At 63.1% G+C, this 57311-nt stretch carries 52 protein-coding genes, 1 tRNA gene and 1 other RNA gene (1 of these 54 running past the window's edge); 19 read left to right on the forward strand and 35 right to left on the reverse strand.

Annotated features, from left to right (window positions below; all coding sequences use genetic code 11):
* Positions 1-81 precede the first annotated feature (81 nt).
* The 14 genes from NKI20_RS19200 to NKI20_RS19265 form a co-directional block, all read right to left on the reverse strand.
* Positions 82-552, reverse strand: coding sequence for a VOC family protein (locus tag NKI20_RS19200; protein WP_352833070.1), 471 nt, complete (start codon positions 550-552; stop codon positions 82-84).
* A gap of 16 nt (positions 553-568) precedes the next feature.
* Complete coding sequence (locus NKI20_RS19205; protein WP_352833073.1) at positions 569-1663, reverse strand: hemolysin family protein; 1095 nt, start codon at positions 1661-1663, stop codon at positions 569-571.
* Between the two features lie 28 nt (positions 1664-1691).
* Positions 1692-2192 (reverse strand): rRNA maturation RNase YbeY, encoded by a 501-nt coding sequence (gene ybeY / locus NKI20_RS19210; RefSeq protein ID WP_352833076.1) that lies wholly within the window; start codon positions 2190-2192, stop codon positions 1692-1694.
* Positions 2193-2210: 18 nt separating this feature from the next.
* A complete protein-coding gene (locus NKI20_RS19215; protein WP_023758127.1) occupies positions 2211-3203 on the reverse strand; it encodes a PhoH family protein in 993 nt (330 codons plus the stop codon).
* Between the two features lie 83 nt (positions 3204-3286).
* Positions 3287-4645 (reverse strand): tRNA (N6-isopentenyl adenosine(37)-C2)-methylthiotransferase MiaB, encoded by a 1359-nt coding sequence (gene miaB / locus NKI20_RS19220; protein ID WP_502898139.1) that lies wholly within the window; start codon positions 4643-4645, stop codon positions 3287-3289.
* A 127-nt stretch (positions 4646-4772) separates the two neighbouring features.
* Positions 4773-5573, reverse strand: coding sequence for a lyso-ornithine lipid O-acyltransferase (olsA, locus tag NKI20_RS19225; RefSeq protein ID WP_352833082.1), 801 nt, complete (start codon positions 5571-5573; stop codon positions 4773-4775).
* A 20-nt stretch (positions 5574-5593) separates the two neighbouring features.
* Positions 5594-6088: a ribosomal protein S18-alanine N-acetyltransferase gene (gene rimI / locus NKI20_RS19230; RefSeq protein WP_023758130.1), complete on the reverse strand. Its 495-nt coding sequence runs from the start codon at positions 6086-6088 to the stop codon at positions 5594-5596.
* Complete coding sequence (tsaB, locus tag NKI20_RS19235; protein ID WP_352833085.1) at positions 6088-6765, reverse strand: tRNA (adenosine(37)-N6)-threonylcarbamoyltransferase complex dimerization subunit type 1 TsaB; 678 nt, start codon at positions 6763-6765, stop codon at positions 6088-6090. Before tsaB ends, rimI begins: the two co-directional genes overlap by 1 nt.
* A 107-nt stretch (positions 6766-6872) precedes the next feature.
* A complete protein-coding gene (locus tag NKI20_RS19240; protein WP_352833087.1) occupies positions 6873-7979 on the reverse strand; it encodes a DUF1513 domain-containing protein in 1107 nt (368 codons plus the stop codon).
* 1 nt (position 7980) lies between these two features.
* Complete coding sequence (locus tag NKI20_RS19245) at positions 7981-9060, reverse strand: imelysin family protein (protein WP_352833090.1); 1080 nt, start codon at positions 9058-9060, stop codon at positions 7981-7983.
* Positions 9060-10661: a di-heme oxidoreductase family protein gene (locus NKI20_RS19250; protein WP_352833093.1), complete on the reverse strand. Its 1602-nt coding sequence runs from the start codon at positions 10659-10661 to the stop codon at positions 9060-9062. The genes NKI20_RS19245 and NKI20_RS19250 overlap by 1 nt, the downstream gene beginning before the upstream one ends.
* 12 nt (positions 10662-10673) lie before the next feature.
* Complete coding sequence (bfr, locus tag NKI20_RS19255) at positions 10674-11159, reverse strand: bacterioferritin (RefSeq protein ID WP_023758135.1); 486 nt, start codon at positions 11157-11159, stop codon at positions 10674-10676.
* The gene (locus tag NKI20_RS19260; protein ID WP_352833096.1) at positions 11125-11436 is read right to left on the reverse strand and encodes a (2Fe-2S)-binding protein; all 312 of its coding nucleotides are present in this window, start codon (positions 11434-11436) and stop codon (positions 11125-11127) included. Before NKI20_RS19260 ends, bfr begins: the two co-directional genes overlap by 35 nt.
* A gap of 111 nt (positions 11437-11547) precedes the next feature.
* Positions 11548-12837, reverse strand: coding sequence for an imelysin family protein (locus tag NKI20_RS19265; RefSeq protein WP_352833099.1), 1290 nt, complete (start codon positions 12835-12837; stop codon positions 11548-11550).
* Between the two features lie 434 nt (positions 12838-13271).
* On the opposite strand from NKI20_RS19265, the gene NKI20_RS19270 reads away from it, so the two are divergent.
* Complete coding sequence (locus NKI20_RS19270) at positions 13272-14525, forward strand: NAD(P)/FAD-dependent oxidoreductase (protein WP_352833102.1); 1254 nt, start codon at positions 13272-13274, stop codon at positions 14523-14525.
* Between the two features lie 119 nt (positions 14526-14644).
* Positions 14645-15247, forward strand: coding sequence for a sulfotransferase family protein (locus NKI20_RS19275; RefSeq protein WP_084025241.1), 603 nt, complete (start codon positions 14645-14647; stop codon positions 15245-15247).
* A gap of 70 nt (positions 15248-15317) precedes the next feature.
* Here NKI20_RS19275 and NKI20_RS19280 read toward each other — a convergent pair whose 3' ends face one another.
* Positions 15318-16595, reverse strand: coding sequence for a 4-aminobutyrate--2-oxoglutarate transaminase (locus NKI20_RS19280; protein ID WP_352833106.1), 1278 nt, complete (start codon positions 16593-16595; stop codon positions 15318-15320).
* 236 nt (positions 16596-16831) lie between these two features.
* Here NKI20_RS19280 and NKI20_RS19285 point away from each other — a divergent pair, with 236 nt between their 5' ends.
* The 3 genes from NKI20_RS19285 to NKI20_RS19295 are packed head-to-tail and all read left to right on the forward strand — an operon-like array spanning position 16832 to position 22139.
* A complete protein-coding gene (locus tag NKI20_RS19285) occupies positions 16832-17974 on the forward strand; it encodes an efflux RND transporter periplasmic adaptor subunit (protein WP_352833108.1) in 1143 nt (380 codons plus the stop codon).
* Entirely contained in the window at positions 17971-19044 is a 1074-nt protein-coding gene (locus NKI20_RS19290; protein WP_352833111.1) for an efflux RND transporter periplasmic adaptor subunit, read from the forward strand. Before NKI20_RS19285 ends, NKI20_RS19290 begins: the two co-directional genes overlap by 4 nt.
* Positions 19041-22139, forward strand: coding sequence for an efflux RND transporter permease subunit (locus NKI20_RS19295; RefSeq protein WP_352833114.1), 3099 nt, complete (start codon positions 19041-19043; stop codon positions 22137-22139). The genes NKI20_RS19290 and NKI20_RS19295 overlap by 4 nt, the downstream gene beginning before the upstream one ends.
* A 12-nt stretch (positions 22140-22151) precedes the next feature.
* On the opposite strand, the gene NKI20_RS19300 is transcribed toward NKI20_RS19295, so the two are convergent.
* The 13 genes from NKI20_RS19300 to ffs all read right to left on the reverse strand — a co-directional run bounded on the left by NKI20_RS19300 (position 22152) and on the right by ffs (position 34103).
* Entirely contained in the window at positions 22152-22490 is a 339-nt protein-coding gene (locus NKI20_RS19300; protein WP_352833117.1) for a hypothetical protein, read from the reverse strand.
* Positions 22491-22534: 44 nt separating this feature from the next.
* A complete protein-coding gene (locus NKI20_RS19305) occupies positions 22535-23284 on the reverse strand; it encodes an ABC transporter ATP-binding protein (protein ID WP_352833120.1) in 750 nt (249 codons plus the stop codon).
* Positions 23281-24144 (reverse strand): ABC transporter ATP-binding protein, encoded by an 864-nt coding sequence (locus tag NKI20_RS19310; protein WP_352833123.1) that lies wholly within the window; start codon positions 24142-24144, stop codon positions 23281-23283. Before NKI20_RS19310 ends, NKI20_RS19305 begins: the two co-directional genes overlap by 4 nt.
* Positions 24141-25067, reverse strand: a complete 927-nt coding sequence (nikC, locus tag NKI20_RS19315; protein ID WP_352601493.1) for a nickel transporter permease — start codon at positions 25065-25067, stop codon at positions 24141-24143. Before nikC ends, NKI20_RS19310 begins: the two co-directional genes overlap by 4 nt.
* Before the next feature lie 196 nt (positions 25068-25263).
* A complete protein-coding gene (locus NKI20_RS19320; protein WP_352833127.1) occupies positions 25264-26325 on the reverse strand; it encodes an ABC transporter permease in 1062 nt (353 codons plus the stop codon).
* Between the two features lie 15 nt (positions 26326-26340).
* On the reverse strand, positions 26341-27984 hold the full coding sequence (locus tag NKI20_RS19325; RefSeq protein WP_502898138.1) for an ABC transporter substrate-binding protein: 1644 nt from the start codon (positions 27982-27984) through the stop codon (positions 26341-26343).
* A 260-nt stretch (positions 27985-28244) separates the two neighbouring features.
* The gene (locus tag NKI20_RS19330) at positions 28245-29513 is read right to left on the reverse strand and encodes a lytic murein transglycosylase (RefSeq protein ID WP_352833129.1); all 1269 of its coding nucleotides are present in this window, start codon (positions 29511-29513) and stop codon (positions 28245-28247) included.
* 26 nt (positions 29514-29539) lie between these two features.
* Positions 29540-30145 carry a recombination mediator RecR gene (recR, locus tag NKI20_RS19335; RefSeq protein ID WP_352727082.1) on the reverse strand — a complete coding sequence of 202 codons (606 nt, stop codon included), beginning with the start codon at positions 30143-30145 and terminating at the stop codon, positions 29540-29542.
* Between the two features lie 89 nt (positions 30146-30234).
* A complete protein-coding gene (locus NKI20_RS19340; RefSeq protein ID WP_352833131.1) occupies positions 30235-31164 on the reverse strand; it encodes a cell wall hydrolase in 930 nt (309 codons plus the stop codon).
* A 134-nt stretch (positions 31165-31298) separates the two neighbouring features.
* Positions 31299-31706 (reverse strand): hypothetical protein, encoded by a 408-nt coding sequence (locus tag NKI20_RS19345; RefSeq protein ID WP_023758153.1) that lies wholly within the window; start codon positions 31704-31706, stop codon positions 31299-31301.
* A gap of 24 nt (positions 31707-31730) precedes the next feature.
* Positions 31731-32054 (reverse strand): YbaB/EbfC family nucleoid-associated protein, encoded by a 324-nt coding sequence (locus NKI20_RS19350; protein ID WP_352604114.1) that lies wholly within the window; start codon positions 32052-32054, stop codon positions 31731-31733.
* A gap of 30 nt (positions 32055-32084) precedes the next feature.
* Entirely contained in the window at positions 32085-33902 is a 1818-nt protein-coding gene (locus NKI20_RS19355; protein WP_352833134.1) for a DNA polymerase III subunit gamma/tau, read from the reverse strand.
* A 104-nt stretch (positions 33903-34006) separates the two neighbouring features.
* Positions 34007-34103, reverse strand: an RNA gene (gene ffs, locus NKI20_RS19360) — signal recognition particle sRNA small type.
* A 307-nt stretch (positions 34104-34410) separates the two neighbouring features.
* Between ffs and NKI20_RS19365 the strand changes: the two genes are divergently transcribed.
* The 3 genes from NKI20_RS19365 to NKI20_RS19375 are packed head-to-tail and all read left to right on the forward strand — an operon-like array spanning position 34411 to position 36154.
* Positions 34411-34830, forward strand: a complete 420-nt coding sequence (locus tag NKI20_RS19365) for an HIT family protein (RefSeq protein ID WP_023758156.1) — start codon at positions 34411-34413, stop codon at positions 34828-34830.
* Positions 34831-34866: 36 nt separating this feature from the next.
* Positions 34867-35811, forward strand: coding sequence for an NAD(+) diphosphatase (gene nudC, locus NKI20_RS19370; protein WP_352833137.1), 945 nt, complete (start codon positions 34867-34869; stop codon positions 35809-35811).
* 37 nt (positions 35812-35848) lie between these two features.
* Complete coding sequence (locus NKI20_RS19375; RefSeq protein WP_023758158.1) at positions 35849-36154, forward strand: Dabb family protein; 306 nt, start codon at positions 35849-35851, stop codon at positions 36152-36154.
* Here the strand turns inward: NKI20_RS19375 and NKI20_RS19380 are convergent.
* Together NKI20_RS19380 and NKI20_RS19385 are read right to left on the reverse strand one after the other, a co-directional pair.
* Complete coding sequence (locus NKI20_RS19380) at positions 36151-37014, reverse strand: prephenate dehydratase (RefSeq protein ID WP_352727089.1); 864 nt, start codon at positions 37012-37014, stop codon at positions 36151-36153. The genes NKI20_RS19375 and NKI20_RS19380 overlap by 4 nt on opposite strands.
* A 44-nt stretch (positions 37015-37058) precedes the next feature.
* Positions 37059-37787, reverse strand: coding sequence for a 3-deoxy-manno-octulosonate cytidylyltransferase (locus NKI20_RS19385; protein WP_352833141.1), 729 nt, complete (start codon positions 37785-37787; stop codon positions 37059-37061).
* A 191-nt stretch (positions 37788-37978) separates the two neighbouring features.
* Here NKI20_RS19385 and NKI20_RS19390 point away from each other — a divergent pair, with 191 nt between their 5' ends.
* From NKI20_RS19390 to NKI20_RS19420, 7 genes are all read left to right on the forward strand, one after another.
* On the forward strand, positions 37979-38662 hold the full coding sequence (locus NKI20_RS19390) for a c-type cytochrome (protein ID WP_352486755.1): 684 nt from the start codon (positions 37979-37981) through the stop codon (positions 38660-38662).
* 157 nt (positions 38663-38819) lie between these two features.
* Positions 38820-40697 (forward strand): extracellular solute-binding protein, encoded by a 1878-nt coding sequence (locus NKI20_RS19395; protein ID WP_352486756.1) that lies wholly within the window; start codon positions 38820-38822, stop codon positions 40695-40697.
* Positions 40697-42565, forward strand: a complete 1869-nt coding sequence (locus NKI20_RS19400; protein ID WP_352833146.1) for an extracellular solute-binding protein — start codon at positions 40697-40699, stop codon at positions 42563-42565. Before NKI20_RS19395 ends, NKI20_RS19400 begins: the two co-directional genes overlap by 1 nt.
* A 30-nt stretch (positions 42566-42595) precedes the next feature.
* A complete protein-coding gene (locus NKI20_RS19405; protein WP_352833149.1) occupies positions 42596-43696 on the forward strand; it encodes a microcin C ABC transporter permease YejB in 1101 nt (366 codons plus the stop codon).
* Positions 43696-44841: an ABC transporter permease gene (locus NKI20_RS19410; RefSeq protein WP_352833151.1), complete on the forward strand. Its 1146-nt coding sequence runs from the start codon at positions 43696-43698 to the stop codon at positions 44839-44841. The genes NKI20_RS19405 and NKI20_RS19410 overlap by 1 nt, the downstream gene beginning before the upstream one ends.
* The gene (locus NKI20_RS19415) at positions 44838-46469 is read left to right on the forward strand and encodes an ABC transporter ATP-binding protein (protein WP_352833154.1); all 1632 of its coding nucleotides are present in this window, start codon (positions 44838-44840) and stop codon (positions 46467-46469) included. The genes NKI20_RS19410 and NKI20_RS19415 overlap by 4 nt, the downstream gene beginning before the upstream one ends.
* 29 nt (positions 46470-46498) lie before the next feature.
* Complete coding sequence (locus NKI20_RS19420) at positions 46499-47440, forward strand: 2-hydroxyacid dehydrogenase (protein ID WP_023758169.1); 942 nt, start codon at positions 46499-46501, stop codon at positions 47438-47440.
* On the opposite strand, the gene NKI20_RS19425 is transcribed toward NKI20_RS19420, so the two are convergent.
* Together NKI20_RS19425 and NKI20_RS19430 are read right to left on the reverse strand one after the other, a co-directional pair.
* Entirely contained in the window at positions 47437-47799 is a 363-nt protein-coding gene (locus NKI20_RS19425; RefSeq protein WP_352727108.1) for a hypothetical protein, read from the reverse strand. The genes NKI20_RS19420 and NKI20_RS19425 overlap by 4 nt on opposite strands.
* Before the next feature lie 116 nt (positions 47800-47915).
* Entirely contained in the window at positions 47916-48833 is a 918-nt protein-coding gene (locus NKI20_RS19430; protein ID WP_352833157.1) for a class I SAM-dependent DNA methyltransferase, read from the reverse strand.
* A gap of 105 nt (positions 48834-48938) precedes the next feature.
* On the opposite strand from NKI20_RS19430, the gene NKI20_RS19435 reads away from it, so the two are divergent.
* Positions 48939-49949: a ligase-associated DNA damage response exonuclease gene (locus tag NKI20_RS19435; RefSeq protein WP_352833160.1), complete on the forward strand. Its 1011-nt coding sequence runs from the start codon at positions 48939-48941 to the stop codon at positions 49947-49949.
* 4 nt (positions 49950-49953) lie between these two features.
* Entirely contained in the window at positions 49954-51555 is a 1602-nt protein-coding gene (locus NKI20_RS19440) for a cisplatin damage response ATP-dependent DNA ligase (RefSeq protein WP_352833162.1), read from the forward strand.
* Positions 51556-51579: 24 nt separating this feature from the next.
* Here NKI20_RS19440 and NKI20_RS19445 read toward each other — a convergent pair whose 3' ends face one another.
* A complete protein-coding gene (locus NKI20_RS19445) occupies positions 51580-52716 on the reverse strand; it encodes a hypothetical protein (RefSeq protein WP_352833165.1) in 1137 nt (378 codons plus the stop codon).
* Positions 52717-53028: 312 nt separating this feature from the next.
* On the opposite strand from NKI20_RS19445, the gene NKI20_RS19450 reads away from it, so the two are divergent.
* Both NKI20_RS19450 and NKI20_RS19455 read left to right on the forward strand, forming a co-directional pair.
* Positions 53029-53104, forward strand: a tRNA-Thr gene (locus tag NKI20_RS19450).
* A 494-nt stretch (positions 53105-53598) separates the two neighbouring features.
* Positions 53599-53787: a YodC family protein gene (locus tag NKI20_RS19455; protein WP_352833168.1), complete on the forward strand. Its 189-nt coding sequence runs from the start codon at positions 53599-53601 to the stop codon at positions 53785-53787.
* 117 nt (positions 53788-53904) lie between these two features.
* Here NKI20_RS19455 and NKI20_RS19460 read toward each other — a convergent pair whose 3' ends face one another.
* Together NKI20_RS19460 and NKI20_RS19465 are read right to left on the reverse strand one after the other, a co-directional pair.
* Entirely contained in the window at positions 53905-55485 is a 1581-nt protein-coding gene (locus NKI20_RS19460; RefSeq protein ID WP_352833171.1) for an indolepyruvate oxidoreductase subunit beta family protein, read from the reverse strand.
* A protein-coding gene (locus NKI20_RS19465; RefSeq protein WP_352833174.1) for a thiamine pyrophosphate-dependent enzyme crosses the window boundary here: on the reverse strand, positions 55478-57311 show its 3' portion. The gene runs 320 nt beyond the window's last position; the window shows 1834 of its 2154 coding nt (coding positions 321-2154); its start codon lies beyond the right edge, outside the window; it ends in the stop codon at positions 55478-55480. Before NKI20_RS19465 ends, NKI20_RS19460 begins: the two co-directional genes overlap by 8 nt.

Genomic DNA, 57311 nt, shown 5'->3' on the forward strand with positions numbered 1-57311 from the left:
TGCTCAAGGTAAGTCTTTGTCGCAGAAGCATTTTCCTTGATTCGGAGCCCCGATGCACTTCAACTGTGTGAGATATCCGGGCTAGCGGTGCCAGCCTTCGATGCGCAGGCCGCCCAGCCGTTCGGCCTCTTCACGAGAAACAGAGCACAGGGTTTGCGTGAAGGTCCAGACATGGCCCTCGCGATCGCGTGCCCGATACTGGCGTTCGCCATAGAACTGATCCGCCGGCTCCTGGACGATCTCGGCACCCCTGGCCCTGGCATGCTCGCAATGGGCATCCAGGCCGTCCTTCAGCCTGACATAGACCGACTGCGTGTTCTTGCCGGCGACTGAGGCCGGGCTGGCGACGTGATCGGTCCATTCGGAATCGACGATGATGTAGCTGTCGCCAAACCGCATCTCGGAATGGACGAGCTTTGCCTCGGCATCGCTGATAACCATGCTGCGCTCGAAGCCGAAAGCCGCCTCCAGCCAGTCCAGCGCGGCTCGAGGATCCTTGTAGAACACGCCGGAGCCCAGGCTTGCGTGCTTGAACGGGTCGTCGACGGTCATCGGGCGAGCGAAACGCTCACGCCTGTTCGGCACGGGCCGTGGCGCGCCGGCGGCGCTCGCCCTTCTGGCTCTGCACGATGCGCACGCGCTTGACGCGGCGCGGATCGGCATCCAGCACATGGAATTCGAAGCCGGGAATGGCTTGAACCACCTCGCCGCGCGCCGGTACGCGACCGAGCGTGTTGAAGATCATGCCGCCAATGGTGTCGACATAATCGCCATGTTCGCCAGCGGCGAAATCCTCGCCGATCATCTTGGCGACATCGTCGATCTCGGCCTTGCCGTCGACAATGAACACGCCGTCGCCGCTCCGGGTAATCATCGGCTCATCGTCGTCATGCTCGTCCTCGATATCGCCGACCACCATCTCGACGATGTCTTCCAGCGAGGCGAGGCCATCGGTGCCGCCATATTCGTCGATGACCAGCGCCATCTGCGTGCGCGTCGTCTGCATGCGGGCCATCAGGTCGGAGGCAAGCATCGACGGCGGCACGAACAGCACCGGACGAATCAGACTGAGGTCGCCAATGGTGCGCGCGAGGTCGACCTGGGCGAGGTCAAGCACCGTGGCGGCAGGGGTTTTCCTTGTCGTGCGGCCTTTTTTGACGCGCGCGATCTTGGTGATATGAGCCAGCACGTCACGGATATGCACCATGCCGCGGGGATCGTCGAGCGTCTCGGAATATACCGGCATGCGCGAATGGCCGGACTGCTCGAAGGTGCCAAGCAGATCGCCGAGCGTCGTCGCGATCTCGACCGCCTGAATGTCGGAGCGCGGCACCATGACGTCCTCGACGCGCACCTCGCGCAAGCGCAGGATGTTGTTGAGCATGGCGCGTTCGCCGGGCGAGAAGGCCCCGGCGTCGCTCGTCGTCTCGGCAAGGGCGCCGGCGATTTCCTCGCGCAGGCTGGTTCCGTTGCGTTGCCGGAACAAACGCAGCACGCGGTCGAAAAGGGAGGGGCTGGCAGGCGAGGTTTCGCTGGCAGCGCTGCCGGTGCTGGCAGCACCAGAGGTAATGGTACTGGGACTTGATCCCTCTTCCGACGTATCGGAAGCCTTGGTCGCACTGCCGGCGTCGGGGCGGGCGGCAGTCTCTGGTTTGTCGTTCATCGTCGTCCGGTCAATTGATCAGATGTAGTTACGCGTAGGGATCGGGAATGGCAAGTCTCGCGAGCGCTGCGCGTTCAACCGCCTCCATCGCCTCCGCATCCGCATCGGTCTCGTGATCGTAGCCCAGCAGATGCAGCAGGCCGTGGATGACGAGATGAGTGATATGGTTCTCAACCGGCTTGTCTTCCAGTGCTGCTTCGCGCGTGACCGTCTCTGCGGCGAGCACGATGTCGCCCAGCATCGGCGGCAAAGGAGCGCCTTTCACAAGCGGAAAAGCCGGGAAAGACAAGACGTTGGTCGGCTTGTCCTTGCCGCGCCAGCCAGCGTTCAGGGTCCGGATATGCGTGTCGTCGGAAAAAACGAGGCTGAGTTCGGAATGGCCAGCCCCGCCGGTCTCGGCAAAGGCAGCCGCAACAGCGCGATCGACCAGCCGCATCAGGCTTGCCTCATCCGGCCATTCGCCCGCTTCGACAGATATGTCGATATCGACGGGAACATTCCCGTCGCCGGATATTATATCCTCAGGCATGAAGCCGCATCGTCAAAATCAATTCTCGGCACCGAGGCCGCGCGCCAGTTTGGCATCCCGGTCATAGGCCCTGACGATTTCCGCCACCAGCGGATGGCGGACCACGTCGCCGTCGTTGAAGCGCACGGTGACCGCACCTGCCACGCCGTCCAGCACCCGCAAGGCTTCGACGAGGCCCGATTTGGTGTTGGAGGGAAGGTCGATCTGGGTCGGATCGCCGGTGACGATCATGCGCGAGTTCTCGCCGAGACGGGTCAGGAACATCTTCATCTGCATCGGCGTGGTGTTCTGCGCCTCGTCGAGGATGACGGCGGCATGCGCCAGCGTGCGGCCGCGCATGAAGGCGAGCGGCGCGATCTCGATGACTTCGGCGGCAATGGCGCGCTCGACCTTGTCGGCCGGCATCATGTCGTAAAGCGCGTCATAGAGCGGCCGCAGATAGGGATCGACCTTTTCCTTCATGTCGCCCGGCAGGAAACCGAGCCGCTCGCCGGCCTCGACGGCCGGCCGCGACAGAATGATGCGCTCGACCATGCCGCGCTCGAGCAGCATCGCCGCATGCGCTACCGCCAGATAGGTCTTGCCGGTGCCGGCCGGACCAATGCCGAACACCAGTTCCGACCGCTCCAGCGCCCGCATATAGGCGTCCTGGTTGAGCGATCGGGCATAGATCGTCTTCTTGCGGGTGGCGATCTGGGCGGCGGAGACCTTGCCCTTGCGCTCCAGCGTCGGCAGCGTCAGCTGGTCGTCCGCGGCGATTGCCATTCGCACGGCGCCATCGACGTCGGACTGCCCTATATCGACGCCTTTCTGGAGAATGCCGTAGAGATTATCCAGGGCGCGACGCGCCTGCTCGGCGGCTGACGCCGAGCCCTTGATGGTCAGCTGGTTGCCGCGGGAGCGGATGTCGACGCCGAGCTTCTGCTCAAGCCTGGCGAGATTTTCGTCGAACTGACCGTAAAGGGCGCTGGCAAGCTTGTTGTTGTCGAAAGTCAGAACGATATGCGCCATATCAGAAGCCCCGGATGCCGTGGCCTGGGGTAGATTCTTCACTTCCGCAGCGCTCAACCGTCTCTCCTCATCTGCCGAGACCCTCAGGCCAATTCGGCGAACAGGCTGTTGTAGCCCGTCTTCGTGATTCGCACCTGGATAATGTCACCGATTTCGCCGGCCTTTTCATCAACAATAACCGGCTGTAGCCACGGTGAGCGGCCGACCTTCTGGCCGGCCTGTCGGCCGGGCTTCTCGATCAGCGTGTCGATGGTGCTGCCGACCAGGCTTGTGCCGAAGTCCTGCTGCTGTTTCAGAAGCAGAGCTTGTAGCCGCTGCAGGCGCTCATCCTTGACCGTTTCCGGCACATGATCGGGCATTTCAGCGCCCGGCGTGCCGGGACGCGGCGAATATTTGAACGAGAAGGCAGAGGCGTAATTCACCTGCCGCACCAGTTCCATGGTCGCCTCGAAATCCGCTTCGGTCTCACCGGGGAAGCCGACAATGAAATCGCCGGAAAGCGCTATGTCGGGCCGGGCAGTGCGGATGCGGTCGAGCAGCGCCAGATAATCCTTGGCCGTATGCCGGCGGTTCATCGCCTTGAGGATGCGATCGGAACCTGATTGCACTGGCAGATGCAGATAAGGCATCAATGCCGGCAGATCGCGGTGGGCGGCGATGAGTTCGTCGTCCATGTCACGTGGGTGGCTGGTCGTGTAGCGCAGTCGCGCCAGGCCCGGGATTTCGGCCAGCCTGAACAGCAGGCGGCCAAGGCCCCATTCCTCGCCGTTTTCGCCCCGGCCATGCCAGGCATTGACGTTCTGGCCCAGCAGCGTCACCTCGCGCACGCCGGCTTCCGCCAGGCGTTCGGCCTCCGCGACGATCTGCGCCACCGGACGCGAGACTTCCGAGCCTCTGGTGTAGGGCACGACGCAGAAGGTGCAGAATTTGTCGCAGCCTTCCTGCACGGTGAGGAAGGCGGTGACGCCGCGCTTGATGACCTCGGCGCGCTTCGGCTGCGGCAGGTATTCGAACTTGTCCTCGATGGCGTAGTCGGTCTCGACGATCTTCTCGCCGCCGCGCACCCGCGCCAGCACGTCGGGCAGCCGGTGATAGGTCTGCGGGCCGATGACCAGATCGACGGCCGGCGAGCGGCGAATGATCTCGGCGCCTTCAGCCTGCGCCACGCAGCCGGCGACGCCGACCAGCATCTCGCGGCCGGCCAAGGCACGTTCGGCCTTCATATCGCGGATGCGGCCGAGCTCGGAATAGACCTTTTCCGCCGCTTTTTCCCTGATATGGCAGGTGTTGAGCAGCACCAGATCAGCCTCGCCGATGGCATCGGTCGTGGAATAGCCGTCGGCGGCCAGCGCATCGGTCATGCGCTGTGAATCATAGACGTTCATCTGGCAGCCATAGGTCTTGACGAAGACCTTCCTGGCGGTTGCCGCCGGCGCGCCCATCGCTTCGGCCGCGGCGTCGATGTCGTCGCGCTCTATTGTGTTCAAGTCCATAAGGCGGCTTCTAACGCCTTTCCGTGACAAAAAACAGACGATTCTCGGCATGCACTTGCAGTTTGCATGCCCGGGGCTAGCGGCTCGGGCGCGGATCGGCCAGCGCTGCCTGCATCATCTCGCGCACCCGGCTTTCCATCAATTTCGACGTTTCCTTGCGGTTCGAACCCTTGGAAAAGGCGATCGGCTCGCCGAAATGCACCTCGACGTCGAGGGCGCCCTCTGCCAGCAGCACGTTGAGATGCGGCATCAGGTCCTCATCGCCGATCCAGGCAGCAAGCGGGCGGTGGCGGCGACCGAGCGGCACGCCATGCAGGCGCGTATAGGCGATAGCCACCGGCTGGATGTAGACCTGCTCCGTCGCGCCTTCCGAAATGGCCATAGAGGCGGCGCCAAACAGCGTGCTCTTGAACGGCAGGACGATGTTGCCGTCGCCAGTCGAGCCCTCGGCAAACAGCACCATGGCATCGCCCTTGCCCATGCGGTTGGCGATCTCGCTGGCCTGGTCGCCCGAGGACCGCTTGCGCTCGCGCTCGATGAACACGGTGCGCTGCAGTTTCGACAGCATGCCGATCAGCGGCCAGCCTTCCATATCAGCTCTCGCGATGAACTTCACGTCGGCCATGGAGCCGAGCACCATGATGTCGGTCCAGGATATGTGATTGGATGCCACCAGCAAAGGACGCTTGGTCGATAGCGTTCCCTTGACGTGGATACGCATGCCAAGCGCCCTGATGATCAGCCTGTGCCATATCTTGAGGATGAAGGTTTCCGGCCACCAGCCGGTCTTCATCGACAGGATCTGCAGCGGCACGAGAACCAATGAACCGGCGACGACGAGGCCCAGCGCCAGGAAAATCCTGATTTTCTTGATCATCGCCCTACCCCGGCCTCCGGCTAGCGAAGATCGCGGCGCATAACAAGCGCGCCGGTCGGTCCATGTTCCGGCGACTTGTAGTAATTCGGTCGCTTGCCGACCTCACGGAAGCCCAGCCGCCGATAGAGCGCGATCGCCGCGACATTGGTCTCGTCGACCTCCAGGAACAGCGCTTCGGCGCGCTGCGCGTGAAGTTCGCGCAACACCGCATCCATCAATTGCCAGCCGAGCCCCTGCCGGCGGTGGGATCGAGCGACCGCGACGGTCAGGATCTCGCCTTCGCCGGCCGCCAACCTTGCCAGCACGAAGCCGACCGGAGGCTTGGCGCCCTGTCCGGTTTCACGCGCGGCATAGCCGAATACGGTGTCCTGTTCGAGCAAGGCAGCGAATTCGCCATCGGTCCATGGGCGGACGAAGTCCTCGCGATGCAACAGGGAGACCGCCGGGCTGTCGGCGATCTTCAGCGGCTCGAGCGCATAGTCCCGGCGGCGTGGTTGGAGAAAAGGTATGCGCATCAATTTTCTTGCCTTGAAAGAATGAACCCGGCCTGCGGCTTGGCGTCGGCGCCGCGCAAATAAAGCGGTTTTGGCCTTTCGCCGGGACCCTTGGCGGCAGCCAGACGGGCGTATGTGACAATATCGGCGGTAGCCGTCTGAGGCCCGATATCGAAGCCGCTTCCAGCCGACGCGGCAATCAGCCCCGCCGCTGTACCGGCAAGCACCAAAGAACGCTCCGTCGCCATCGCGACCACCTCGGCCAATGTGGCGACAGCCGGACCGTAAGTCAAAACCGACATTTCATCATAAAGGGCGGCATGGATTTCCTCGCGACCAGCATCGAGCGCCGCCAGTACGGCGCGATCGGGAAATGCCGCTGCCGCCTCAGCAGCCAGCGCCTCGAGCGTCGTCACCCCGATCGCCGGAATCTTGAGCGCCAGCGCCAGGCCACGCGCGGTCGAGACGCCGACGCGCAGACCGGTGAAAGAACCCGGGCCAACGGAAACGGCGACGACGCCAAGACCGGCATAGTCGGTCGCACTTGCCTTCAGGGCTTCGGCAATGACCGCCATCAGGTGCTCGGCATGCCCTTTGCCGAGGTCGAGCACCGAACGGCCAAGCTCTTGCTTCGCCGCCTCGTCGTAGACGCAAGCGGCGCAGAGGTTGGCGGCACAGTCGATGGCAAGCAGTTTCATGAAGCGACCGGTTCGAAAGAGAGTTCCCTGTGCCTGCCACGGCTCGCCACCGCAAGTGGATAGTGCATAATTCGTTAAGCGGCTTCGCTTCGGCCCGCAGGAAGTATCTAGACAGCCTGTTCGATGCGCAGCAGGTGGTTGTCCCAGACATAGTCAGGTTCGGAGCGTGTCGCACCGCTGCCATCGATGATCTCGCCGGCGCCAGTGGTAGCCATGAATCCGGTTCCGTCGAGGGCCGCGCCGCAGACCTCGACCAGCGCGGTGACCGAGACGACCCGCCCGCTGGCCGAATCGATCACCACAAGCGAGTTGCCTTCCGGCGAGGAGACGGCGACGGTGCCGGCGGCCGGATTGGCGGCGACCGACCCGATATAGTTGCGGAAGCCGGACAGCACGTCCTGCGGCATGTCGAGCAACTGCAAGTCCTTGCCGCGCGCCGCGCGGCCGACCAGCAGCGGACGATCTGTGCCCGGCCCCCGGTACTGGCAGCCAAACCAGACGGTGCCGGATCGATCTGTGTCCATGTGGCGGATCGACAGCTGGTGCAGTGCCTCCGGGAGTTCATGCTTCTCGATGAGATCGCCGGTGAGGCGGTCGATGAGCACATAGGACGGCTTCATGGTGGCGATGTTGAGCTCGGCGCGGCCGCAATCCGGATGGGTTTCGATGCCGCCATTGGCAACAGCGATCGTCCTGCCGTCGCCCAGCAGCAGAAGCTCGTGCGGACCCATGCCGTAGGTCGGGAATTCACCGACGCGGCTGAATTTGGACCGCGCATCGTAGACACCGACCACGCCGGCGGCGTTGTCGAAGTCGTTTTCGGTGGCGTAGAGCAGTGCCCCGTCGGGCGAGAACACGCCATGGCCGAAGAAGTGCCGGCCGGCGATGCTGGCGATGGTCAATGGCGCGTCATGGCCCGAATGATCGAATACCACGGCGAACGTGCCGGGCTGGCGAGCGAAGACCACCGAACGCTTCGACACCGGATCGAAGGTGACGTCATGCCCACGATCGGGCAGGTCGATCGCGTGCAGGATCTTGCCGGCCTCGGATAGGACAGCGGCGCCATAGCTGCCATCACGCTTGACGAAGGCGGTGGCGAAGACGGCGTCCGCCGCGAGCGTCTTCGCCCAGGCCGCGGGCGCCATTGCCGCTATGAAGCCAACGCCTGCAGCCCTCAGGAAATCGCGGCGATCTAACAGCGGGGTTCTCAATTCAGTCCCCATCCAGCGACGAGAAGCCGGCGGTCAGCCCGAATTCGGCGGTCAGCCTGGTGCCGATAAGGGTCGACAGGCTGGAGGTGATCAGCGCGAAATGGTCGAGCTTGTCACGCAGTGCCGGATCGGCAAGCGCCTTGTCGACCGGACCCTGGATGGACTTCGCGGTAGCGATACCATTGGTCAGCTGGATATGGATCGATTCCGCCATCCAGCGCGCATCGGCCGGCAGTGCGTCGCCAAGCTTCGACGCCTGGAACAGCGTGTCTATCCCGGACAGATTGCCGGCTAGCGAATTGGCGGTGTTCTGTGAGCGCCAGTAGATCGCCTGTTTCGGCTTGTCCGCATCCGGCTTGTCGCCGAAAAACCCTTTCAGGCGCACATCGCGAACCATTTCCAGTTCATTGATGAAGACGCCGACCAGTTCGGTCACCGCTTCGTTGCCATCGCGGTAGAGCGGGTTCTGTGGCCCCGGATTGGCCCAAAGGGCAGCAAATCCGTTGGGCTTGTTCCAGGCATCGTTGACGTCGCCGGCCATGGTTTCGATGTTGCCGGCAATCGCCGCGCCATAGGCACAACGATAAGGATCGTCCCTGCCCGTCAGCGCATCGGCGCCGTCGCCATAAAGCACGAATTCCAGCGCGCCCAGCCCCTGCATGGCGACACTTTTACTGGCCAGCTGTGCCGGATCGGTGGCGGTCGCATCCTTGTTCGCCAAGGCTGCCTGCACCTGCTTCAGGCCGATGCCTTTGCGATCCGGCCAGAACAGCATGCGTTCCAGCCGGTTGTTGTCCTTGATCGGCCCGAAGCCGATGATTTCGGCCGACGACCAGGCATAGACGGTGGCGGAAAATTCCGCGCGCGCGGCATCGAGCTCGCCTTGCGAGGGCGCTTCGCACAGCTTGTGCATCGCTTTCGTCAGGGCTTCCGCATGCTCATACAGGCCGGTATAGGCTGGGCGGACAAAGCCGTCGATCGCCCCCTGGATGATTTCGGAGGCTTTGACCGCCGCAGACGCCGGTACTGCGCCCAGCAGAGCCAGCGGAAGAACGAGTAACAATGCAGAGCGCTTGAGCATCACAGTGACCCCAGGAATTTGAGCAGCGCATCGCGGTCGGCCGCCTCAGCGGCGGCAAAGCGGTCGCGTGCCTTCTGCGCCTCGCCGCCGTGCCACAGGATCGCCTCGGTCAGGCTGCGGGCGCGCCCGTCATGCAGGAAGAAGGAATTGCCGTTGACCGTCTCGGTCAGGCCGATGCCCCACAAAGGCGGCGTGCGCCACTCATTGCCTGTCGCATCGCCCACGGCCTGGCCGTCGGCCAGATCGGGTCCCATGTCGTGCAGCAGGAAGTCGGAATAAGGCCAGATCAACTGGAAGGCTTGCGCCTTGTTGGGCGTGCCGCGACGGGTGACGAATTTCGGCGTGTGGCAGGCAATGCAGCCGATCTCATAGAAAACCTTCTTGCCGGTGAGCACATCTGGTTGGTCGAGGTCGCGGCGCGCCGGCACGGCCAGGTTCTGCGAATAGAAGGTGACCAGATCCATCACCGGCGGCGGCGCCTCGACCGGGCCGAGACGCTGCTGCACGCCATTCGGCATGGCGAGGCATTTGGCTTGCGTGGCGGTGCAGTCGCCCCAGTGTTTTGGCACTTCCGGCGTCGAGATGCCGATGTCGCCGGCGAAAGCGTCCGCCGCCTGCCGGCGGATCGATGCGGCCTGCGCCTTCCAGCCGAAACGGCCAAGCGTCAATTCGCCGCTTGGGCTGTCCCGCACGATGTTCGGCCTGCCGGAAATGCCGTCACCGTTGCGGTCGAGCGGATCGGCGTTGGCAAGAATATCCGCTGGTGCAATCTCTTCGATCAGGCCAAGGCCGATCATCGGCGGCGTCAGGCGCGGCGACAGCGTGGTGCGCGGATCGAGTGGTCCATAGGCAGGATCGACCACCGAATAGCTTGGTTTGCGCAAGGAAATCACGGCACCGTCTGCCAGTTCTACCATACGCTCCTGATAGTCGACATGCATGCGGCCCTCGCCGCGCAGGCCGGGCACCGCCAGTTCCTGCAATTGCGCGCCATAGACCGGATCGGGGAAGTTCAGCACCTTGTGGTCGACAAGCGCTGCTTTCTCTTCGGCCGTACTGGCATCGCGCGCCAGCCGCAGGAACATCGAAGTCGTGCCGGCATCGCCTTGCGGGGGACGGCCGCGACCATCCTTCAGATGGCAGTTCTGGCAGGCGCGTTCGTTGAACAGCGGGCCGAGCCCATCCGACGCCTGCGTCGAGGATGGCGACGACACCCAATTCTTGCGAAACAGGGCATTGCCGAGCTTGAAGTCGCCCTCTTCCTCGAAGGTGATGTTGGCCGAGGATTGCGAGAAGGAATCGCGGCCGACGTCCTTCCTGGACGTGCCGGCGCCGCCTTGCATCAGCTCGAACTGCTCAGGCCTGGAAAAATCAGCGGTCGGCCTGGTGATGGCGGTGACGCGCGCCTGATCCTTCGGACTGAGGTCGGTGCGCGTGGTGGCGAGGCCGGCAGGTTGAAGATCACCGGCCATCGCAGAAGACGAAAGCGCGATTGCGAAGATGATACAGCGCCGACGCGCCAATCTGGCCGGCGTCTTCCGAAGGAGCAGCGAGCCGTCGGCCCGCCGCACGCGGCGCACGAATTCTAACAGGCGCCGCATTCCCGCATGTCCTTAATCGGCCTCGTGCGCCGATGCAGCGTTGAGCTGGCCGTATTTTTCCTCGCCGATCGAGGCAAGCAGGTCGAGCTGCGTCTCGAGGAAGTCGATGTGACCCTCTTCGTCGGCCAGCAATTCCTCGAACAGCTTCATTGTCACATAGTCGCCGGCGTCGTTGCAGATCTCGCGCGAGCGCTTGTAGGCGGTACGCGCGTCATATTCGCCGGCAAGGTCGGATTCGAGCACTTCCTTGACGTTCTGTCCGATGCGCAGCGGCGCCACGGACTGCAGGTTCGGATGGCCTTCAAGGAAGATGATGCGGGCCACGAGCTTGTCGGCATGGTGCATCTCCTCGATCGATTCCGCCCGCTCCTTCTTTGCCAGCTTGGCGTATCCCCAGTCCTCCAGCAGACGGAAATGCACCCAGTACTGATTGACGGCCCCCAGCTCCAGAAAAAGAGCCTCGTTAAGCCGCTCGATGACCTGCGGGTCGCCTTTCATGATTTCTGCTCCCGTATTGGACGCGCAGGCTTCTGACGCGATCCAGGTGTGAAACGATATCGACGCCGCTCGCCTCGGAGCAGGCGTGGTAATTTTCGGTGACCCGAATGATCGTTTCCACCACATTTGGGAAGCAGCCGCAACAGCGCCCGCGCTTTTGCATGGCGTGATAGACCTTTGCCGGCACGATCAGTTGCCAGGGGTCCTGATCCAGCAGCGCGATGATCGTCTGCTCGATTTCCCTCTCGGTGATGATGTTGCAATGGCAGATCAGCATTGGTTTGCTCGGATGGCTGACGGCGCCTCCCGCGCCGTGTGGCTTGATTTCCTATCGAAGCCCGTTCCGACACCGATTGCCCGGCTCCGGATCAGGCTCCAACCTTTTGACTTACTTGAACACCTTGTCGGGTGCGTCGAGACTGTCGGACCCTTCGAAGGCGATGGTGCTGAGTTTCAGGGAGCCAACGGCGCGTTCGATCGACTTTGTCTGGTCGATCAACGCGTCGATTGCCGCCTGCACGGTCGCATTGCCTTGCGTATTGCCCTCGGCGATCTGCTGGTCATAGGCCTCGCCAGCCAGTGCCCGCGCCTTGATCGCGTCCATCTTGGCGACCGTCACGTCGAGCTTGTCCGACAGTTCCTTGTCGATCGCCGGATCGGCTGCTTTCACCATATCGGCCACCGAGGGGCCCGAAACGACGGCGCCGTCGAGCCTCGTATAGCTGGCATGATAGGCGGCGCGGATGCCGATGGCATCATAGAGATGCGAGTTATAGGTGTTGTCGGAGAAGCAGTCATGCTCCTCTTCCGGATCGTGCAGCAGCAGGCCGAGCTTCATGCGCTCGCCGGCCAGTTCGCCGTAGGATAGCGAGCCCATGCCGGTGAAGATGATCGAGATGGCGGTGTTCGGCTCGCCGTCGATGAGGGCCTTACGCGCGGCACCGTCTTCCTTCCAGTCGTTGACCATCTTCTGCAGGTCGCCGACCAGAAGGTCAGTCGCCGATTTCAGGTACTGGGCGCGACGGTCGCAATTACCGCCGGTGCAGTTCTTGAGGTCGTAGTCGGAATAGGGGCGCTCGCCGGCACCCGGGCCGGTGCCATGCAGGTCCTGACCCCAGAGCAGGAATTCGATGGCATGATAGCCGGTGGCGACGTTTGCCTCCACGCCGCCGGCTTCCTGCAATGTGCCGGAGAGGAATTCCGGCGAAAGGCTCGAAGCGTCGACCTTCTTGCCGTTGATCTCGATCTCCTTGTTGGCTATCACATTGGCCGTATAGAGCGAATTCGCATCCGATTCGGAGCCGTAGCTTTTCGCGACATAATCGATCAGGCCTTCGTCCAGCGGCCAGGAGTTCACCTCGCCTTCCCAGTCGTCGACGATCTTGTTGCCGAAACGGTAGACCTCGGTCTGCTGGTAGGGAACGCGCGATGCCTTCCAGGCGTCGCGGGCTGCATTGAGGGTTTCCGCCGAGGGATTGGCGAGAAGCGCGTCGACTGCCTTGTCGAGCGACTGCGCGGTCGTCAGCGAATCCTCATATTTGGCCAAGGCGATGTCGGAATAGGTCTTGATGACCGCCTTCGCATCGGTTTCGGCCTTTGCGGGCAGCACGAACACCGCCGCCGTCAGTAGGACCGTGGCGCCGATTGCGGCAAGCCTGCCGCCATATCGTGCTGTCATAATCGCTCTCCAGTTTCTCGGAATTTTTGTAAACGGCGCGCGCGGCAACTGGCACCAGGCCATCTGCAAGCCATCGGGCGCAAGAGATGCCGCGCCATCGCGCGGTTCGCGGAAGAAAGACACCAAAAATGCCTCCAATCGAAAGGGTTCAAGGCCCAGACATTAAAGGGATGCGCTGACGCGCGAGCTTCCATAAAGCTGCGACATCGTCGGATGTCAATGGACATCGGCAAGAAAAATCAATTGAAACAATAGTTTAGAATTATTCTAAACTGCAACTGTCAACTTAATGTGCGGCCTGCACCGGTCTCGCCGCTGAACTGTACGATTGACAGCCGCCATCCCGAGTGCGACCCGCACAGCCTCGCTTGCGGCGGCGCCAGACAATCGCCACATGGCGAGACATCCTAGGATGCCGGCAGGATTGGAATGCAATGAAGAACGGTGTGGTCATTGTCGGCGCGGGTCATGCGGGCGTGCAAGCGGCCGCCAGTCTGCGCGACGACGGCTATGACGGGCCAGTGATCCTGGTCGGCGACGAGAACGAACTGCCCTACCATAAACCTCCACTGTCGAAGACCTTCATCAAGGATGCCGAGGCCAGACCGCAACCGTTGCGCGGCGAGGCCTTCTACACCGGCAGCGCCATCGACTTCCGGCCGGGCATCAGGATCGATCGCATCGATGCCGGACGCCGTAGCCTGGAGATATCAGGCGGCGGAACACTTGCCTTCGACCATCTGATCCTGGCGACCGGCTCGCGCCCGCGCACCTTGCCGCTGCCCGGTTCGGACCTGTCGGGCGTGCTGTCGCTGCGCTCGCTGGCCGATGCGCGTCTGATCCGGGAACTCAGCGCCCAGAGCGACGAGGTCGTCATCCTCGGCGGCGGCTTCATCGGGCTGGAGATCGCCGCGACGTTGCGGGCAGCCGGCCGCACGGTGACCGTGGTCGAGGCAGTCGACCGGCTGCTCGGCCGCGCCGTGGCGCCGGTCGTGGCGAGCCACGTCCGGCAACGACTGGAAGCGACAGGCGTGCGCATCCTCACCGGCACCTCGATTGCAAGGCTCGAAGGCGAAAGCGGCCATGTCGCAGCCGCGACCACATCCAGCGGTGAAAGGCTGCCGGCGCGCATGGTCATCGTCGGCATCGGCGCCGTGCCGAATGTCGAGCTGGCACAGGCCGCAGGCCTCAGCATCGCCAACGGCATCCGCGTCGATCATCAGATGCGCACTTCGGTGCCTGAAATCCTGGCCATCGGCGACGCCGCCTCCTACCGGCACTGGTTCACCGGCGGCGACGTGCGGCTGGAATCGGTGCAGAACGCCACCGACCAGGCACGGCTTGCCGCACGCACCGTCACCGGCCATGCCGATGCCTATTCAGCGGTGCCGTGGTTCTGGTCCGACATCGGCGACATGAAATTGCAGATGGTTGGGCTGACCGCAGGCAGCGACAGCCATGTCGCCGCGGGCGATCTGCCCGATAACAAATTCTCGATCTACCATTATGCTGGAGACCGGCTGCTCGGCATCGAATCGGTGAACCGTCCCGGCGACCACATGCTTGGCCGCAAGATGCTCGGCGCCGGCTTCTCGCCGACGCCGGCGATCGTTGCGACGGGACCGGACGGGCTGAAGGCTGCGCTTGCCGCCTTCCAGGAAGAAGAGCCTGCCCGCGCTGCGGGATAGGATCAAAACCCAATCACCGTGAACGACCGAGTTCGCCCGGGAGCTGACCATCAAAACATATAGCGAAGTAAAGGAAACAGCGGTATTTTGACCCATTGAAGGCGTCTTTGGGGGTGTTTATGGCTCTAGATGTCATTGGCGCAGGCATGGGTCGCACTGGCACATATTCGCTGAAACTCGCGTTGGAGCATCTTGGGTTCGGGCCGTGTCATCACATGGCAGATGTCCACGCCAATCCCGAGCAGAAGGCGCTGTGGCGCGCCGCCGGCCAGGGACAACTCCCTACCTGGGATACGGCATATGCCGGCTATCTTTCCGCGGTCGATTGGCCAACGGCGCATTTCTGGCGAGAAGTGAGTGACCACTACCCTGACGCAAAGGTTATCTTGACAGTTCGTGACCCAGAAGCCTGGTATGAAAGCATGGCGCAAACGATAGGGTTCACGATGGATGCTGCTACCAATGATCCACAGTCCTTTGGTGTGGCGGTGGTTGGAAACAGTGTCTTTGGCGGTCGATTTGATGACCGAGATCACGCAATCGCTGTCTATGAAGCACATAACGCTTCCGTGAAATCAACGCTGCCACCTGAACGCCTTCTCACTTATCAGGCCTCCGAAGGATGGGAGCCTCTTTGTGCGTTTCTCGGTGTACAGTTGCCTTCCGAACCGTTTCCACGCACCAATTCGACCGCCGAATTTCGTGCTCGCATAGGGCGTTGAACGGCAGCTTGCCACCCTATCTCGGCCTTTTGCCGCAAGGTTGTTGAATCCTAGGCGATATCCCCGCCGATCAGGCGGCGCAGACTTCGCGGATCGAGCTTTCCAGGATATCGAGCGCCTCGTTCATGACGCCGTCCTGGATGGTGATCGGCGCCAGGAAGCGGATGACGTTGCCGTAGACGCCGCAGGTCAGCAGGATCAGGCCCTTGTCGAGCGCCTTCAGCCTGATCGCATTGGCGATCTCGGCCGACGGCAGGCCCTTCTTGACGTCGTTGAACTCGACCGCGTTCATGAAGCCGGGGCCTCTTATGTCGACGATCTCGGGCACGTCGTCGCGGATCGACTGCAGCCGCTGCTTCAGCCTTGCACCCAGCGTGTTGGCGCGGTCGCATAGCTTTTCGTCATCGATCACGTCGAGCACGGCGAGCGCCGCGGCGACACCGATCGGGCTGCCGCCATAGGTACCGCCGAGCCCGCCGGGGCCGGGTGCATCCATGATTTCGGCGCGGCCGGTGACCGCGGCCAGCGGGAAGCCGCCAGCCAGGCTCTTGGCCATGGTGGTGATGTCGGCCGCCACCTCGTGGTGATCCATCGCGAACATCTTGCCGGTACGGGCAAAGCCGGTCTGCACCTCGTCGGCGATCAGAAGCATGCCGTGCTGGTCGCAAAGCTTGCGCAGAGCCGTCAGGAACTCGCGCGGCGCCTCGTAGAAGCCACCCTCGCCCTGGACCGGCTCGATGATGATGGCGGCGACGCGGGCCGGGTCGACATCGGCCTTGAACAGCCGGTCGAGTGCGGCCAGCGAATCGGCGACCGATACGCCATGCAGCGGCACCGGGAACGGCGCATGATAGACGTCGCCCGGCATGGCGCCGAAGCCGACCTTGTAGGGTACGACCTTGCCGGTCAGCGCCATGCCCATGAAGGTGCGGCCATGGAAGCCGCCGGCAAAGGCGATGACCGCCTGGCGGCCGGTGGCGTTGCGGGCGATCTTGATCGCGTTCTCGACTGCCTCGGCGCCGGTGGTGACGAAGATCGTCTTCTTCTCGAACTTGCCGGGCAGCATGCCGTTCAGCCGTTCGGCCAGCCGCACATAGCTTTCATAGGGCACCACCTGATGGCAGGTGTGGGTGAAGCGGTCGAGCTGCGCCTTGACCGCCGCGATCACCTTGGGGTGGCGGTGACCGGTGTTGACGACGGCGATACCCGACGAAAAATCTATGTAGCGACGGCCTTCGACATCCCAGATCTCCGAATTCTCGGCCCGGTCGGCATAGATCTGCGTGGTCATGCCGACGCCGCGCGAGATCGACTGGTTCTTGCGTTCGGAAATGGCTGAATTCTTCATGCTGTCCTTATCGAGCCGGCGCCCGTTCCTGTTTGATGTCGCTGACACGTCTTCTGACCTTATTTCACGTTTTCCTCAAGTTGGCACCGTCAACAGGCGATTGGGCCTGTCGCCCCGCGCGGCCAGAACCAGTCGACCGGTAAGCGTGCGAAGGAGGTTCCCTTTTCCAAGGGATCGACTATCTTCTGACGCCGCGAGGCTCCGTGGTGGGAGCGTCCCACACAGGCGAGAGAGCCATGAGCTGGAACGTGACATCTCCCGCCTTGCCACTGTCGCCATCCAGCCCTTTGCCGTTTCGAAATGCCCCTATCCTTATCGCCTGCACGATGGCCAGCCTGCTGCTTGCGGGTTGCCAGAAGCAGGAGGCGGCCGAACACAAGCTGCCGACCATGGTGCGCACCGCCGAAGTCGAAATCTCCTTCTATGCCCCGACGACGTCGCTGACCGGGGTCATCGCCGCGCGCACGCTGAACAACCTCGCCTTCCGGGTCGGCGGCCGCGTCGCAGAGCGGCTGGTGGAAATCGGGCAGCATGTCGACAAGGGCACGTTGCTGGCCCGCATCGATCCACAGGAGCAGGAATCGGACCTGCGCTCGGCGCAGGCCGATCTCGACGCAGCACAGGCGCAATTGACGCAGGCATCCGCCGCCTTCGAGCGCCAAAAGACGCTGCTTGCTCAGGGTTTTACCACGCGCCGGGACTACGATCAGGCAGCACAGGTGCAGAGCGTTGCACAAGGCGGCGTCCAGCAGGCGCAGAGCGCGTTGGACAATGCCCGGGAGAGCTTCACCTTCACCGAGCTGCGGGCCGGCGCGCCGGGTGTCGTCACGGCACGTTCGGTCGAGGCCGGCCAGGTGGTGCAAGGGGCACAAACAGTCTTCACCATCGCCGAGGACGGCGACCGCGACGCCGTCTTCAACGTTCATGAAACGCTGGTTGCCGGCAGCTCGATGGCACCACCGCCGGTGTCGATCACGCTGGTGTCGGATCCGTCGGTGAAGGCGACAGGCAAGGTGCGAGAGATTTCTCCGGTGGTCGACGCCGCCTCGGCCTCGGTTCGGGTCAAGGTCGCCATTCCCGAGACCCCTGCCGCCATGCCGCTTGGCGCCGCCGTCACCGGCACGGTCAGCGCCCAGCCGGTGAAAGCCGTGATCCTGCCCTGGCAGGCGCTGACCTCCAGCAACGGTCAGCCTGCGGTCTGGCTCGTCGACCCTGCTTCCAAGAAGGTCACCGTCGCGCCGGTCGATATTCTCGCTTATGGTTCCGGCGTCATCGTCGTCGACAAGGGGCTGGAGCCCGGCCAGCACGTCATCACTGCCGGTGGACAATTGCTAAGCCCGGGCCAGACGGTCGAGATCGCCGGAGGGGCAACGCAATGAACCGGCAAGCGCGCATGATCGCCCTGTCGGCGCTGGTTGTTGTCGGCGCCTGTTCGGCCGAGCCGGAAAAGGCGCCCGAGATCATCCGGCCGGTGCTTTCGGTGGTGGTCCAGCCGCGCACCAGCCAGACGCTTGGCTTCGCCGGCGTCGTCGAGCCGGAATTCAGTGCCAACCTGGCCTTCCGCCTGCTTGGCCGTGTCGTCACCCGCGACGTCGATATCGGCGACCTCGTCACCAAGGGTACGACGATCGCCACGCTCGATCCGACGGCGCTGGAATTGGCCGTTCAGGCAGCCAAGGCTGGCCTCTCCAACGCACAGGCGGAATTCACCAATGCTTACGCCAGCGAGGAGCGCCAGCGCGCATTGCTGGCAGACAGGAACACCTCGCAGGCCACCTATGAGGCAGCCCAGCAGGCGCGGCAAGCCGCGCAGGCCAATGTCGAGCGCGCCAGGGCGGCGCTGGCTAAATCGCAGGAACAGCTTGGCTATGCCCGCCTGTTTTCGGATTTCGATGGCGTCGTCACCGCCACCGGCGCCGAAGTCGGGCAGACAGTATCGGCCGGCCAGACCGTGGTGACGGTGGCGCGCTCGGACGTGCGCGAAGCCGTCGTCGATATTCCCGACCAGCTGACCGGCGACCTGGCTGACGGAACCGGCTTCGATGTCATCCTGCAGTCTCTGCCCGCGATCCGCACGGAAGCCAAGCTGCGCGAGATCGCGCCGCAGGCCGATAGTTCGACCCGCACCCGCCGCGTGCGCCTGACGCTGCTCAATGCGCCGACCGCGTTCCGGCTCGGCTCGACGGTCACGGCGACACGGGTGATGCCGATCGAGCCGACGATCGAGCTGCCGCTGTCGGCACTGCTCGAAAAGGACGGCAAGCAGCAAGTGTGGATCGTCGATGCGCAATCGAAGGTCGCCTTGCACGATATCCAGATCGGCGCCAAACGCGGCGGCAGCTTTGTCGTCACCGGCGGACTTAACGCGGGTGCACGCGTCGTCACCGCAGGCGTGCACAGCCTGACTCCGGGCGAGACGGTCAAGATCCCCGACGGAGCCGCCAAGTGAAGGGCTTCAACCTCTCCGACTGGGCGCTCAGCCATCGTTCGCTGGTCTGGTATTTCATGCTGGTGTTCGTCGTCGCCGGCGTCTCGGCCTATCTCAATCTCGGCCGCGAGGAAGACCCAGCCTTCACCATCAAGACCATGCTGATCCAGGCCAACTGGCCGGGCGCCTCGGTCAACGAGACAGTCCGGCAAGTAACCGACCGCATCGAGAAGAAACTGGAGGAACTCGACAGCCTCGACTACAGCAAATCCGTCACCACGGCCGGCAAGACCGTCGTCTTCGTCAATCTCAAGCCGTCGACCAAGGCACGTGACGTATCGCCGACCTGGGTGCGCATCCGCAACATGATCAACGACATCGGCGCCCAGTTTCCGCAGGGCGTGCAGGGTCCGTTCTTCAACGACAGTTTTGGCGACGTCTACGGCAATATCTACGCCTTCACGGCGGACGGGCTGACATCGCGCCAGCTGCGCGACTATGTCGAGCAGGCGCGCACTCGAATCCTCGCCGTGCCCAATGCCGGCAAGGTCGACCTGATCGGCGCCCAGGACGAGGCGATCTATCTCGAATTTTCGACCCGTCAGATCGCAGCCCTTGGCCTGAACCAGCAGGCGATCGTCGCTAGCCTACAGGCGCAGAACGCGATCGCACCATCGGGCGTTATCGAGACCGGCCCCGAACGCGTCAGCGTGCGCGTCTCGGGCCAGTTCACTTCGGAGGAAAGCCTGCGCGCCATCAATTTGCGCGTCAACGACCGTTTCTTTCGGCTGAGCGATGTCGCCACCATCACCCGCGGCTACGCCGATCCGCCGACGACATTGTTCCGTTTCAACGGCGAGGATGCGATCGGGCTCGCCATCGGCATGAAGCCCAACGCCAATTTGCTCGACTTCGGCAAGGCGCTGAAGGTCGAGATGGACAAGATCGTCGCCGACCTGCCGGTTGGTGTCGGCGTACATCTGGTCGCAGACCAGCCTGTCATTGTCGAGGAAGCGGTCTCGGGCTTCACCCGCGCGCTGTTCGAGGCTGTCGCCATCGTGCTTGCCGTCTCGTTCATCAGCCTCGGCATGCGCGCCGGCTTCGTCGTGGCGCTGTCGATCCCGCTGGTGCTCGCCATCACCTTCCTGTTCATGAACTATCTCGGCATCTCGCTACAGCGCATTTCGCTGGGCGCGCTGATCATCGCGCTCGGCCTGCTGGTCGACGACGCGATGATTGCCGTGGAAATGATGGTGGCGAGGCTGGAGGCCGGCGACAATCTGCGCAAGGCGGCGACCTATGTCTACACCTCAACCGCGTTTCCGATGCTGACCGGAACGCTGGTGACGGTAACCGGCTTCATTCCGATCGGTCTCAACAACAGTGCGGCTGGCGAATACACCTACACGCTGTTCGTCGTCATTGCCGTCTCGCTTCTGGTGTCCTGGATCGTCGCGGTGCTGTTTGCGCCGCTGCTCGGCATCACCATCCTGCCCGCGGTGATGAAGCAGAAGCACCACGACAAGCCCGGCCGTTTCACCTCGCTGTTCCGCGGCGTGCTGGTCGGGTCGGTGCGCCGCCACTGGCTGACGATCATCGCGACGGCGCTGTTATTCGCCGCCTCGGTCGTCGGCATGGGCTTTGTCCAGCAGCAGTTCTTCCCGTCCTCCGACCGGCCGGAACTTATCGTCGATTGGCACCTGCCGCAGAATTCATCGATCGCCGAGACGCGCGACCAGATGGAGCGCTTCGAGAGGGCAGCCCTTGCCGGCAATCGCGACATCGATCACTGGAGCTCCTACATCGGACAGGGTGCGGTACGCTTCGTGCTTGCCTATGACGTGCAGCCAGCCAATCCCTATTTCGGCCAGACCGTCATCGTCACCAAGAACGTCGAGGCGCGCGACAGGGCGAAGGCGGCAATCGAAAAAATGCTGCGCGACGACTTCGTCGGCACCGACGCCTTCGTCAAAACGCTCGAACTCGGTCCGCCCGTCGGCCGGCCGGTGCAATACCGCGTCAGCGGCCCCGACATCCAGGCGGTGAGGACGCTGTCCCAGCAACTGGCAGGCGTCATCTCGGCCAATCCCAAGCTTGGCGCGCCGATCTTCGACTGGAATGAACCGTCGCGGGTGCTGAAAGTGGACGTGCTGCAGGACAAGGCGCGCCAGCTTGGCGTCACCTCGTCGGACATCTCCAATGCGCTGAACAGCATCGTCGGCGGCGTCACCATAACCCAGGTGCGCGACGCCACATACCTGATCAACGTCGTGGTGCGTTCGCGCGATGCCGAACGCGGCTCGATCGAGACGCTGCGCAACATGCAATTGCCGACCGGTGCCGGCGAATCCATCCCGCTGGCCGCCGTCGCCAACTTCCACTACGAGTTGGAGCAGCCGACAGTCTGGCGACGCAGCCGCGTGCCGACGATCACCGTGGGCGCCGGACTCGTGGGCGATGCGCTGCCGGCGACCGTGGTCGACGAGCTGAAACCCTCGGTCGATGCCTTCATCGCCAAGCTGCCGGTCGGCTATGCCATCGCCACCGCCGGCTCGGTCGAGGAAAGCGCCAAAAGCCAGGGCCCGATCGCGGCGGTCGTGCCGCTGATGCTGTTCATCATGGCGACGATCCTGATGATCCAGTTGCAAAGCTTCCAGCGCCTGTTCCTGGTCGTTGCCGTCGCACCGCTTGGGTTGATCGGCGTGGTTGCTGCACTGTTGCCAAGCGGCGCCCCGCTCGGCTTCGTCGCCATCCTCGGCGTGCTGGCGTTGATCGGCATCCTGATCCGCAACTCGGTCATCCTGATCGTGCAGATCGAGGATCTGGTCGCCGAAGGCAAGGACCGCTGGGCGGCGGTGATCGAAGCCACCGAACATCGCATGCGACCGATCGCGCTGACGGCCGCCGCTGCCAGCCTGGCGCTGATCCCGATCGCACGGGAGGTGTTCTGGGCACCGATGGCGTTCGCCATGATGGGCGGCATCATTGCCGGTACGGCGATCACGCTGCTGTTCCTGCCGGCGCTCTATGTGGCCTGGTTCAGGATCAAGGAGCCGAAAGGCCGGGAAGAGCCACCCGTTCTGGAGAACGGCGAACTGGTGCAAGGTTCAACTTAAGGCCTTGCCGGATCATTCGTTGTCGTTGGAGGGTGCAGGGTGCGACCTGGCGCGCTGCCATGGCGACGATTTCGAGGCGCGCCAAGCATACCAACCTTTTGGCAAATCGGCCAATGCCAGGATGCTTTCATCCAGTTGAACCACCTCTTGCAGGCCGACGAGCATTATATCGCCGTCATCCACAGGTCCGGGTTCGCTGTTGTGGAATTGCCAACTGCCACCGTCATCGTTGTAGCTGTCGTCGTCGTCATCTTCATGCACAACGTATGCGATCCAGTCGCCACGTTTAAATATGCTCTTGTCCGACAACACCGCGACATTGGGTGGGTCAGCAAACTTCCATTCCTCCATGGTAGTCCCCCAAGACGGTTGTTCTGTACACAGGAAGAACGAATTCAGGCGGTTCTCACAAACCCGTCGCTCGCTCTCAGCAGGTTGCGCGTATAATCCTTGGTCACGCGGCGCTCAACGAGGTCTGCCGCCGCCAGATTCTCAACCGCCTCGCCGCTTTGCATCACCATCAGCCGCTCGCACATATGGGTGATGATGGCGAGGTCGTGGCTGACCATCAGGAATGTCAGCTTGCGCCGCCGGCGGACTTCTTCCAGAAGGTTGAGCACTTCCGCCTGCACCGAGGCGTCGAGCGCCGAGGTCGGTTCGTCGAGCAGCAGGATCGACGGTTCGAGGATAAGCGCACGTGCGATCGCCACGCGCTGGCGCTGGCCGCCCGACAATTGATGCGAGTAGCGGAAGCGAAAGCCGTTGCCGAGACCGACCTCGTCGAGTGCTCGCTGAATGCGCTTTTCGCCGTCGGCGAAGCCGTGGATGGCAAGCGGCTCCTGCAGCAGGCGGTCGACGGTCTGGCGCGGATGCAGCGAGCCGTAGGGATCCTGGAAGACCATCTGGACTTCGCGATAAAAGGCTTTGTCGCGGCGCGCGCCGAGCGTCTTGCCGTTGACGGCGATGCTGCCCGAAGCGACCGGCGCAAGGCCGGCGATGGCCCGCAGCAGCGTCGACTTGCCTGAACCGGATTCGCCGACCAGGCCAAAGGACTCGCCCGGCTGCACGTCAAGCCTGACGCCCTTCAGCGCGCGAAAACGGTCGAAGATCACTTCCAGCCCGTCGACGGCAATCGCAGAAGTCATGCCGCCCACTCCGGCTTGCGGTCGAGCACCGGCAGTGGATGACGGTCGGCGCCGATCTTGGGCATGCAGTTGAGCAGGCCGCGCGTGTAGGGATGCTGGGCCCGACCGAGCTCGGACGCCTTGAGCTGCTCGACCACCTTGCCTGCATACATGACGATGACGCGGTCGCAGAAGGACGAGACCAGGCGCAAATCGTGCGAGATGAAGATCAACCCCATGCCGCGCTCGCCGACCAGCCTGTCGAGAATGCCGAGTACGTCGAGCTGCACGGTGACGTCGAGCGCCGAGGTCGGCTCGTCGGCAATCATCATTTCCGGCCCGGCGATCAGCATCATGGCGATCATGGCGCGCTGGCCCATGCCGCCGGACACTTCATGCGGATGCAGGTCGAAGACGCGGGCCGGATCGCGGATCTGCACCGCCTCCAGCATTGCCAGTGCGCGATCGCGCGCCTCGGCTTTGCCGACCTTTTCATGGGTGCGCAGCGTCTCGACGATCTGGCGGCCGATGCTCATCACCGGATCGAGCGAATATTTCGGATCCTGCAGGATCATGGCGATGCGCTTTCCCCGCAGTGACCGGCGTTCGCGTGGCGAGACGCTGAGCAGGTCGATGCCGTCGAAGGAAAGCTTGTTGGCCGATATCCGCGCCTGCGGCGGCGTCAGGCCCATGATGGCGCGGCCGGTCTGCGATTTGCCCGAGCCGGACTCGCCGACGATGCCGAGCCGCTCGCGGCCGAGCGAAAAGGAGACGCCGCGAACCGCTTCGATCAGCCCGGTGCGGGTCGGGAAGGTGACGCGGAGATCCTCGACATCGAGCAGCGCGCTCGTTGATCGCTGCTGGTTGGGATCGTGGCTCATTGGTCGCCGCTCCGCGGATCGAGCGCGTCGCGCAGGCCATCGCCGAGCAGGTTGAAGCCGAGGCTGACGATGAGGATGGCGAAGCCTGGCGCGCCGGCCACCCACCACTGATCAAGCACGAAACGGCGGCCCGAAGCGATCATCGTGCCCCATTCCGGCAGCGGTGGCTGCGCGCCAAGGCCGAGGAAACCGAGGCCGGCGGCGGTCAGGATGATGCCGGCCATGTCGAGCGTCACCCGGATGATCAGCGAGGAGATGCAGAGCGGCATGATGTGGCGCAGCACGATTCGGAAAGGCGAGGCACCCATCAGTTGCACCGCCTTGATGTAATCGGAATTGCGCACCGTCAGCGTCTCGGCGCGCGCGATGCGTGCGTAAGGCGGCCAGGAGGTGATGGCGATGGCAAGCACAGCGTTCTCGATGCCTGGCCCAAGGGCTGCGACAAAGGCCAGCGCCAGGATCAGCTTGGGGAAGGCGAGGAAAATATCGGTGATGCGCATCAGGATGGCATCGGTCCAGCCGCCGGCATAGCCGGCGACAGTGCCGACCAGCAGGCCGATCGGTGCGGCGATAATCGCAACCAGGATGACCACATAAAGCGTCCAGCGCGAGCCGTAGAGGATGCGCGAAAGGATGTCGCGGCCGAGGTCGTCGGTGCCGAACCAGTGCTCGGCGCTCGGAGCCAGCAGACGCGCGTTTTTCAGGTCGCCAAATGTCGGCGAATACGGCGCCAGCACGCCGGCAAAGGCGGCAACGACCAGCAAGGCGATGATGATGAGCAGGCCGAGAAACGCCAGCCGGTTGGCGGAAAAGCGCCGCCACGCCACGTAGGCGCGGCCGAGTCTTGCCTGCATGCGCGAGGCCGGCCGCTCGCTGAGCAGCCAGTCACGACGAGAGAGAGGGCGGGCGTCGGAGGCGGTCATGACGATGCCTCTTGGAGCTGTCGACCCCCACTCCGGTCTGCTTCGCAGACCACCTCTCCCCCGCTCGACGGGGGAGAGGAAAGGCGCCAGGCGTGCGCCCGGCTTTTCCTCTCCCCCGGGCAGGGGGAGAGGTGGCCCGAAGGGCCGGAGTGGGGGTGATTGGGCGCAACTGAGCCCGAAAGTGGGATGCCTCTGCTCATCTTACCTTCGTCCTCGGATCGAGCACGCGGTAGAGCAGGTCGGAGAGCAGATTGATGGCGATGAACACCGAGCCGATCACAATGGTGCCGCCGAGCACGGCATTCATGTCGGCGTTCTGCAGCGAATTGGTGATGTAGAGACCGATGCCTGGCCACGAAAAGACAGTCTCGGTCAGCACCGAACCTTCAAGCAGGCCGGCATAGGACAGTGCAATCACCGTCACCATCGGCACGGCCGCGTTGCGTAATGCGTGGCCCCAAATGATGCGGGTCTCCGACAGGCCCTTGGCGCGCGCCGCGACGATGTATTCCTGCGACAGCTCGTTGAGCATGAACGAGCGCGTCATGCGGCTGATATAGGCGAGCGAGAAATAGCCGAGCAGCGAAGCCGGCAGGATGATGTGGCGGAAGGCATCGTGGAAGACATCCCACTGCCGCTGCCACAGGGAATCCAGCAGGTAGAAACCGGTGATCGGCGTGAAGGTGTACTCATAGACGACGTCGAGCCTCGCCGGGAAGGCCACCCATTGCAGCTTGGCGTAGAACAAAACCAGCGCCAGCAGTCCGAGCCAGAAAATCGGCACGGAATAGCCGATCAGGCCGATGATGCGCACGATCTGGTCGATGAGACTGCCGCGCCTGACCGCGGCCAGCACACCAAGCGGCACGCCGAACAGCGCACCGATCAACGTTCCCAGCGTCGCCAGCTCCGTGGTCGCCGGAAGCGCTCGGCGAATGTCGGTCATGACGGGGTTCGTGGTCAGCACTGAGACGCCGAAATTGCCGTTCAGGGCATTTTTCACATAGATATAGAACTGCTCGATCAACGGCAGGTCGAGGCCCATCTCGCGGCGCGTGCGCTCGACGACATTGGCCGGCGCCCGGTCGCCGAGCACCGCCAGCACCGGGTCGATCGGGATGACACGACCGATGAAGAAAGTCACTGCGAGCAGACCAAGATAGGTCGTGATCGCGATGACCAGGAAGCGGCCGAGCGATGATGCAATGGCGACGGCGCGGGCGCTGCCGCGCCCGCTCTCATTTTCAACCGCGCTCATGCGGCGCCTGCGGCGTTATTCTTTCGAGACCGGCCCGACGAAGTTGCTGTCGAAGCTCGGGCCGAGTGCGAAGCCCTTGAGGTTCTTGCGCAGGCCGGCCACTTCCAGCTGCTGGTGGATGACGACGAAGGGACTGGTGTCGAGGATCTTCTTCTGGAGATCCTTGTACATATCGGCACGCTTGCCGGCGTCCTTCTCGAGCAAAGCCGCTTCCGTTTCCTTGGTCAGGTCCGGAATGTCCCAGGAGTTCCGCCAGGCAAGCGTGTGGGACTTGCCGGCATCCGAATTGTCCGGGTTCGAGGCAAAGGTCTGGGCATTGGAATTCGGATCGAAATAGTCCTGGCCCCACTGGCCGATATAGATGTCGTGGTTGCGGGCGCGATACTTGGTCAGCGTCTGCTTGCCGTCGCCGGGAATGATCTCCAGCTTGATGCCAGCCTGTCCGAGGGTCTGCTGGATCGATTCCGCCATGCCCGTCGTCGGCTGGCCGGTGCGAACGTCCATGGTTACGCTGAAACCGTCAGCCAGACCGGCCTTGGCCAACAATTCCTTGGCCTTGGCGACGTCGAGCTTGAACGGATTCTCGTCGAGTTCGCCGAGCACGCCCTTGGGCAGGAAGGTCTGGTGGATCTCACCGATGCCCTTGAGAATGGTCGAGCTCAAGGCATCATAGTCGACCAGATATTTGAACGCTTGGCGAACCTCGGGCTTGGCGAGTTTCGCGTTCTTCTGGTTGAGGCTGATATAGTAGACCGTGCCCTTCGGCGCGCTGGTGGTGGTGAGGTCGGCGTTCTTGGCGATGGCGTCGAGGTCGTTCGGCTCGAGATTACGGGCGACGTCGATGTCGCCGGCTTCGAGCGCCAGGCGCTGGGCCGAGCTTTCCTTCATGTTGCGATAAATGACGCGGGCTAGCTTGGCCTTTTCGCCGTAGTAATTGTCGTTGCGCTCGAGAACGACAGCCTCGTTGGCGCGCCATTCGCGCAGCTTGAAGACGCCGGAGCCGGCATAGCCGGTCTTCAGCCAGGCATTGCCGAAATCATTGTCCCATTTGTAGTCGGCGGTGGGTGCCGCGGTGACGACATGTTCCTTGACCAGCTTGGCATCGACGACCGAGGCGACCGTTGCCGACAGGCAGTTCAGCACGAAGCTCGGCGCATAGGCCTTGTCGACGGTGAACTGGAAAGTGCTGTCGTCGGTCGCCTTGGCCTTTTCGGTGACGTTGTCGCCGCTGATGCCGAACTGGCCGATGATGAAGGCCGGGCTCTTGTCGAGCTTGATGGCACGCTCGAATGAATAGGCGACGTCTGCCGCGGTGATCGGATTGCCGGAAGCGAATTTGAGACCGGGCTTGAGTTTGAACGTGTAGGTCAGGCCATCGTCGGAGACGGTCCAGCTTTCGGCCAGGTCGCCCTTGACCTTGGAGGTGTCGTTGAGGTCGAGACGGACCAGCAGATCATAGGTGTTGCCGGTGACCTCGGCAGTAGATAGCTCGAATGCCTCGCCCGGATCCATGGTGATGATGTCGTCGATCGCGAAACCTTCGACCAGCGTGTCGGCGGGCGTGACCGCACCGGCAGGCGCGCCGGCCAGAAGCAGCGCGGACATGGCCGCACCCGCGAGCAAGATGCGGGAGCGGAGAGCAAACTTTTCCATCATCATCGTGATTGTTCCCTGTTTTGTTGTTTGGCGACCTGAGTTCCCGGCTCAGGAATGCAGAAGATTTTTTCGGGGCCGGAAGACGGCCTCTGACCCGCTACCGTCGTGTTTTTTGTCCAGTTGGTCAACACCCTAATCCGGCAGCCCCCAACTCGGCAACGGGGTTTTGTAGGACGACGTATTGGACCAGAAGGAGCCGTTGGAAGTCGATGCATTTGGCGGCTAATCGAGGCTGCCAAATGAGAAAAATCTGCTATTCCGGGCTACTTCAGCGCTGTCACCAACTCCGCATCGGGGAAGCAGGTTGCGGCGCGACCGTTCTTGGCCTGCCACCTGCCGATCGAACGGCGGGTCTTGAAGCCGGGCAGTCCGTCGACGCTGCCGACATCATAGCCCTTGGCTTGCAGCGCGCGCTGCAGGGCAGCGATGTCGGAACGGTGGAGCCCGCCAACCGCGCCCCAGTTCCCTGAAAAATTCGAGTCGCCATGGGCTATGCGATCGGCGCCATGACCGATGAACAGTGCGTAGAGGTCGCTCGTGTTGTATTCCTTCAGCACATAGAAATTGGGCGTGGCGATAAAGGCCGGGCCGCTGCGCCCGGCCGGCATCAGCAGGAAACCCTCGGCCTTCAGCTCGCTCGTCGGAAACGGTTTGCCGCCGACGCGCTTGATGCCCATTGCCGCCCACTCCGAAATCTTCTTGCCCTGGTCCGGGCCTTCCAGCGCGCAGGAAACCTGATCCGGCACAGTCACCTCGAAGCCCCAGCCGCGGCCCTTCACCCAACCATAATGGACGAGATAATTGGCGATCGAAGCCAGTACATCCGGCGTCGAGTTCCAGATGTCGACGCGGCCGTCGCCATCGAAATCGACGGCATGCTTCAGGAAAGAGGTCGGCATGAATTGCGGCTGGCCGAGCGCCCCGGCCCATGACGATTTCATCGCGCCGACCGGGGCCAGCCCGCGCTCGACGATTTCGAGTGCCGCCAGGAGCTCGGTGCGGAAAAAGTCCTTCTTGGTCGACATGAACGCCTTGGTGCCAAGCACCTCGAAGGCGTCATAAGGCATTTTCGCAGCGCCGAAACCGGTCTCGCGCCCCCAGATCGCCAAGAGCACTTCTCCCGGCACGCCGTAGCGCTTCTCGATGGCTGCAAGTGTCCTGGCATTGGTGGCTTCACGCGCGCGTCCGCCTGACGTCACCGCAAGAACCGTCTTCTCGGCGAAATAGGCGCCGGGCGAGCCGAATTCGGCCTGGAGCTGTTTCTGCGGCGTGGTCGCCTTCTCGCCCGGTTTGACCAGGTCGGGCAGCTTCAGATTGGGATTGATGCCGTCGAAGGCGGCATCGAAGGTGTGCCTGGAAATGCCTTTCGCCTTGGCCTGCGGCCACAGGTCGTCCTGCAGCCAGGCGCGAAACTGGTCGTTGATCGTTGCAGCGGAGGCGGGAGCGGAAAGGAGGAGACTGGTTAGCGCGGCCAGAAGAAATGCAGAGACTACATTGCGAAGGTTGCGTTCTGCGCCAAGGAATGCAGTCATCTCAACAAACATCCCCGCCAACTTCGTCAAAACGCCGTCCGCGAGCGCAGTGCAGCGGCCAGCGTGCCTTCGTCGAGATAGTCGAGTTCGCCGCCGACCGGCACGCCATGTGCCAGACGCGTCACCTTGATGTCGAAGCCGGACAATTGGTCGGTGAGGTAGTGCGCGGTGGTCTGGCCCTCGACCGTCGCGTTGACGGCGAGGATGACCTCCTTGACCTCGCCACCGGCGACACGGTCGACCAGCGAGCGCAAGTTGAGCTGGTCGGGCCCGATGCCGTCGAGCGGCGACAGCGTGCCGCCGAGCACGTGATAACGCACATTCATCGCCGCCGCGCGCTCCAGCGCCCACAGATCGGAGACGTCCTCGACGACGATGATGGTGCCGGCGTCACGGCGCGGATCGGTGCAGATCATGCAAGGGTCGGATGTATCGACATTGCCGCAGGTCGAGCAGATGCGCACCTTGTCTGCCGCCTCGGCCATGGCGGCGGCGAGCGGCGACAGCAGTTGCTCCTTCTTCTTGATCAGATGGAGTGCCGCACGCCTGGCCGAACGGGGTCCCAGCCCCGGCACCTTGGCCAGGAGCTGGATCAGGCGTTCGATCTCGGGACCGGCGATTCGCTTCGACATCGCTCTGATCTAGGATTTTTCAGAGCGCTTTGGAACATCCCACGTCCGCATCAACCGCCATATTGGCTTGGTGGACCATCGAGCTCGGATCAATTGGTTTCGAGTGGCCGGTCCTGGCTGGCAATCATCGCGCCGATGGCGTCGGTATTCTCAGGCGTCGACTGGAACCCCACCATCGTCGCCTCTTGTGGCGCGTTTTGAACCGAGGAGATGACCCTTGTGTTCAGGGTTCCGCCAAAACGGGCGGCATCCGGCTCTTCCATGGGTTCCTGCATCGCCACCACCGTCGGCTTGACCGAGACCCGCACGGATTTCGCGGGCGGCGCAGCTGCCGCCGTCACATAGGTCTGTTGGGCAGGGGCGGATCGAACGGTTGCCGTCCTGGCCGGAGGTGCGGGCTCGGCGGAAGCGACCATTATCGCCGGTGCGGCCGGCTTCTCGGGTGCCGCAGAGGCAATTGCGACCTGCGGCTCATCCGGCAGCGGCTGCCAGTTGCGGCCGCGCTTCTCATAAAAGGCATTGCCGCCGGCAACCATCGTGTAGTGCATGTTCTTGTAAGGGAAGCGCAGCCCGGCGGTGTGGAAATACATCGTGTTCTTCAGCTTTGCCTTGCGCTCGCCCTTGAGCACGGCATCGGCGGCTTCCTCGACATCGGGCATCGCCCGCGAATTCATCGGCCTCGTCATGACGCCAGGCGCGAACTGCCCACCCTCGCCCACCACCTCGCAGATGGTGCTTCCGTGGTTGCCGGAGCGGAGCCGGTTCATCACCACCGTGCCGACGGCGATCATGCCGTCGCGGCTTGAGCGATTGGATTCAAAGAACATCGCCCGTTCCAGGCATTCCTTGTCCTTGGGCGTATGGCTGTAGGCCCGGGAGCTCAGGAAACTCGGCGTGATGGCATCGGTCAGGCTGGCCACGGACATACCGTGCGAAGTGGTTTGGCTGCATGCAGCCAAAAACAGGGGTGAAATGACGGCGCCGAGCAACAGCGGCGCCTTCCATCGCGTGGCAATCAACAGGTAACCCTCTCACGTCCATGCCCGCCCCCAGGCTGCGGCAAGAATGAGACACTTTCAGGCAAAAAGATGGCCAAAACGTTATTACTGGGGCACTGTTGCCAAATTGGCACGGTTGCATGGCTTTATGCGGGCTACCTCCCGGCTGCAATCGCCACCGGCTGGCCAGGTTCAGCCTCTTCGATCTTCTCCGAGAACAGGCCGCGCCGGAGGAACAGCGCTCGCGCGTCCCTGGCCGTCGGCGCGATCCTTGCCGGCCAGCCGCTTTCAACGAACTCGGCCTTGGTGAAGTCCGGATTTGTCTCGCTGGCCGCCTCCAGGAACTCGGCGATCTCCAGCACGATCGCGCGCTCGTCTTTCGAAAGCGCAGATGTGCCGGCCTCGATCGACGGGCGATGGACGAAGTCCTCGAACAGGTTGAAGTAGCCCTTGATACCGACGAGATCGACGCCATCGTCGCAGTCGGCCAGGATTTCCAGGATCTCGTAGATCCTGTTGCGGATGCGTTGCTCGATCAATCTTTCGGTGGGCTCTTCGGTCATGTCGACCATGGGGCGCGCCGAACGCTAGAAGGGCAGTTTCATTCCCGGCGGGATCGGCAGACCGGCGGTCAACGCCTTGGTCTTTTCCTGCATGATCTGCTCGACCTTGGTCTTGGCGTCATTGTGGGCGGCGAGCACCAGGTCTTCCAGGATCTCGACATCGTCCTCCTTGAACAAGGATGGATCGATCTTCAGCGACTTCATTTCGAATTTTCCGGTCAGCGTCACGCTGACCAGGCCGCCGCCGGCCTGGCCCGACGCTTCCAGAGTGGCGATCTCGTCCTGCATGGCCTGGAACTTGGCCTGCATTTCCTTCGCCTTGCCCATCAGGCCGAGAAGATCTTTCATGGTCTGGTCCTTTGCGGATTCGTTCTGTGGTCAGGTTTCGTCGTCGTCAGCCGGCGGCTCGACCGGCACTTCGGCCTCGGCCGTTTCGGCTTCCGGCGCGTCTGGAATGCGCACGTCGATGATCTTGGCCCCGGGAAAGCGCGCCAGGATAGCGGCCACCGTCGGATCGCTCTTGGCATCGAGGAAGGCGTTCTCGCGCTTGGCCGATTCCATCTCGGCGAGCGTCTGGCCACCCTCTTCCTTCGACAGCGAAACCAGCCAGCTGCGGCCGGTCCAGGCGCGCAACTTCGTCGTCAGGTCGTTGAGCAGCATCTTGGGCGCGTCGCTGGTCAGGCCGACGTCGATACGGCCGGGCTCGATACGAACCAGGCGGATATAGCTCTTGACCTGCACCTTGAAGGCGATGTCACGCTGCGCGTCGGCCAGGGCAATGATGTCGGCGAGCGATTTCAGCGGTGCCGATTGCGTCTCGACGACCGGCTCCGGCGGAGCGATGAAAGCAACAGGGGCAGGCGTGCTCTCCACGAGCCGCATGGTCTGCGCACCGCCCGGCCCGGCCGGCATGCGCGTCTGCGCCATCGCACTGGCGCCACCACCATTGCCCGACCCCGCGGGTGTACCATTCGGGCGTGGGGTGCCATTTTGTACCGGCGTTGCGCCCTCAAGAGATCTCAACGCCTCGTCCAGCGTCGGCAGGTCGGCGGCATGCGCCAGCCGGATCAGCACCATTTCGGCGGCACTCACCGGCCGGTTGGAGGACTGGACCTCGGGAATGCCCTTGAGCAGCATCTGCCATGTCCGCGACAACACTCTGACCGACAGCGTCCTGGCGAAATCCGCGCCGCGCTGCCGCTCGTCCTCGGATAGCGAGGCATCCTCGATGGCCGTCGGCACGAAACGCAGCCGCGTGACGAGATGGTTGAACTCGGCAAGATCGGTCAGCACGGCGGCCGGATCAGCACCAGTGTCGTACTGCGCGCGGAATTCGGCAAGAGCAGCCGCTACATCACCCTTCATCACATGTTCGAACAGGTCGACGATGCGGGCGCGGTCGGCGAGCCCCAGCATCGCCCGAACCGCAGCGGCGCTGACCGAGCCGGCGCCATGGGCAATCGCTTGATCGAGGATGGAGAGCGAATCGCGGGCCGAGCCTTCGGCGGCGCGCGCGATCATCGCCAGCGCGTCGTCGTCGACCGAAATGCCCTCCTTGGCCGAGATCGACGCGAGATGCGCGACCAGCGCACCGGCGTCGATGCGCCTCAAGTCAAAGCGCTGGCAGCGCGACAGGACAGTGATCGGAACCTTGCGGATCTCGGTGGTGGCAAAGATGAATTTGACGTGCGGCGGCGGCTCTTCCAGCGTCTTCAACAGGCCGTTGAAGGCCTGCGTCGACAGCATGTGCACTTCGTCGATGATGTAGACCTTGTAGCGCGCCGAGACCGGCGCATAGCGCACGCGCTCGATGATGTCCCTGATATCGTCGATGCCGGTGTGTGAGGCGGCGTCCATCTCGATGACATCGACATGGCGGCCTTCCATGATCGCCTGGCAATGTTCGCCGAGCACGGCAAGGTCGACCGACGGCTGGTCGATATCAGCGGTTTTGTAGTTCAGGGCACGAGCAAGTATGCGCGCCGTCGTGGTCTTGCCGACGCCACGCACGCCGGTCAGCATCCAGGCCTGGGCGATGCGGCCGGTGGCAAAGGCATTGGTGAGTGTGCGCACCGTCGGTTCCTGGCCGACCAGTTCTGAGAAGTTCGAGGGACGGTACTTGCGCGCCAGCACGCGATAGGCGGCCGCCTTGCCATTCTCCAGGCTTTTTGGTCCCGAATTTCCGGCTTCGCTCATTCGCCCATAAGCTCCAAATGGCCGCGCCCGAGGGCGGCCGATTCCTGCGCATAGTCTCGCCTGCGCTGCAATGCGTCGTCAATGTCGCGAGAAGGGCCGGTGAGGTGGGAGGCTGGAACAATGACCCGTTCCGGGCTCGTTAGGGCTGCTTCCTTCCGGACCTGACCCGGTTGGCGAGTGGATCGTCCACCACCAACCTCCCGCTGTCCATATCGGCAATTGTTCGATGAAATGCAAGTGCGCAGAAGAAATCCCTGGTTCCTTCGCAGCCTTCGCCGGCGCGTCGGCTGACGGAGCATCAAACGAAAACCCGCCTGCGCAGTGGGTCACTGGCGCAAATCAGCACCATGGGCAAATATGTACCATAGCTGAGGGCACGAAATCAAGAAAAAATTCCTATCGTGAAGAGCTGTCGATCGCGAGGGCGCAATGATTCGCTTGCAGCCCCCTTGCCGCCGCTCTAGCGTTCATGCCCTTGAGGAAACCAAGAAAAGCAAGGGAAACGCCGATGATGACGGGCCTGAAGGCCGGATTCACGCTGGACTCCCGGCTGGAGGCGGATAGCGAGCAGTTGATGTGGCTGGGGCTGTGCGAGCTGCGGGTGATGAACGACCGCCGCTGGCCATGGTTGCTCCTGGTGCCACAGCGGCCGGGCGCGGAGGAGATCCACGAGATGACGCCGCTCGACCAGGCAATGCTGACCTTCGAGACCAATATGGTGGCGCAGGCGCTGAAGAAAGCGACAGGCTGCACCAAGATCAACACCGGCGCGCTCGGCAACATCGTGCGCCAGCTGCACATCCATATCATTGCGCGTTCGGAAGGCGATCCCGGCTGGCCGGGCCCGGTGTGGGGATACGGCCTGCGCGAGCCCTATAAAGGCTCCGACCTGCGGCGGTTTGCCGAAACGATCAAGGCGGCGCTATAAGCGTTCCCCGTGTCCATCCCGCAACGCAGAGTTTCCATGAGCTTCCGCCTGTTTGACGCGCCCTTGCGCGAGCCGAGTCAGTTCGTCGGCTTTGCCGGCAACATCATCGACCGGCAGTCCGAAAACCGCGCCGACGATTCGGTCGACAAGGCGCTCGCCGACCCGGCGACACGGCTGCTGTTGATGCATGGGGGGCGGCTCTATCTGAAGCTCGGGGATGGCAGTGGTCTCGACCCCTGGTTTGGCGCCTCCGAGAGCGAGCCTTTCGAACCATTTCTCGAACAGGGTGTCCTGCTCGGTTTTTCCGAACGGGGACCCGTGCTGGCCGTGCCCGGCGGCGTCGATCCGGAGCGGCTTCCGGAAACCATCCAGGCAATCGACTACCGCTCCGTCTACATGCAGGGACTGATCGACGAGGCGGCCGCCGGCGCGATGGCGCAAGGGGCGGCGCTGCTGGCCTGGCATGCAAGCCATCGTTTCTGCAGCAAATGCGGCACGCAATCGCAGATGCGGGCCGGCGGCTACAAGCGCCACTGCCCGAATTGCGGCACCGAGCATTTTCCGCGTACCGACCCGGTGGCGATCATGCTGACGGCGACGCGGGAGAAATGCCTGCTCGGGCGCGGCCGGCATTTCGCGCCGGGCATGTACTCCGCGCTTGCCGGCTTCATCGAGCCGGGCGAGACGATCGAAGCGGCGGTGCGCCGCGAGACGCTGGAGGAGGCTGGCATCCGGCTTGGCCGCGTCGTCTATCACGCCAGCCAGCCCTGGCCGTTTCCTTATTCGCTGATGATCGGCTGCTTCGGCGAGCCGCTCAACGACGATATCCAGGCCGATTTGAACGAGCTGGAGGACTGCCGTTGGTTTGCCCGCGACGAGGTGCGTTCGATGCTGACCAGGGAGCATCCCGGCAATTTGGTCACGCCACCGAAAGGCGCCATTGCTCACCACCTCATCCGCGCCTGGGTCGACTCGGAGTGATGGCAGCGACTATCGAAAGACCATTCAGGAGCAGCAAATGATCCGTCACACCGTCGTCTTCACGCTGAAGCATCCGCCACATTCGCTGGAGGAACGGAGGTTCCTGGTCGACGCCAAGAAAATCCTCACCGCGATCAGGGGCGTCACGCATTTCGAGCAATTGCGGCAGATCAGCCCCAAGAACGACTATCGTTTCGGCTTCTCGATGGAGTTCGCCGATCAGGCTGCCTATACCAGGTACAACGATCATCCCGACCACGTCGCTTTCGTACGCGACCGCTGGGTGCCGGAGGTCGAGACGTTCATGGAAATCGACTATGTGCCGCTGGGCGCGGTGATCTAGTCAGCGACCTTCCACTGCTCACGCGACGCGCTGGCCGGATATACGCCCAGAATTCGCACTTCGCGTGAGAAGAAGCGAAGCTCGTCCAGCGCCAGCTTGACCAGCGGATCTTCGGGATGACCCTCTATGTCGGCGTAAAACAGCGTCGCGGTGAAAGCCCCCAGCTGGTAACTCTCCAGCTTGGTCATGTTGATGCCGTTGGTGGCGAAACCGCCCATCGCCTTGTAGAGCGCGGCCGGCACGTTGCGGACGCGGAAGATGAAGGTCGTCATCATCTTGACGTCCGGAGACGGGCGCTCGGCCCATTGCTTGTTCTTGGTGAGGACGACAAAGCGGGTGACGTTGCTGTCGGTGTCCTCGACATTATGCTCGATGATGTCGAGCCCATAGAGCGTCGCGGCCAGCGTCGGCGACAGCGCCGCCATGGTGCGGTCCTTGCCCTCGGAGACCATCTTGGCGGCGCCAGCCGTGTCACCGGCGACGATCGCCTTCCAGCCGTTCTTGCGGATGTATTTGCGGCACTGGCCAAGCGCGTGGATGTGGCTGTGCACGGTCTTGATCTCGTCGCGTTTGACGCCGGGCAGCACCATCAGCTGGAAATGGATGGGCAGGAAGTATTCGCCGATGATGTGGAGCTTCGATTCCGGCAACAGATGGTGGATATCGGCGACCCGCCCGGCAATTGTGTTCTCGATCGGAATCATGGCGAGATCGGCCTTGCCGGTCTCGACCGCGTTGAACGCGTCCTCGAAGGTCGGGCACGGCAACGGCTCCATCGATGGATAGACGTTGCGGGAAGCGGTGTCGGAATTGGCACCCGGCTCGCCCTGGAAGGATATTCTGTTGGTCTTTTCAGGCATGGCCAATTCTCGATTCAAGGGGGTCTCAGCTTCGAAGGGATTTCTCAGTTTGCAAGGATGGCTCTGGCGCGTTCGAGATCTTCCGGCGTGTCGACGCCAAGCGGCAGCGACTGGACGATCTCGGCATCGATGCGCATGCCGGCTTCGAGCGCCCGTAGCTGTTCCAGCCGTTCTCGCCGCTCCAGCGGCGACGGCTTCAGCGCGACGAAACGCTCGAGTGCGGCGCGACGATAGGCATAGAGGCCGACATGATGATAGAGCGGCCCCTCGCCCCAAGGTGCCGTGGCGCGCGTGAAATAGAGCGCCCTCAGCCTGGTGCGGGAGAGCGGCGACCCGACGATCTTGACGACGTTGGGATTGGTCTTTTCCTCATCGCGGACGATCTCGACGCCGAGGGTGGCGATGTCCACCGCGCCGTCATCGAACGGCCTGAGCGAGGCGACGATGATGCCGGGGTCGATGGTCGGCAGGTCGCCCTGCACATTGACGATCGTTTCGACCTTGCGCTCGGGATCGAGCGCGACCAGAGCCTCGTGAATGCGGTCGGAGCCGGATTGGTGGTCCATGCGCGTCATCACGGCCTCGAAACCATGCGCACGCACCGCTTCGGCCACGCTTTGCGTGTCGGTCGCCACCACGACCCGGCCGAGGCCGGACTCCGTGGCGCGGCGGGCGACATGGACGATCATCGGCGCGCCGGCGATGTCGGCCAGCGGCTTGCCTGGCAGGCGTGTCGAGGCCATGCGGGCCGGGATCAGAATCAGTGTGGACATGCGCGGTGCAAGGCGTCTCGAAGAGGACAGGGAAAGTGGCAAAAGGTCTCACTGGAAGCGCCCTTATAGGTGTTGCAACGCCGCAGCAAAAGACCTAGTTTCCGCCCGATTTGACCGCCCTGGCAGGGTGATCACGATACCGACGGACGGAGTGGACGGTTCGGTCCGCCGGAAAAGGGAGCAAGGGGCGTATGGATTCCAACGAAGTCAACAAACTGCTCGCCGGATTGCTCGGAACCGTTTTCGTCGTCTTCTCGGTCGGCATTGTGTCGGACGCGCTGTTTGCCTCGCCGGCGCCGGAAAAGCCCGGTTTCGCCATCGAGGCCGCTGAGCCTGCCGAAGGCGGTCCGGCCGCGCCTGCCGCCGAAGCCAAGCCAATCGCCGAGCTGCTGGCCACCGCCAATGTCGAGCAAGGCGCTGCCGTCTTCAAGAAATGCCAAGCCTGCCATTCCGGCGAAAAGGGCGGCCCCAACAAGGTCGGCCCCGATCTGTGGGATCTCGTCGACCGCCCTGTGGCCGAGCATGAAGGCTTTGCCTATTCGGCCGGCATGAAGGAATTTTCCAAGGGCGGCACCGAGAAGTGGACCTACGACAACATCAACCACTTCATCACCTCGCCGAAGAAATTCGTTAAGGGCACCGCCATGGGCTTCGCCGGCCTGCCGAAGGACGAGGATCGCGCCAACGTCATCGCCTATCTACGCACGCTGTCCGACAATCCGAAGCCGCTGCCGGCGCCAGGCGCTGCCGCCGACGCAACCGCGCCCGCCAAGCCGGCTGAAGGTGCTGCCCCGGCGAAGCCGGCTGAAGGTGCCGCGCCGGCCAAGCCGGCCGCTCCGGCTCCGGCCGTACCCGCACCGGCGCCCGCTCAATAACCGGATATCCATCTCGACGACCTTGAAAAAGCCGGGTTCAGCCCGGCTTTTTCGTTAGGAAAACCGCATATGCGGCGACAAAGCCGCGCATGGCGGTTTTCACGAGCGCCAAATCGTCTAGATTGTCCATGAACGGGCATTGCGAAGAGGATAGTGCATGACGGTTGGCCGAACGCTTCTCAAGTCGATGCTGGCGGCAGCCCTTCTGGCGGCCGGATTGCAGACGAGCCGAGCGGACGAATGGCGCACCGCCTCATCGCTGATCGGCGAGTCCAAATACGGCGACAACTTCCAGCACTACGACTACGTCAACCCAAACGCGCCCAAGGGCGGCACGTTGAATTCGGTGGTGCTCGGCACCTTCGACAGTTTCAATCCCTACATCGTACAGGGATCACCGGCCGCCGGCCTGGTCGGGTTCGGCGGTGGCCTGCTCTACGATACGCTGATGGAACAGGCGACCGACGAAGGCAGCACCAGCCACCCGCTGATCGCCGACGCGTACAAATATCCCCCCGACTATTCCTCGGCGACCTACCGGCTGGACCCGCGTGCCAAATGGCATGACGGCCAGCCGATCACCGTCGACGACGTGATCTGGTCGTTCCAGGTGCTCAAGGCGAACAGTGCGCAATACAGCCGCTACTTCGAAAATGTCACCGATGCGGTGGCGATTTCGGACCACGAGGTCGAGTTCCATTTCAACCAGAAGGGCAACCGCGAACTGCCCAAGATCATCGGCGATCTTGCAGTGCTGCCGAAACATTGGTGGGAAGGCACCGATGCCAATGGCAAGAAGCGTGACATCACCAAGCCGACGCTGGAGATTCCGCTCGGCTCGGCCGCCTACAAGATCGCCAGCTTCAAACCGGGCTCGGAAGTCATCTGGCAGCGCGTGCCGGACTATTGGGCGGCGAAGCTGCCGGTGAAGATCGGCCGCGAGAATTTCGATACGCGGCGTTTCACCTATATACTCGATGACAATGCGGCCTGGTTGGCCTTCACCAAGGGCGGGCTGGAAGACCTCAACCGCGAATTCAGCTCGCGCAAATGGGCGACAGCTTATGATTTCCCGGCGATCAAGGCCGGCGACGTCATCAAGAAGGTCTTCGAGAGCCACTCGCCGCAGCCGATGCAGGCATTCGTGCTCAATCAACGGCGGCCGCTGTTCCAGGATCGCCTGGTGCGCGAGGCGCTGACCTATCCGTTCGATTTCGAGTCGATGAACCGAACGCTGTTCTTCGGTTCCAACACCCGTACTTCAAGCTATTTCCAGGGCACCGACCTGGCGTCGAGCGGTTTGCCGCAAGGCAAGGAACTGGAAATCCTGGAAAAGTACCGCGACAAGCTGCCGCCTGAACTCTTCACCCAGCAGTTCAAGCTGCCAGTCTACGATTCACCGCAAGCGGAACGAAAGTACCTCAAACAGGCCGTCGACCTCTTCGCCAAGGCCGGCTGGGTGATCAAGGGCGGCAAGATGGTCAATGCCAAGACCGGCGCTCCGTTCAAATTCGAGATCCTGGGCTGGAACGACACCGACCAGGTGATCGCCAGCCCCTATATCGCCAATCTGCGCAAGATCGGCGTTGATGCCACGTTGCGCATCATCGACCAGACGCAATACATCAACCGCGTCAACCACTTCGAATTCGATGTCGTCACCGGCCTGTTCGGCCAGTCGGATTCGGCCGGCAATGAGCAGCGCGATTTCTGGAGCTCGAAGGCCGCCGACACACCCGGTTCGCGAAATCTGATGGGCATCAAGGATCCGACCGTCGACGCATTGGTCGACCGCGTCATCTTCGCCACCGACCGCGAGGATCTCGTCGCCGCCACTCATGCGCTCGACCGCGTGCTGCTGTGGAATTTCTATGTCGTGCCGCAATATCATCGCTCGGCAATATGGGTGGCCTACTGGAACAAATTCGGCATCCCCGACAAGCAGCCTGCCTATTCCGGCTATGATCCCGACTCCTGGTGGATCGACCTCGACAAGGAAAAGGCGCTGGCCGCCAAATACAGGGGCAGCAATTGATGGCGGTCCTGCCCCGCCGTGATTTTCTCGTCCTGGGCACTGCCGCCGCTGCCGCCGCCATGCTGCCGGGCAAGGCCTTCGCCACCATTGCGACCGGCGTGAAGCTGCACGGCTTGTCCGCCTTCGGTGATCTCAAATACAGCCCGGATTTCACCCATTTCGACTATGTGAATGTCGATGCGCCGAAGGGCGGCACCTTCAACTTCTCGCCGCCGAACTGGGGCTACAACCAGAACACGCTGACCTTCAACACGCTGAACTCCTTCACCCAGAAGGGCGATGCGCCGCCGCGCATGGAGATGTGTTTCGACGCGCTGATGGTCAGGGCCCTGGACGAGCCGGACGCCCTCTATGGGCAGCTCGCCGACGGCGTGACGGTTTCCGACGACCGCAACAGCTTCGAGTTCTCGCTGAGGCCGCAGGCGCGCTTCCACGACGGCACGCCGCTGACGGCAGAGGACGCCGCCTTCACCTTCAAGCTGTTCAAGGAAAAGGGCCATCCCGACTTTTCGCTGTCCTTGATCCACCTCGACGAGGCGGTCGCCGTCGATCAGCACACGCTCAAGCTCAATTTTTCCGGCAAGCAGTCCGCCCGCACGGTGCTCAATGTCGTAGAGTTCCCTATCCTGTCGAAGGCCTTCTACACGGCCAACCCGTTCGACTCCTCGCAACTGAATCCGCCGCTCGGCTCCGGCGCCTACAAGGTTGGTCGCTTCTCGGCCGGCGCGTGGATCGAATACGACCGGGTGGCCGACTATTGGGGCCGCGACCTTCCGGTCAATCGCGGCATGAACAATTTCGACACTATCCGGATCGAGTTCTACCAGAACCGCATGGCCGGCTTCGAAGCGTTCAAAAAAGGCGAAATCACCTATCGCGAGGAATTCACGTCGCGCGTTTGGGCGACCGCCTACGACTTTCCGGCCCTGACCGCTGGCAAGGTGGTCAAGCACGAATTTCCCGCCGAGAAACGGCCGACGATGCAGGGAACCGCCGTCAACCAGCGACGCGAGCAATTTCGCGACGCGCGTGTGCGCCAGGCGATCGCTCTCTGCTTCGATTTTGAATGGACGCGGCGCAACTTCTTCTACGGCTCCTATGAGCGCTCGCAGTCCTGTTTCGAGAAGTCGGACTTTCGCTCAGAAGGACCGCCGTCGTCACAGGAACTGGCTCTGCTGGAGCCGTTGCGCGCACAGCTCCCAGCGGAGGTCTTTGGCGAGGCGGTAAGCCAGCCCCCGTCTGACGGCTCCGGCCGTGACCGCAAGCTGCTTGGCCAGGCAGCGAAGCTTTTGGCCGCGGCCGGCTGGAAAAGGTCGGGCGATTTCGTTGTCAACGACAAGGGCGGCCGGCTTTCGGCCGAGTTTATGGTCGACGACGATACCTTCGTCCAGGTCTATTCGCCCTGGGTCGCCAATATGAAGGCGATCGGCATCGACGCCACGATCCGGCTGGTCGATTCGGCGCAATACCAAGCCAGACAGGCGACATTCGATTTCGATCTGCTGTCGGCCGCTTTCTCGTTCAACGCCACGCCGACTCGCGACGACCTCGAAACCTTCTTCCATTCAAGCACGGCAAAAGTGTCCGGCTCGCGCAATCTGCCGGGCATCGCAGATCCTGCGATCGACAAACTGATCGACGCAGTCGGCGCGGCCAAGGATCGGGAGAGTCTGACCGTTGCGATGCGGGCGCTCGATCGGGCCTTGCGCGCACGGCGCGATTGGATTCCAAGTTGGTTCCTGGCGAATCACCGAAGCGCCTTTTGGGACATGTTCGGCTTTCCCAAGCAGAAGCCCGATTTCGGCTTTCCGGTCGAGGCGCTGTGGTGGTTCGACAAAGGCAAGGCGGCAAAAATTGGCAAAGCCTGAGATATCAGTCCAACGAGGACAGAAAGCCTGATGGGCGCCTATATCCTGCGCCGCATCCTGTTGATGATCCCGACGCTGTTCGGCATCATGGCGATATCCTTCGCCGTCATCCAGTTCGCCCCCGGCGGGCCGGTCGAGCAGGTCATGGCCAGGTTGACCAACCAGGGCGGCAGCGACCGCCTCGGCGGTGGTGGCGGTGGCGACGCAGGCGGCAGCGCCAATTTTGACGCTGCCGCCGACGTCAGCTCGAAATATCGCGGCGCGCAGGGCCTCGATCCGGAATTCATCAAGAAGCTGGAAAAGCAGTTCGGCTTCGACAAGCCGCCGCTCGAGCGCTTCGGCATGATGTTGTGGAACTATATCAGGTTCGATTTCGGCGACAGCTATTTCCGCGACATTTCGGTGCTCGACCTGATCCTCGAAAAAATGCCGGTGTCGATTTCGATCGGCCTGTGGATCACGCTTCTATCCTACCTGATCTCTATCCCGCTCGGCATCCGCAAGGCGGTCAAGGACGGCTCTTCGTTCGACGTCTGGACCAGCGGCGTCGTCATCGTCGGCTATGCCATCCCAGGGTTCCTGTTCGGCATCATGCTGATGGTGCTGTTTGCCGGCGGGTCTTTCTGGGACTGGTTTCCGCTGCGCGGCCTTACCTCGGACAATTGGGATCAGCTGTCCTGGTGGGGCAAGTTCGTCGATTATTTCTGGCACATGACCTTGCCGCTGACGGCGCTGGTGCTGTCGGCCTTCGCCACCACGACGCTGTTGACCAAGAACTCGTTCCTGGAGGAAATCCGCAAGCAGTATGTGGTGACGGCGCGGGCCAAGGGCCTTTCGGAGCGGCAGGTGCTCTACGGCCACGTCTTCCGCAATGCCATGCTGATCGTCATCGCCGGCTTTCCCGGCGCCTTCATCTCGGCCTTTTTCACCGGCTCGCTGCTGATCGAGAACATCTTTTCCCTCGATGGCCTCGGCCTGCTCGGCTTCAGGTCGGTGGTCGAGCGCGACTATCCTGTGGTGTTCGCCAACCTCTACATCTTCTCGCTGCTCGGGCTGTTCGTCGGGTTGCTGTCCGACCTGATCTACACCTGGGTCGATCCGCGCATCGATTTCGAGCGGAGAGACGTCTGATGTCGGATGCTACTGCCCCCGCGGGAGCGACGCCGGAGCGGATCGCGCGGCCCTGGCTGTCGCCGCTCAACAAGCGCCGCCTGCAGAATTTCAAAGCCAACCGGCGCGGCTACTGGTCGCTATGGATATTCCTCGTCCTGTTCGTGCTGTCGCTGTTTGCCGAGTTCATCGCCAACGACAAGCCGATCATCGCTTCCTACAAGGGCGAAATCCTGTTTCCGGTGCTGGTCGCCTATCCCGAGGAAAAGTTCGGCGGCTTCTATGCCGTCACCGACTATCGCGACCCGGTCATCCAGGACGAGATCAACGCCAATGGCTGGATGATCTGGCCGCCGGTGCGGTACTCCTACCAGACCGTCAACAACGCCATTCCTGAAGCAGCTCCCGCCAAGCCGTCCTGGGAGTACGACGCCAAGACGCGATGCAACCAATATCCCCAAGGTCCGGCCGATCCGGCCTGCATCGTCGGCAACTGGAACTGGCTCGGCACCGACGACCAGGCGCGCGACGTGCTGGCGCGCGTCATCTACGGGTTTCGCATCTCGGTGCTGTTCGGCCTGATCCTGACTGCTGGCTCGGCACTGATCGGCGTCGCGGCCGGCGCCGTGCAAGGCTATTTCGGTGGCTGGACGGATCTGCTGTTCCAGCGTTTCATCGAAATCTGGTCGGCGATCCCGGTGCTCTATCTCCTGCTCATCATAGCCGCCATCCTGCCGCCGGGCTTCTTCATCCTGCTCGGCCTGATGCTCCTGTTCTCCTGGGTAGCGCTGGTCGGCGTGGTGCGGGCCGAGTTCCTGCGCGCCCGCAACTTCGAATATGTCAACGCGGCGCGCGCGCTCGGCGTGCCCAACCGCACCATCATGTTCCGGCACCTGTTGCCCAACGCAATGGTGGCGACTTTGACCTTCATGCCCTTCCTGCTCTCAGGGTCGATCTCGACGCTGACTTCGCTCGATTATCTCGGCTTCGGCCTGCCGCCCGGCTCCGCGTCGCTCGGCGAACTGCTCAAGCAGGCGCAGCGAAACCTCAACGCGCCGTGGCTCGGCATTTCGGGCTTCATCGTCATCTCGCTGATGCTGTCGCTGCTGGTCTTCGTCGGTGAGGCGACGCGCGATGCCTTCGATCCGCGCAAGACGTTCAGATGAGCGGAGCCCCCCTGCTCAGCGTACAAGACCTCAGTGTCGCCTTTAGCCAGGGCGATGGCCAGTCGACGGCTGTCGACCACATCTCGTTCGACATCGCCAAGGGCGAGACGGTGGCACTCGTCGGCGAATCCGGCTCCGGCAAGTCGGTGTCTGCGCTGTCGGTGCTGAAGCTGTTGCCCTATCCCAGTGCCAGCCACCCCTCGGGAAAGATACTGTTCCAGGGCGCCGACCTGCTTGCGATGAGCGAGAAGCAGTTGCGGCAGGTGCGTGGCAACAAGATCACCATGATCTTCCAGGAGCCGATGACCTCGCTCAATCCGCTGCACACGATCGAGCAGCAGATCGTCGAGATCCTGAAGCTGCATCAGGGCATGGCCGACCGCCCGGCCAAGGCGCGCACGCTGGCCTTGCTCAACGAGGTCGGCATCCGCGATCCGCAAAAACGCCTCGATGCCTATCCGCACCAGCTGTCCGGCGGTCAGCGTCAGCGCGTCATGATCGCCATGGCGCTGGCCAACGAACCCGAATTGCTGATCGCCGACGAGCCGACGACGGCGCTCGACGTCACCGTGCAGGCGCAGATCCTCGAGCTGCTGGCCGGCTTGAAGAGCCGCAAGGGCATGTCGATGCTGTTCATCACCCACGATCTCGGCATCGTGCGCAAGATTGCCGACCGGGTCTGCGTGATGACCAAGGGCAAGATCGTCGAGACCGGTCCGACCAAGGAGATTTTCGCCAATCCGCAGCATGCCTATACAAAACATCTGCTGGCGGCCGAGCCGAAGGGCAAGCCGCCGGCGGCCAATGCCGCCGCCAAACCAGTGATGACGGGCAAGGACATAAAGGTCTGGTTCCCGATCAAGCAGGGCTTCTTCCGCCGCACCGTCGACAATGTGAAGGCGGTCGACGGCATCGATGTCACCGTGCGGGCCGGCCAGACGCTCGGCGTGGTCGGCGAATCGGGGTCAGGCAAGACGACGCTCGGCCTGGCGCTGGCGCGCATGATCTCCTCGACCGGAGCCATCCAGTTCAACGGGCGCGACATCAACCAGCTCACCTTCAACGCCATGCGGCCGCTCAGGCGCGAGTTGCAGATCGTCTTCCAGGATCCATTCGGCTCGCTCAGCCCGCGCATGTCGATCGCCGAGATCATCGAGGAAGGCCTGAAGATCCACGAGCCGAAGCTGTCGCCCGACCAGCGCGACGACAAGGTGGCGGCCGTGCTGAAGGAGGTCGGCCTCGATCCGGCGACGCGCAACCGCTATCCGCACGAATTCTCCGGCGGCCAGCGCCAGCGCGTCGCCATCGCGCGCGCCATGGTGCTCAACCCGCGCTTCGTCATGCTGGACGAACCGACATCGGCGCTCGACATGAGCGTACAGGCACAGGTCGTCGACCTGTTGCGCAGCCTGCAGGCCAAGCACGACCTCGCCTATCTTTTCATCAGCCACGATTTGAAGGTTATCCGCGCGCTCGCCAACGACGTCATCGTCATGCGCAATGGCAGGATCGTCGAAGCCGGCCCTTCCCGGCAGATTTTTGAAAATCCGCAAACCGACTATACTCGGGCGCTGATCTCGGCCGCCTTCAAGATAGAAACGGCGCCGGTCGGCATCGTCAGCGAGTAATTTGCGTGCAGAGGGACTAAAAGATCGCAATGGAAAAAGGCCGCATCCTGCTTGCCGTCACCGGCTTCAATCCGCAGCGCTGGCGCGAACTCCTGTCGGCCGAACGCGAGGTGGTGCTGGAACCGGACGGCGCCAGCGATCCTTCGATCACCTATGCGGTGGTGTGGAAGCAGAAGCCGAACCTGCTGGCGTCGCTGCCCAATCTGCGCGCCATCTTCTCGATCGGAGCGGGTGTCGACCATATCTTCGCCGACCCCGGGCTGCCCGATGTTCCGATCGTCAAGGTCGTCGCCGGCAACCTCACCCAGTACATGACCGAATACGTCGTCTGGCGGGTTCTCGACCATCACCGCCAAGGCCTGCTCTACCGGTCGCAGCAGTCGAAGAAGATCTGGCACGAGCCGCAGCAAAGGCCGGCCGGCGACATTTCCGTCGGCATCATGGGCCTCGGCAGCCTCGGCCGCGCGGCGGCCTCGGTGCTGCTATCGCTCGGCTTTGCCGTGAACGGCTGGTCGCGCAGCGACAAGGCTATGGAAGGCGTGGCGACCTATTCCGGCGAGGCCGGATTGATCCCCTTCCTCAAGGCAACCGACATCCTTGTCGTACTTTTGCCGCTGACGCCGGACACCAAGGGCATTATCAACTACGGCGTGCTGAAGGAATTGCGCAAGCGCAACGGCCTCGGCGGCTCGGTGCTGATCAACGCCGGGCGCGGCCGCCTGCAAAAGGACGCCGACATTTTACGGGCGCTGGATGACGGCACGCTGAAGGAGGCGAGCCTTGACGTGTTCGAGGTCGAGCCGCTGCCGAAGACCAGTCCGATGTGGGGACATCCAAAAGTGTTCGTCACGCCGCACGCGGCGGCGACTTCCGACCCCGTCCATCTGGCGCCGATCATGCTGCGCCAAATGGACGCCTTCGAGCGCGGCGAAAAGCTCGACAATCTGGTGGACCGCAAGGCCGGGTATTAGCCAGGTAACGCCAATTTCTTCTGCTTGTCCGGTTGGCCGCACTGGCGGCGATTGATCGACCGGTTCATGGCATCGATCTCGCCGCTCGCCTGGTCGGTGTCGCGCCTGGCCTTGGAGCGCATGTCCGGCGTGAACGGGCCGAAGCCCATCGCCGGGTTGGAGAATGTCGGCTTGGCCGTCGTCGGAAGTTTGTATTGCTGCGCCAACCCGTTGCGCTGTGCCAGCAACTGATCGCACGGCACGCTGTCATACTGCAGGGACGACTGGATGTTGGCGTCCTGGCGTTCCGACATCGAGGTGCCGCCAACGCAGCCTGCGGTCAGCACGCAAGATGCCAAGATCATCATGTTCCAGCGCATCGAGATGCTCCTCCTGATATCGCGCCTGATCCGTCCAGATCGCAAATATCAGTCGCGCATGCAAATCGGACTTTTTTCGCAGCACGGATATTCGTGAGACCGGCGAGACAGTATCCTCAAGCGGCCGGCAACTTGCCCGCCACAACGACCAGCCCGTTGACGGGTTCGCGCCGGTCTTGCCTGATCACGGTCGTTTCCAGCGACAGGACCGAAAATCCGTTGGTGGCCAGGACGTCCCGCACATAGCGTTCCGCATGCGCGTAGCGGCGCGACGGCTGCAAGACAAAATCGCCATTGCCGGCCAGCTCCTCGACGGAAAACGCAAACAGGCCGTCCTTGGCCAACAAGCCGGCAATCGTCCTCACCACGCCGTCGAGCGCACCGACATAGATGAAGACATCGGCGACAGTCACCAGATCGGCCGTCGGGCCGGCATGGACAAAATCCCGCAGATCGGCCTTGCCCAGGACATCGTAGACGCCCTTCGTCCGCGCCTTTCTCAGCATCCTGCCCGAAATGTCGTAACCCTCGAGCCGATCGACGATCGGCCGCAGCCTCTGCCCCATCAAGCCGGTGCCGCAGCCGAGATCGAGCGCCAGTGGGAAGCGGCCCGGCCTCGCCGTTCGAATGGCCTGGTCGAGCGCCTCAGGCAGCCGGTAGCCCAGTTTGTCGACCAGCGATTCATCGAAGCTGTCGGCATAGTGGTCGAACAAAGTCTCGACGAAGGCGCTGGGCAGCGCGTCGACCGCCGGCGCCTTGCCGATCAATTGCAGGTTCAGGGCAGCGCCTTGTCGATCCGATGGATCGAGTTGCAGCGACATCGTCCAGGCCCGTGCTGCCAGATCCGGCGCGCCCGCCGCCTGCTGGATTTCGCCGAGGCGAAACCAGCCCATCGCCCATTGCGGTGTCATTTCCAGCGCGCCGAGCAGCAATTCAGCCGCTGCCGCGTGAGCGCCATCCGCATGGAGCATCTCGGCATATTCGGCACGGCGATCGGCGTTCAAGTCGCCGGACGAGGCCTGAAGCGGTTTCATGGCGGTGGGTCCTGTCGGCGGATCGAGCCAGCGGTGCTGTATGCGGGAGTCAGCAGTCACTTACAACAGGCTTCCCGCGGCGGAATTATATCCTATCTTGCGACCATGCGCGCCAGCGACTTGCTTCATCCCCGGCCGGAGGGCCTTTATTGCCCACCAGGCGATTTCTTCATCGACCCGGTGCGGCCGGTCAACCGGGCGTTGATCACGCATGGCCATTCCGACCACGCGCGTTCCGGCCACCGCTCGGTGCTGGCGACGCAGCAGACGCTCGACATCATGGGGCTGCGCTATGGCGAGGATTTTGCGGGAACGACGCAAGCAGCCCGGCTCGGCGAGACGATCGTCCTCGACGGCGTCAGCGTCAGCTTCCATCCGGCGGGCCATGTGCTGGGCTCGGCGCAGATATCAGTTGAGCATCAGGGCACGCGCATCGTCGCCTCCGGCGACTACAAGCGGCAGAGGGACGCCACCTGCGCGCCATTCGAGCCGATCCGGTGCGATGTGTTCATCACCGAAGCGACCTTCGGCCTGCCGGTATTCCGTCATCCACCCGACACCGAGGAGATCGCTCGCCTGCTGAAATCGGCGGCACAGTTTCCCGAACGCTCGCATCTGGTCGGCGCCTATGCGCTCGGAAAAGCGCAGAGGGTGATGCGGCTGTTGCGCGCCGCCGGCTACGACCGGCCGCTCTACATCCACGGCGCACTGGCCAAACTGAGCGAATACTACCAGAGCCAGGGCATCGACCTTGGGCAGCTGGAGCCGGCAACCGTAGAAAGCGGCGGCAGGGATGATTTCGCCAGCGCCATCGTCGTCGGCCCGCCATCGGCCTTCGCAGACCGCTGGGCAAGGCGCTTTCCCGATCCGATCTCGTGCTTTGCCTCAGGCTGGATGCGCATCCGCCAGCGCGCCAAGCAAGGCGGCGTCGAACTGCCGCTTATCATCTCGGACCATGCCGACTGGGACGAACTGACCGCCACCATCAAGCAGACCGGAGCCGAGGAAATCTGGGTGACGCATGGCCGCGAGGAGGCGCTGGTACGCTGGTGCGAACTCGAAGGCATCGCGGCGCGGCCACTGCACCTGGTGGGGTACGAGGACGAGGGCGATTGATGGCATGAACCGCTTCGCCGAACTTCTCGATCGCCTGGTGCTGACGCCGTCGCGCAACGGCAAGCTGACCTTGCTGACCGACTATTTCCGCACCGTGGAGGATCCCGATCGCGGTTTGGCGCTGGCCGCCATCACCGGCGATCTCCACATCGCGGCGGTCAAGCCGGCGATGCTGCGCACGCTGGTCACCGAGCGCATGGATCCGGTGCTGTTCGGCTATTCCTACGACTATGTCGGCGATCTTGCCGAAACGGTGTCGCTGGTCTGGCCGCAAACGCCCGGAAACATCCCGAACCGCGAGCCGACGCTGAGCGAGGTCGTCGCCAAACTGCAGGCGGCAAGCCGTTCCGACGGACCGAAGGTGCTGGCGGGGCTGCTCGATAGCGCCGGCATCTCGGCCCGCTTTGCCATCATCAAGCTGGTCACCGGCGGCCTGCGCATCGGCGTGTCGGCGCGGCTGGCCAAGCAGGCGCTGGCGGATTTCGGCAAGGTCGATGTCACCGAGATCGAAGAGCTTTGGCACGGGCTGTCGCCGCCCTACACAGCACTGTTCGCATGGCTGGAAGGCAAGGCCGAAAAGCCCCGGAGCACGGCGATGGCGTTGTTTCGCCCGGTAATGCTGTCGAACCCGGTGGGTGACGGCGATCTCGAAAAGCTCGATCCGGCGGATTATGCGGCCGAGTGGAAATGGGACGGCATCCGTGTTCAGGCGGTGGCCGAAGGCGGCATCCGCCGGCTCTATTCGCGCACCGGAGACGATGTTTCAGGTGCCTTTCCCGACCTTGCCGATGCCATGCTTTTTTCCGCGACGCTGGACGGCGAGCTGTTGGTCGGCAATCCCCGAGAGGCGACAGGGACATTCTCGGATCTGCAGCAGCGGCTGAACCGCAAGACGGTTACCGCTAAGATGCAGCAGCAGTACCCGGCCTTCATGCGCTGCTATGATGTGCTGCAGATCGGCGACGAGGATTTGCGCGCGCTACCGTTTCGCGAGCGCCGCGGCCGCCTCGAAATCTTCGTGAAGACGCTCGACCCAAGCCGGTTCGATCTGTCGCCGTTCGTCGAATTCTCGGACTGGCATGCGCTGGAAGAACTGCGGCGGGTACCGCTGCATCCAATCATCGAAGGTGTCATGCTGAAGCGCTGGGACTCAGCCTATGTCGCTGGCCGGCCGAAAGGCCCTTGGTTCAAGTGGAAGCGCGATCCGCACACCGTGGACGCGGTGCTGATGTATGCGCAACGCGGTCATGGCAAGCGGTCGAGCTTCTACTCGGATTATACGTTCGGTGTCTGGTCCGGTCCCGAAGGCGAGGAGGAGCTGGTGCCGGTCGGCAAGGCCTATTTCGGCTTCACCGACGAGGAGCTGAGGCAGATCGACAAATATGTCCGCGACAACACGGTCGAGCGTTTCGGCCCGGTGCGCTCGGTGCGGGCCGACCGCGACAACGGCCTTGTGCTGGAAGTCGCCTTCGAGGGGCTCAACCGCTCGACCCGGCACAAATCCGGCGTCGCCATGCGCTTTCCTCGCGTATCACGGCTGCGCTGGGACAAGCCGGCCAACGAGGCCGATCGCATCGAGACACTGCAGGCGCTGCTCGATCGCTAACCGGCCTTTTCAGCGCCTGATGCTTTACGGCTCGACCGAAACACGGATTTCGTAGATGTCGGCGGCCTTGCCCTGCTTGTCGAAGTCGGAATTGATGGCGATGGTGCCCGCAGAACCGGGACGCTTGTCGGGAAATTTCACGTCGAACAGATATTCGTTCTGCTGCTGGCCGACCGCATAGCGCTTGCGCCCGCAATCGCCCAGTTCGCCGAAATTGCAGTCGACGGAAACTTGCGTCTCCTTGCCTTCCTCGGAGCGGGCAATGATGTCGAACACGGCATGTTTGCCGGCGAGCTTCTCCAGCACGCCTTGCCCGACATCGAAGCTGATCGCCGAACCGGACGCTCCAGAGCGTATGCGCAGGAACGAGCCGGTATCGTCCTTCATCACCTCGGCCTTGGCGTCCGACGGGGCGCTGACATGCGACGCGTCGGTCGGCGAAAACACGTTGATCCAGTCGTGTGCCTGATCCGCGGCACCGGGCTTTGCCGGTCCGCCGGGCGGCGTGAAATCGTCGTCGTTGACGGTCGGCGGCGCTTGCGGCGGGGAGGTATCAAGCTGCGCCTGTGTCTTGAAGACGCCGGTCTGTACGGCGAAGAACAGGCCGATGCCAGCAGCGGCAAGCAGCGTCACGGTCAGGAAGATGGCGGTCAGCGGCAGGCGACGCCCTCGAATGCGCCGTTCATCGCGATCGGGCGTCACTTCCGCGGCGGCACCGGCCGGGGCCGGAGCCGCCATGTCGATGGACGGGGCGTCGGGAAGGGCAGCGTCCGGCATGATATCGGGAACGACGGGCAGTACGCGCGAGCGCGGCGCATCCGACGCAGGTTCCGCGGGCCCATCGACGACGACAGCGGGAGACGGTGACTGTTGGCCGGTTTCGACCGCAGGCGCAGAGTCCGTACCAAGCTCGACGGCCGGCGCGTCGCCCTGCGGGCCGACATCCGGCACCGCCGGCAGGAACTCGGATTCGATTTCGGTGATTTTCGCCTGGATTGCCTTCCGGCGCTTGATGGCAAGTTCCACGGTCACGTCCGGATTGGCCTTTAGCGCGCGATCGAGCGCGGAAAAAGCCGCACGATAGACCCTTTCGCGGAATGCGCGGTCCGCGGCATTGCCTTTCTCCAAGGCATTCCGGATCGCTTTTTCGATCGCGTCCAAGCGGGTCCCTCTGTCCGTTCGCCAACCTTGCCGTGATCGTTAGCCGCAGGCGGCCAATCAATCAACGGGCGAACGGCGCATTCTGCCTTGGAGAGGTGTGCAAAGTCCATTGCGGCGCTGTTCCGGCAACGAAATCAGCATGTTTCATCGATTTGCGCGCGCCGGAGGCGCGCAGCGACCGATTTGCGAACAACGCGGCGGTGGGCTTTCGGCGACGGCATGACACGCTCGCATGAATCGCCAAGTCGCATCTTGAATTCGCGGCCGGTTGCGTCTATCAACCCCCGCATCTTGGAGGCTTTGGCCTCCCGGGCCGCTTTAGCTCAGTTGGTAGAGCACCGCATTCGTAATGCGGGGGTCGCGTGTTCGAGTCACGCAAGCGGCACCATTCCCCAAAAGACCCGTCGATGGCGCCCATTGGGGCTAAGGCTTTTGCGTCCGGCCTATCATTTCTTTGGTGATTGTGTCCCTGAATGCTTGCCGGACGGGATTGGCATCCGCTGATGGTCCGACAGCATCTTGGAAAGGTGGAGGCCTCGCCTCGGGATCGAACCGAGGCTTCAGAGATTTGCCGTCTCCAGCGTAGCCGCTCCGCCACGAGGCCATCACCATCCAAGTAGCGGTCAAATGTTTACGGAAAGGTTAAGACCGAGCAGATCGATCGAACCACCGCGAACCATACCGACCAGAACGGTCGGCGACCCTCTCGACCTCACCGAAACTCACCCGCGATGCATCGCCTTCGCACCTGTTCGTACTCACGACCTCCTGGCCGTCATCGGCGCTGCTGGCGCAAAGGAATGCGGCGCCGGCGAAACACATCTGCCATTGTCGAGGCCCTGGTTTGGTGTGAAACTCGTGGCCTCAGCATGGGAGGTCAAAATGCCCAATACTTTCAAGACTGGAGACGTCGTCAGGCTGAAATCCGGGGGCCCCAGGATGACGGTGAGCGATGGCGCTGCCTCGGGCATGTATCTGTGCCACTGGTTCAATCGCGAGGGCGAAGTGTGGACCCCGCAACATGCCGGGTTCAAGCCTGAGCAACTGATTGCGGTCGAGCAGTCGGACTAGCGGCCAGGCTTGCGCAGCATGCCGGAGGTGTTGGCCGACGCCTTTGGCGAAGATGCGCTCGCCCGTGTCACCGCGATCCGAAGGGCGGCCGGCATCTGTGGACGCCTGCAAGCTATTTCAACTGACTGGATCCGGCCCCAGCGTCGCCACCGTCTTCAACGCACCGTCGAGCATGTCGCCCTTCTCGTCCTTCAGCGCCATCTCGCGCAAGCGACGGATCCAATCGGCGGCGTCCGCTCGGTCCTTGAGCAGATCGAGCGCCGACAGCACGCGGTCGAATTTCGACTGGGCGCGGACATGGGTGTCGCTGTAGCCCTTGATCAGCCGTCGGCAGTTGAGGATCTCGACGGCCAGCGCGTAATCCCGGGGCACATGGTCGAGCGCCAGCGCGTACCAGCGATCGAGATGCGCCATCTCGACCTTGTGTCGCAGCAGGCGGCGGCGCCAGCGGCGCAGGCCGCCGATGAACCACAAAGCGGCAAAGCCGGCGAAACTGTCGGTGCGGATGCGGCGGCCATGGTTGATGCGGCGGTCGAGAAAGGCGGCGAGCTTCGGCCGGTTCTCGATATAGCTGCCCAATCCCGCCGGCAACGTGCCGCAGAACTCCTCGATGCGCGGGTGGAAATATTCGGTCACCTGCAGGATCGAGCCGTCCTTGACGCCGACCTCGTGGCGCACGCGCCTGTCGCGCGTCGAGCGTGTCTTCAGATCGGCGACGCGGATCATGTCGTCGTAACACAGCGCATTGGCCAGATGCTTCGCGGCAGCGATGGACAAGCCATATCCGCGATCCGGCTCGTCCAGCGCGACCGCCTTGTCCAGCCGGTCGAGATACTCGCGCCCGAAGGCGATGTCCTGATAGTCGACGACCTTTCTCAGGCCCCTGAACGCCATGTCGTGCACCGCCAGCGGCATCGGATCGATTCGTGCAGCCAAGGCCTGCCAGCCTTGCAGCAGGTTTTGCGGGCCACTCACATGCCCTGTGCCCAAGGCGGATTCGACGATGGCTGGCTCTGCCGGCTTAGGCGCTGGAACTGCCGTGCCACGCGCGCGATCAAACGCAGCGCCGAAGGCGGCGAGGCTGGCCTTGACGCCACGGCCGCCAGCGCCGATCGCCTGCTCATAACTTTCGCGCGTGAACGGCAGCGCATCGGATCCAGCCAGGGCGCCGAGCAGGCTGGCCGAAATCATCGAGCCATTGTCGGCGGCGATCTTTTCCATGTCGAAAGCGATGAAGCGCTTCGAGGCGGCTTCCGCCGTCGCATGCACTTTGGAGGACGAGGCGCGGCCATCGCCCGGTTCGATCTTTTCCGACACGGCAGCGATGCGGTGCGACGAGGCGATCAGCGTGGTGCGCTCGGGCGTGACGAAGCCGCGGATGATGGCGCGGCCGGCTTCCATCAGTTCCGCCGCGATCAGGATGTCGACGTCACCTTGCGAGGGCGACAGCGCGAAGACCGGCAGCCGGCCGGTGTCGCGGGCCATCTCGACATAGTAGATGGTGGCGCCGGTGCGCTGGGCGACGCCGGCGACCGAGGTCGATTGCGCGACGTAGCCGTTGCGCTCCGCGACATCGGTGATCCAGTCGGCCAGCACGCCGCCGCCCTGGCCACCGACCGCCAGCACGGCAAGCTTGATGACACGCTCGCCGTCCTGGGCGCCGGGCCGGGCGCGAAATGGCGGGACAGCGTCAAGCATCGGCGAAGGTCAGGCGCCGGCTTTCGCGGCGGCGCTGCAAAAGGGTGATGGTGGCGCGGCGCGCGGCTTCCAGGAAACGGTCCCAGCGGCTCGGATTGTGCACGACATCGGCGCGGTAGAAGGACGGGCAGAGCACCGCCGCATCGGCGACCTCGCCGCAATTGCCGCAGCCGACGCAACTCTGGTCGATATGCGCCACCGGATCATCACGCAGCGGATCGTCGAGGGACTTCACAGACAGCGACGGACAGCCCGACAGCCGCATGCAGGCATGGTCGCCGGTGCAGATGTCCTCGTCGACGCCGAACTTCGGCTTGACGACGCGCGTCCTCCCCTTGATTGCCTTGTCGACCAGCGGCTTTTCGCGGCGCTGGCGGTTGAGCATGCATTCGGACGAGGCGACGATGACCTTCGGCCCCTTCTCGTCCGTCGTCAGCGCCTCGCGCAACGTGTCCTGCATCTTGGTCACGTCATAGGTGCGGTCGACATGGCGTAGCCATTTGACGCCCATGCCCTTCACCGCCTCGGTGATCGGATGCTTCGTCGACTTGGTCTTGTTGCCGGCGCGGGATGACAGGATGTCCTGCCCGCCAGTCGCGGCGGAGTAAAAATTGTCGACGATGACGATGACGCCATCATTCTTGTTGAACACCGCATTGCCGATCGAGGAGGTCAGGCCGTTGTGCCAGAAGCCGCCATCGCCGACGAAGGAGATCGAGCGGCGCTTGGCGTCGGGCGAATTGAACGCCGAAGCCGAGGCTGGCCCTAGCCCATAGCCCATTGTGGTGGCGCCGAGCTCGAAAGGCGGCATGATCGAAAACAGATGGCAACCGATGTCGGAGGCGATGTGGTGCTTGCCGAGTTCCTGCTCGACCAGCTTGGTCGCGGCAAAAATCGGCCGCTCCGGGCAGCCGATGCAGAAACCGGGCGGTCGTCCTGGAACGACATTGATCAGGCCGGCTGTATCGACGCCGTCGCCGACCTTGTTGGGGGCGCGTACCTCGCCCGGCAGCAGATGCGGCGCCTCGGCGCGCAGGAAGGCGCCGATGCCGTCGAGCATGACCTGGCCGGTGTATTCGCCGGCCATCGGCAGATGCTCCTTGCCGACCAGCCTGGTGCCTCGCCCGGCCTTGTGCAGCATCGCGGCGAAGGCCTGTTCGATGTAATTGGGCTGGCCCTCCTCGACGACCAGCACCGACTGCTTGCCTTCGCAAAAGGACAGGAATTCGTCGTCGATCAAAGGGTAGACGGCGTTGAGCACGTAGAGCGGCACATCGGTGTCGCCATAGGTGTCGGCAAGGCCGAGACGTTGCAACGCGCGAATGACCGAATTGTACATGCCGCCCTGCATGACGATGCCGACCGAACCATGATCGGACCCGAAGAATTCGTTGATCCTATTCTTGGCGATGAAATCCACCGCCGCCGGCCAGCGCTTCTGCACCTTCTCCTTCTCATGCAGGAAGGAAGCGGGCGGCAGCACGATGCGGCCGGTGTCTCGACGCGGTGCGTCGAGCGCATCGGCGACCGTCATCGGCGGCCGCTTGTTGTCCTTGGCGATGAAATGGCCATGGACATGGCAGCAGCGGATCCGGACCTGCAGCATGACCGGCGTGTTGGAAATCTCGGACAGCTCGAAGCCGTCCTCCACCGCCTTGACGATCGACGGCAGATTGGGGCGCGGATCGAGCAGCCAGACCTGGCTCTTCATAGCGAAGGCATGGCTGCGCTCCTGCATGATCGAGGAGCCCTCGCCGTAATCCTCGCCGACGATGATCAGCGCGCCGCCAGTGACTCCGCCGGAGGCGAGATTGGCGAGCGCATCG

Source organism: Mesorhizobium sp. M0830, assembly GCF_040319965.1.
In the GTDB taxonomy this organism is placed as follows: Bacteria; Pseudomonadota; Alphaproteobacteria; order Rhizobiales; family Rhizobiaceae; genus Mesorhizobium.

Bases quoted from the DNA above. Each gene is read 5' to 3' on its own strand.
- NKI20_RS19200 (WP_352833070.1), bottom strand. From the start codon at position 552: ATGACCGTCGACGACCCGTTCAAGCACGCAAGCCTGGGCTCCGGCGTG.
- NKI20_RS19205 (WP_352833073.1), bottom strand. From the start codon at position 1,663: ATGAACGACAAACCAGAGACTGCCGCCCGCCCCGACGCCGGCAGTGCG.
- ybeY (WP_352833076.1), bottom strand. From the start codon at position 2,192: ATGCCTGAGGATATAATATCCGGCGACGGGAATGTTCCCGTCGATATC.
- NKI20_RS19215 (WP_023758127.1), bottom strand. From the start codon at position 3,203: ATGGCGCATATCGTTCTGACTTTCGACAACAACAAGCTTGCCAGCGCC.
- miaB (WP_502898139.1), bottom strand. From the start codon at position 4,645: ATGGGCGCGCCGGCGGCAACCGCCAGGAAGGTCTTCGTCAAGACCTAT.
- olsA (WP_352833082.1), bottom strand. From the start codon at position 5,573: ATGATCAAGAAAATCAGGATTTTCCTGGCGCTGGGCCTCGTCGTCGCC.
- rimI (WP_023758130.1), bottom strand. From the start codon at position 6,088: ATGCGCATACCTTTTCTCCAACCACGCCGCCGGGACTATGCGCTCGAG.
- tsaB (WP_352833085.1), bottom strand. From the start codon at position 6,765: ATGAAACTGCTTGCCATCGACTGTGCCGCCAACCTCTGCGCCGCTTGC.
- NKI20_RS19245 (WP_352833090.1), bottom strand. From the start codon at position 9,060: ATGCTCAAGCGCTCTGCATTGTTACTCGTTCTTCCGCTGGCTCTGCTG.
- NKI20_RS19250 (WP_352833093.1), bottom strand. From the start codon at position 10,661: ATGCGGCGCCTGTTAGAATTCGTGCGCCGCGTGCGGCGGGCCGACGGC.
- bfr (WP_023758135.1), bottom strand. From the start codon at position 11,159: ATGAAAGGCGACCCGCAGGTCATCGAGCGGCTTAACGAGGCTCTTTTT.
- NKI20_RS19260 (WP_352833096.1), bottom strand. From the start codon at position 11,436: ATGCTGATCTGCCATTGCAACATCATCACCGAGAGGGAAATCGAGCAG.
- NKI20_RS19265 (WP_352833099.1), bottom strand. From the start codon at position 12,837: ATGACAGCACGATATGGCGGCAGGCTTGCCGCAATCGGCGCCACGGTC.
- NKI20_RS19270 (WP_352833102.1), top strand. From the start codon at position 13,272: ATGAAGAACGGTGTGGTCATTGTCGGCGCGGGTCATGCGGGCGTGCAA.
- NKI20_RS19275 (WP_084025241.1), top strand. From the start codon at position 14,645: ATGGCTCTAGATGTCATTGGCGCAGGCATGGGTCGCACTGGCACATAT.
- NKI20_RS19280 (WP_352833106.1), bottom strand. From the start codon at position 16,595: ATGAAGAATTCAGCCATTTCCGAACGCAAGAACCAGTCGATCTCGCGC.
- NKI20_RS19285 (WP_352833108.1), top strand. From the start codon at position 16,832: ATGAGCTGGAACGTGACATCTCCCGCCTTGCCACTGTCGCCATCCAGC.
- NKI20_RS19290 (WP_352833111.1), top strand. From the start codon at position 17,971: ATGAACCGGCAAGCGCGCATGATCGCCCTGTCGGCGCTGGTTGTTGTC.
- NKI20_RS19300 (WP_352833117.1), bottom strand. From the start codon at position 22,490: ATGGAGGAATGGAAGTTTGCTGACCCACCCAATGTCGCGGTGTTGTCG.
- NKI20_RS19305 (WP_352833120.1), bottom strand. From the start codon at position 23,284: ATGACTTCTGCGATTGCCGTCGACGGGCTGGAAGTGATCTTCGACCGT.
- NKI20_RS19310 (WP_352833123.1), bottom strand. From the start codon at position 24,144: ATGAGCCACGATCCCAACCAGCAGCGATCAACGAGCGCGCTGCTCGAT.
- nikC (WP_352601493.1), bottom strand. From the start codon at position 25,067: ATGACCGCCTCCGACGCCCGCCCTCTCTCTCGTCGTGACTGGCTGCTC.
- NKI20_RS19320 (WP_352833127.1), bottom strand. From the start codon at position 26,325: ATGAGCGCGGTTGAAAATGAGAGCGGGCGCGGCAGCGCCCGCGCCGTC.
- NKI20_RS19325 (WP_502898138.1), bottom strand. From the start codon at position 27,984: ATGATGATGGAAAAGTTTGCTCTCCGCTCCCGCATCTTGCTCGCGGGT.
- NKI20_RS19330 (WP_352833129.1), bottom strand. From the start codon at position 29,513: ATGACTGCATTCCTTGGCGCAGAACGCAACCTTCGCAATGTAGTCTCT.
- recR (WP_352727082.1), bottom strand. From the start codon at position 30,145: ATGTCGAAGCGAATCGCCGGTCCCGAGATCGAACGCCTGATCCAGCTC.
- NKI20_RS19345 (WP_023758153.1), bottom strand. From the start codon at position 31,706: ATGACCGAAGAGCCCACCGAAAGATTGATCGAGCAACGCATCCGCAAC.
- NKI20_RS19350 (WP_352604114.1), bottom strand. From the start codon at position 32,054: ATGAAAGATCTTCTCGGCCTGATGGGCAAGGCGAAGGAAATGCAGGCC.
- NKI20_RS19355 (WP_352833134.1), bottom strand. From the start codon at position 33,902: ATGAGCGAAGCCGGAAATTCGGGACCAAAAAGCCTGGAGAATGGCAAG.
- NKI20_RS19365 (WP_023758156.1), top strand. From the start codon at position 34,411: ATGATGACGGGCCTGAAGGCCGGATTCACGCTGGACTCCCGGCTGGAG.
- nudC (WP_352833137.1), top strand. From the start codon at position 34,867: ATGAGCTTCCGCCTGTTTGACGCGCCCTTGCGCGAGCCGAGTCAGTTC.
- NKI20_RS19375 (WP_023758158.1), top strand. From the start codon at position 35,849: ATGATCCGTCACACCGTCGTCTTCACGCTGAAGCATCCGCCACATTCG.
- NKI20_RS19380 (WP_352727089.1), bottom strand. From the start codon at position 37,014: ATGCCTGAAAAGACCAACAGAATATCCTTCCAGGGCGAGCCGGGTGCC.
- NKI20_RS19385 (WP_352833141.1), bottom strand. From the start codon at position 37,787: ATGTCCACACTGATTCTGATCCCGGCCCGCATGGCCTCGACACGCCTG.
- NKI20_RS19390 (WP_352486755.1), top strand. From the start codon at position 37,979: ATGGATTCCAACGAAGTCAACAAACTGCTCGCCGGATTGCTCGGAACC.
- NKI20_RS19395 (WP_352486756.1), top strand. From the start codon at position 38,820: ATGACGGTTGGCCGAACGCTTCTCAAGTCGATGCTGGCGGCAGCCCTT.
- NKI20_RS19400 (WP_352833146.1), top strand. From the start codon at position 40,697: ATGGCGGTCCTGCCCCGCCGTGATTTTCTCGTCCTGGGCACTGCCGCC.
- NKI20_RS19405 (WP_352833149.1), top strand. From the start codon at position 42,596: ATGGGCGCCTATATCCTGCGCCGCATCCTGTTGATGATCCCGACGCTG.
- NKI20_RS19410 (WP_352833151.1), top strand. From the start codon at position 43,696: ATGTCGGATGCTACTGCCCCCGCGGGAGCGACGCCGGAGCGGATCGCG.
- NKI20_RS19415 (WP_352833154.1), top strand. From the start codon at position 44,838: ATGAGCGGAGCCCCCCTGCTCAGCGTACAAGACCTCAGTGTCGCCTTT.
- NKI20_RS19420 (WP_023758169.1), top strand. From the start codon at position 46,499: ATGGAAAAAGGCCGCATCCTGCTTGCCGTCACCGGCTTCAATCCGCAG.
- NKI20_RS19425 (WP_352727108.1), bottom strand. From the start codon at position 47,799: ATGCGCTGGAACATGATGATCTTGGCATCTTGCGTGCTGACCGCAGGC.
- NKI20_RS19430 (WP_352833157.1), bottom strand. From the start codon at position 48,833: ATGAAACCGCTTCAGGCCTCGTCCGGCGACTTGAACGCCGATCGCCGT.
- NKI20_RS19435 (WP_352833160.1), top strand. From the start codon at position 48,939: ATGCGCGCCAGCGACTTGCTTCATCCCCGGCCGGAGGGCCTTTATTGC.
- NKI20_RS19440 (WP_352833162.1), top strand. From the start codon at position 49,954: ATGAACCGCTTCGCCGAACTTCTCGATCGCCTGGTGCTGACGCCGTCG.
- NKI20_RS19455 (WP_352833168.1), top strand. From the start codon at position 53,599: ATGCCCAATACTTTCAAGACTGGAGACGTCGTCAGGCTGAAATCCGGG.
- NKI20_RS19460 (WP_352833171.1), bottom strand. From the start codon at position 55,485: ATGCTTGACGCTGTCCCGCCATTTCGCGCCCGGCCCGGCGCCCAGGAC.